The 54,871-nt window shown below is 73.1% G+C and carries 58 protein-coding genes (2 of these 58 cut by a window edge); 24 read left to right on the top strand and 34 right to left on the bottom strand.

The features are described 5' to 3' along the window. The 4 genes from ASD90_RS02360 to ASD90_RS02345 all read right to left on the bottom strand — a co-directional run. Positions 1-686, bottom strand: the 5' portion of a protein-coding gene (locus tag ASD90_RS02360; protein ID WP_056751126.1) for a D-Ala-D-Ala carboxypeptidase family metallohydrolase. 64 nt of this gene lie to the left of the window's left edge; 686 of the gene's 750 nt are visible here — the first part of the coding sequence; its start codon is at positions 684-686; its stop codon lies off the left edge, out of view. Positions 687-919: 233 nt separating this feature from the next. Continuing rightward, a complete protein-coding gene (locus tag ASD90_RS02355) occupies positions 920-2,992 on the bottom strand; it encodes a hypothetical protein (RefSeq protein WP_056751123.1) in 2,073 nt (690 codons plus the stop codon). Between the two features lie 216 nt (positions 2,993-3,208). Then, entirely contained in the window at positions 3,209-3,820 is a 612-nt protein-coding gene (locus tag ASD90_RS02350; RefSeq protein ID WP_056751122.1) for a ClpP family protease, read from the bottom strand. Next, positions 3,817-4,425, bottom strand: coding sequence for an ATP-dependent Clp protease proteolytic subunit (locus ASD90_RS02345; protein WP_056751119.1), 609 nt, complete (start codon positions 4,423-4,425; stop codon positions 3,817-3,819). Before ASD90_RS02345 ends, ASD90_RS02350 begins: the two co-directional genes overlap by 4 nt. 128 nt (positions 4,426-4,553) lie before the next feature. Between ASD90_RS02345 and ASD90_RS02340 the strand changes: the two genes are divergently transcribed. Further along, positions 4,554-5,102 (top strand): DinB family protein, encoded by a 549-nt coding sequence (locus ASD90_RS02340; RefSeq protein WP_056751115.1) that lies wholly within the window; start codon positions 4,554-4,556, stop codon positions 5,100-5,102. A gap of 63 nt (positions 5,103-5,165) precedes the next feature. Continuing rightward, complete coding sequence (locus tag ASD90_RS02335; RefSeq protein WP_056751113.1) at positions 5,166-6,812, top strand: FAD-binding dehydrogenase; 1,647 nt, start codon at positions 5,166-5,168, stop codon at positions 6,810-6,812. Here ASD90_RS02335 and ASD90_RS24660 read toward each other — a convergent pair. Continuing rightward, complete coding sequence (locus tag ASD90_RS24660; RefSeq protein WP_056751110.1) at positions 6,728-6,982, bottom strand: MFS transporter; 255 nt, start codon at positions 6,980-6,982, stop codon at positions 6,728-6,730. The genes ASD90_RS02335 and ASD90_RS24660 overlap by 85 nt on opposite strands. 17 nt (positions 6,983-6,999) lie before the next feature. Here ASD90_RS24660 and ASD90_RS24655 point away from each other — a divergent pair, with 17 nt between their 5' ends. Then, the gene (locus ASD90_RS24655) at positions 7,000-7,179 is read left to right on the top strand and encodes a hypothetical protein (protein WP_056751107.1); all 180 of its coding nucleotides are present in this window, start codon (positions 7,000-7,002) and stop codon (positions 7,177-7,179) included. Positions 7,180-7,466: 287 nt separating this feature from the next. Here the strand turns inward: ASD90_RS24655 and ASD90_RS02320 are convergent, their stop codons facing one another. The 4 genes from ASD90_RS02320 to ASD90_RS02305 all read right to left on the bottom strand — a co-directional run bounded on the left by ASD90_RS02320 (position 7,467) and on the right by ASD90_RS02305 (position 11,224). After that, the gene (locus ASD90_RS02320; RefSeq protein ID WP_082588431.1) at positions 7,467-8,288 is read right to left on the bottom strand and encodes a phosphatase PAP2 family protein; all 822 of its coding nucleotides are present in this window, start codon (positions 8,286-8,288) and stop codon (positions 7,467-7,469) included. Positions 8,289-8,328: 40 nt separating this feature from the next. Further along, a complete protein-coding gene (locus tag ASD90_RS02315) occupies positions 8,329-9,411 on the bottom strand; it encodes a DNA polymerase IV (RefSeq protein ID WP_200958517.1) in 1,083 nt (360 codons plus the stop codon). Positions 9,412-9,450: 39 nt separating this feature from the next. Further along, entirely contained in the window at positions 9,451-9,888 is a 438-nt protein-coding gene (locus tag ASD90_RS02310) for a hypothetical protein (protein WP_157610972.1), read from the bottom strand. Positions 9,889-9,994: 106 nt separating this feature from the next. Beyond that, positions 9,995-11,224, bottom strand: a complete 1,230-nt coding sequence (locus ASD90_RS02305) for a hypothetical protein (RefSeq protein WP_162260165.1) — start codon at positions 11,222-11,224, stop codon at positions 9,995-9,997. 268 nt (positions 11,225-11,492) lie between these two features. On the opposite strand from ASD90_RS02305, the gene ASD90_RS02300 reads away from it, so the two are divergent. Beyond that, complete coding sequence (locus tag ASD90_RS02300; RefSeq protein ID WP_056751095.1) at positions 11,493-11,678, top strand: hypothetical protein; 186 nt, start codon at positions 11,493-11,495, stop codon at positions 11,676-11,678. On the opposite strand, the gene ASD90_RS02295 is transcribed toward ASD90_RS02300, so the two are convergent. Next, positions 11,654-13,822 (bottom strand): penicillin acylase family protein, encoded by a 2,169-nt coding sequence (locus ASD90_RS02295; RefSeq protein WP_235506353.1) that lies wholly within the window; start codon positions 13,820-13,822, stop codon positions 11,654-11,656. The two genes, ASD90_RS02300 and ASD90_RS02295, sit on opposite strands and share 25 nt — an antisense overlap. Before the next feature lie 56 nt (positions 13,823-13,878). Further along, positions 13,879-14,325: a hypothetical protein gene (locus tag ASD90_RS02290; RefSeq protein ID WP_157610976.1), complete on the bottom strand. Its 447-nt coding sequence runs from the start codon at positions 14,323-14,325 to the stop codon at positions 13,879-13,881. Positions 14,326-14,366: 41 nt separating this feature from the next. Here ASD90_RS02290 and ASD90_RS02285 point away from each other — a divergent pair, with 41 nt between their 5' ends. The 5 genes from ASD90_RS02285 to ASD90_RS02265 all read left to right on the top strand — a co-directional run bounded on the left by ASD90_RS02285 (position 14,367) and on the right by ASD90_RS02265 (position 17,688). Then, the gene (locus ASD90_RS02285) at positions 14,367-14,762 is read left to right on the top strand and encodes a DUF2237 family protein (RefSeq protein ID WP_056751086.1); all 396 of its coding nucleotides are present in this window, start codon (positions 14,367-14,369) and stop codon (positions 14,760-14,762) included. 132 nt (positions 14,763-14,894) lie between these two features. Then, positions 14,895-15,851: an NADP-dependent oxidoreductase gene (locus tag ASD90_RS02280; RefSeq protein ID WP_056751083.1), complete on the top strand. Its 957-nt coding sequence runs from the start codon at positions 14,895-14,897 to the stop codon at positions 15,849-15,851. Positions 15,852-15,861: 10 nt separating this feature from the next. Continuing rightward, on the top strand, positions 15,862-16,179 hold the full coding sequence (locus ASD90_RS02275) for a hypothetical protein (RefSeq protein WP_157610978.1): 318 nt from the start codon (positions 15,862-15,864) through the stop codon (positions 16,177-16,179). Next, positions 16,176-16,964: a pentapeptide repeat-containing protein gene (locus tag ASD90_RS02270; protein ID WP_056751077.1), complete on the top strand. Its 789-nt coding sequence runs from the start codon at positions 16,176-16,178 to the stop codon at positions 16,962-16,964. The genes ASD90_RS02275 and ASD90_RS02270 overlap by 4 nt, the downstream gene beginning before the upstream one ends. An 85-nt stretch (positions 16,965-17,049) precedes the next feature. Further along, positions 17,050-17,688, top strand: coding sequence for a hypothetical protein (locus ASD90_RS02265; protein ID WP_056751074.1), 639 nt, complete (start codon positions 17,050-17,052; stop codon positions 17,686-17,688). On the opposite strand, the gene ASD90_RS02260 is transcribed toward ASD90_RS02265, so the two are convergent. Both ASD90_RS02260 and ASD90_RS02255 read right to left on the bottom strand, forming a co-directional pair. After that, on the bottom strand, positions 17,642-18,640 hold the full coding sequence (locus ASD90_RS02260; RefSeq protein WP_056751071.1) for a phosphotransferase: 999 nt from the start codon (positions 18,638-18,640) through the stop codon (positions 17,642-17,644). The two genes, ASD90_RS02265 and ASD90_RS02260, sit on opposite strands and share 47 nt — an antisense overlap. A gap of 24 nt (positions 18,641-18,664) precedes the next feature. Beyond that, complete coding sequence (locus ASD90_RS02255) at positions 18,665-19,645, bottom strand: DUF389 domain-containing protein (protein ID WP_056751069.1); 981 nt, start codon at positions 19,643-19,645, stop codon at positions 18,665-18,667. An 86-nt stretch (positions 19,646-19,731) separates the two neighbouring features. Here ASD90_RS02255 and ASD90_RS02250 point away from each other — a divergent pair, with 86 nt between their 5' ends. Genes ASD90_RS02250 through ASD90_RS02235 form a run of 4 tightly spaced genes read left to right on the top strand, consistent with a single transcriptional unit; the run spans position 19,732 to position 22,912 of the window. Next, positions 19,732-20,112 carry a helix-turn-helix transcriptional regulator gene (locus tag ASD90_RS02250; RefSeq protein ID WP_056754252.1) on the top strand — a complete coding sequence of 127 codons (381 nt, stop codon included), beginning with the start codon at positions 19,732-19,734 and terminating at the stop codon, positions 20,110-20,112. Further along, the gene (locus ASD90_RS02245; RefSeq protein ID WP_056751065.1) at positions 20,109-21,032 is read left to right on the top strand and encodes a cation diffusion facilitator family transporter; all 924 of its coding nucleotides are present in this window, start codon (positions 20,109-20,111) and stop codon (positions 21,030-21,032) included. Before ASD90_RS02250 ends, ASD90_RS02245 begins: the two co-directional genes overlap by 4 nt. Then, complete coding sequence (locus tag ASD90_RS02240) at positions 21,029-21,661, top strand: cation transporter (RefSeq protein ID WP_235506352.1); 633 nt, start codon at positions 21,029-21,031, stop codon at positions 21,659-21,661. Before ASD90_RS02245 ends, ASD90_RS02240 begins: the two co-directional genes overlap by 4 nt. 60 nt (positions 21,662-21,721) lie before the next feature. Beyond that, positions 21,722-22,912, top strand: a complete 1,191-nt coding sequence (locus ASD90_RS02235) for an MFS transporter (protein WP_056751063.1) — start codon at positions 21,722-21,724, stop codon at positions 22,910-22,912. Here ASD90_RS02235 and ASD90_RS02230 read toward each other — a convergent pair. Further along, positions 22,875-24,341, bottom strand: coding sequence for a PLP-dependent aminotransferase family protein (locus ASD90_RS02230; protein WP_056751061.1), 1,467 nt, complete (start codon positions 24,339-24,341; stop codon positions 22,875-22,877). The two genes, ASD90_RS02235 and ASD90_RS02230, sit on opposite strands and share 38 nt — an antisense overlap. Positions 24,342-24,421: 80 nt before the next feature. Here ASD90_RS02230 and ASD90_RS02225 point away from each other — a divergent pair, with 80 nt between their 5' ends. Further along, complete coding sequence (locus ASD90_RS02225; protein ID WP_056751058.1) at positions 24,422-25,726, top strand: APC family permease; 1,305 nt, start codon at positions 24,422-24,424, stop codon at positions 25,724-25,726. Positions 25,727-25,770: 44 nt separating this feature from the next. After that, positions 25,771-27,690 carry an APC family permease gene (locus ASD90_RS02220; protein ID WP_056751055.1) on the top strand — a complete coding sequence of 640 codons (1,920 nt, stop codon included), beginning with the start codon at positions 25,771-25,773 and terminating at the stop codon, positions 27,688-27,690. Positions 27,691-27,707: 17 nt separating this feature from the next. On the opposite strand, the gene ASD90_RS02215 is transcribed toward ASD90_RS02220, so the two are convergent. Then, complete coding sequence (locus ASD90_RS02215) at positions 27,708-28,241, bottom strand: GNAT family N-acetyltransferase (protein ID WP_056751052.1); 534 nt, start codon at positions 28,239-28,241, stop codon at positions 27,708-27,710. Positions 28,242-28,699: 458 nt separating this feature from the next. Here ASD90_RS02215 and ASD90_RS24595 point away from each other — a divergent pair, with 458 nt between their 5' ends. From ASD90_RS24595 to ASD90_RS02200, 3 genes are all read left to right on the top strand, one after another. Next, the gene (locus ASD90_RS24595) at positions 28,700-30,190 is read left to right on the top strand and encodes a helix-turn-helix domain-containing protein (protein WP_162260164.1); all 1,491 of its coding nucleotides are present in this window, start codon (positions 28,700-28,702) and stop codon (positions 30,188-30,190) included. A 118-nt stretch (positions 30,191-30,308) separates the two neighbouring features. Beyond that, positions 30,309-30,734, top strand: coding sequence for a YciI family protein (locus tag ASD90_RS02205; protein ID WP_056751049.1), 426 nt, complete (start codon positions 30,309-30,311; stop codon positions 30,732-30,734). Further along, positions 30,735-32,006: a DUF6596 domain-containing protein gene (locus ASD90_RS02200; protein ID WP_056751045.1), complete on the top strand. Its 1,272-nt coding sequence runs from the start codon at positions 30,735-30,737 to the stop codon at positions 32,004-32,006. Here the strand turns inward: ASD90_RS02200 and ASD90_RS02195 are convergent. Then, positions 31,993-32,535: a DinB family protein gene (locus ASD90_RS02195; RefSeq protein ID WP_056751042.1), complete on the bottom strand. Its 543-nt coding sequence runs from the start codon at positions 32,533-32,535 to the stop codon at positions 31,993-31,995. The genes ASD90_RS02200 and ASD90_RS02195 overlap by 14 nt on opposite strands. 71 nt (positions 32,536-32,606) lie before the next feature. Between ASD90_RS02195 and ASD90_RS02190 the strand changes: the two genes are divergently transcribed. Genes ASD90_RS02190 through ASD90_RS02180 form a run of 3 tightly spaced genes read left to right on the top strand, consistent with a single transcriptional unit; the run spans position 32,607 to position 35,992 of the window. Beyond that, positions 32,607-33,233, top strand: a complete 627-nt coding sequence (locus tag ASD90_RS02190; protein ID WP_056751039.1) for a LysE family translocator — start codon at positions 32,607-32,609, stop codon at positions 33,231-33,233. A gap of 36 nt (positions 33,234-33,269) precedes the next feature. Continuing rightward, positions 33,270-34,721: an FAD-binding oxidoreductase gene (locus ASD90_RS02185; RefSeq protein WP_235506350.1), complete on the top strand. Its 1,452-nt coding sequence runs from the start codon at positions 33,270-33,272 to the stop codon at positions 34,719-34,721. 8 nt (positions 34,722-34,729) lie between these two features. Further along, positions 34,730-35,992, top strand: a complete 1,263-nt coding sequence (locus ASD90_RS02180) for a cyclopropane-fatty-acyl-phospholipid synthase family protein (RefSeq protein WP_082588556.1) — start codon at positions 34,730-34,732, stop codon at positions 35,990-35,992. Here ASD90_RS02180 and ASD90_RS02175 read toward each other — a convergent pair. Further along, positions 35,989-36,528 carry a hemerythrin domain-containing protein gene (locus ASD90_RS02175; protein ID WP_056751028.1) on the bottom strand — a complete coding sequence of 180 codons (540 nt, stop codon included), beginning with the start codon at positions 36,526-36,528 and terminating at the stop codon, positions 35,989-35,991. The genes ASD90_RS02180 and ASD90_RS02175 overlap by 4 nt on opposite strands. Before the next feature lie 106 nt (positions 36,529-36,634). On the opposite strand from ASD90_RS02175, the gene ASD90_RS02170 reads away from it, so the two are divergent. Beyond that, positions 36,635-38,275 (top strand): FAD-dependent oxidoreductase, encoded by a 1,641-nt coding sequence (locus ASD90_RS02170; protein ID WP_056751024.1) that lies wholly within the window; start codon positions 36,635-36,637, stop codon positions 38,273-38,275. A 28-nt stretch (positions 38,276-38,303) separates the two neighbouring features. Here ASD90_RS02170 and ASD90_RS02165 read toward each other — a convergent pair whose 3' ends face one another. The 3 genes from ASD90_RS02165 to ASD90_RS02155 form a co-directional block, all read right to left on the bottom strand. Then, on the bottom strand, positions 38,304-38,564 hold the full coding sequence (locus ASD90_RS02165) for a metal-sensitive transcriptional regulator (RefSeq protein WP_056751020.1): 261 nt from the start codon (positions 38,562-38,564) through the stop codon (positions 38,304-38,306). 80 nt (positions 38,565-38,644) lie between these two features. Further along, positions 38,645-38,980 carry a YnfA family protein gene (locus tag ASD90_RS02160; RefSeq protein ID WP_056751017.1) on the bottom strand — a complete coding sequence of 112 codons (336 nt, stop codon included), beginning with the start codon at positions 38,978-38,980 and terminating at the stop codon, positions 38,645-38,647. Positions 38,981-38,982: 2 nt separating this feature from the next. Beyond that, the gene (locus ASD90_RS02155; protein WP_056751013.1) at positions 38,983-39,381 is read right to left on the bottom strand and encodes a VOC family protein; all 399 of its coding nucleotides are present in this window, start codon (positions 39,379-39,381) and stop codon (positions 38,983-38,985) included. A gap of 152 nt (positions 39,382-39,533) precedes the next feature. On the opposite strand from ASD90_RS02155, the gene ASD90_RS02150 reads away from it, so the two are divergent. Further along, complete coding sequence (locus ASD90_RS02150) at positions 39,534-39,755, top strand: hypothetical protein (RefSeq protein WP_056754244.1); 222 nt, start codon at positions 39,534-39,536, stop codon at positions 39,753-39,755. An 11-nt stretch (positions 39,756-39,766) separates the two neighbouring features. Here ASD90_RS02150 and ASD90_RS02145 read toward each other — a convergent pair whose 3' ends face one another. After that, on the bottom strand, positions 39,767-40,387 hold the full coding sequence (locus tag ASD90_RS02145) for a bifunctional 2-polyprenyl-6-hydroxyphenol methylase/3-demethylubiquinol 3-O-methyltransferase UbiG (RefSeq protein ID WP_056754242.1): 621 nt from the start codon (positions 40,385-40,387) through the stop codon (positions 39,767-39,769). A gap of 134 nt (positions 40,388-40,521) precedes the next feature. Here ASD90_RS02145 and ASD90_RS02140 point away from each other — a divergent pair, with 134 nt between their 5' ends. After that, a complete protein-coding gene (locus tag ASD90_RS02140) occupies positions 40,522-41,043 on the top strand; it encodes a hypothetical protein (RefSeq protein ID WP_056751011.1) in 522 nt (173 codons plus the stop codon). Between the two features lie 12 nt (positions 41,044-41,055). On the opposite strand, the gene ASD90_RS02135 is transcribed toward ASD90_RS02140, so the two are convergent. The 13 genes from ASD90_RS02135 to ASD90_RS02075 all read right to left on the bottom strand — a co-directional run. After that, positions 41,056-41,997: an alpha/beta fold hydrolase gene (locus tag ASD90_RS02135; protein ID WP_056751008.1), complete on the bottom strand. Its 942-nt coding sequence runs from the start codon at positions 41,995-41,997 to the stop codon at positions 41,056-41,058. 9 nt (positions 41,998-42,006) lie between these two features. Then, on the bottom strand, positions 42,007-43,251 hold the full coding sequence (locus tag ASD90_RS02130) for an RNA polymerase sigma factor (RefSeq protein WP_056751004.1): 1,245 nt from the start codon (positions 43,249-43,251) through the stop codon (positions 42,007-42,009). Between the two features lie 13 nt (positions 43,252-43,264). Then, entirely contained in the window at positions 43,265-43,648 is a 384-nt protein-coding gene (locus ASD90_RS02125; protein WP_056751002.1) for a YciI family protein, read from the bottom strand. A gap of 106 nt (positions 43,649-43,754) precedes the next feature. Next, on the bottom strand, positions 43,755-44,126 hold the full coding sequence (locus ASD90_RS02120) for a VOC family protein (protein WP_056751000.1): 372 nt from the start codon (positions 44,124-44,126) through the stop codon (positions 43,755-43,757). Positions 44,127-44,158: 32 nt separating this feature from the next. After that, on the bottom strand, positions 44,159-45,169 hold the full coding sequence (locus tag ASD90_RS02115; RefSeq protein WP_056750997.1) for a sugar phosphate isomerase/epimerase: 1,011 nt from the start codon (positions 45,167-45,169) through the stop codon (positions 44,159-44,161). Between the two features lie 42 nt (positions 45,170-45,211). After that, positions 45,212-46,618 carry an alkaline phosphatase family protein gene (locus ASD90_RS02110; protein ID WP_056750993.1) on the bottom strand — a complete coding sequence of 469 codons (1,407 nt, stop codon included), beginning with the start codon at positions 46,616-46,618 and terminating at the stop codon, positions 45,212-45,214. Further along, a complete protein-coding gene (gene eboE / locus ASD90_RS02105; RefSeq protein ID WP_056750990.1) occupies positions 46,615-47,805 on the bottom strand; it encodes a metabolite traffic protein EboE in 1,191 nt (396 codons plus the stop codon). Before eboE ends, ASD90_RS02110 begins: the two co-directional genes overlap by 4 nt. A 3-nt stretch (positions 47,806-47,808) precedes the next feature. Further along, positions 47,809-48,693, bottom strand: coding sequence for a TatD family hydrolase (locus tag ASD90_RS02100; RefSeq protein WP_056750987.1), 885 nt, complete (start codon positions 48,691-48,693; stop codon positions 47,809-47,811). A gap of 9 nt (positions 48,694-48,702) precedes the next feature. Further along, the gene (locus ASD90_RS02095; RefSeq protein ID WP_056750983.1) at positions 48,703-49,281 is read right to left on the bottom strand and encodes an EboA domain-containing protein; all 579 of its coding nucleotides are present in this window, start codon (positions 49,279-49,281) and stop codon (positions 48,703-48,705) included. Then, positions 49,278-50,132: a sugar phosphate isomerase/epimerase gene (locus ASD90_RS02090; RefSeq protein WP_056750980.1), complete on the bottom strand. Its 855-nt coding sequence runs from the start codon at positions 50,130-50,132 to the stop codon at positions 49,278-49,280. Before ASD90_RS02090 ends, ASD90_RS02095 begins: the two co-directional genes overlap by 4 nt. Next, on the bottom strand, positions 50,129-51,064 hold the full coding sequence (locus tag ASD90_RS02085; RefSeq protein ID WP_082588427.1) for an SCO3242 family prenyltransferase: 936 nt from the start codon (positions 51,062-51,064) through the stop codon (positions 50,129-50,131). The genes ASD90_RS02090 and ASD90_RS02085 overlap by 4 nt, the downstream gene beginning before the upstream one ends. Then, positions 51,022-52,191, bottom strand: a complete 1,170-nt coding sequence (locus tag ASD90_RS02080; RefSeq protein WP_056750976.1) for an inositol-3-phosphate synthase — start codon at positions 52,189-52,191, stop codon at positions 51,022-51,024. The genes ASD90_RS02085 and ASD90_RS02080 overlap by 43 nt, the downstream gene beginning before the upstream one ends. 90 nt (positions 52,192-52,281) lie before the next feature. Beyond that, a protein-coding gene (locus tag ASD90_RS02075) for a PQQ-dependent sugar dehydrogenase (protein WP_056750974.1) crosses the window boundary here: on the bottom strand, positions 52,282-54,871 show its 3' portion. The gene runs 755 nt beyond the window's last position; 2,590 of the gene's 3,345 nt are visible here — the last part of the coding sequence; the start codon falls outside the window, past its right edge; its stop codon occupies positions 52,282-52,284.

The raw sequence follows: 54,871 nt of genomic DNA, 5'->3' as shown, positions 1-54,871 counted from the left end.
TCGTCGTGGGCCGGGTAGCCCGGACCGAAGATGCCACCGAAGCCGGCGTAGCGGGCCTGCTTGGCGATGCTGCAGATCGAGGTGGCGCTGTCGCCGGGGACGAGGTCGAGGGCGCCGCCCGTGAGGTGGATGCTGTTGCTCGCACCACCGACAGAGGCGTTGCAGGCGGAGTCGCGGTAGCCCGACGTGACCTTGAGCGGGTGGTCGCCGAGCTGGTGGCGCAGCGCCTCGGCCCGCCACAGGGCGCGCTTCATGTTCTCCTTGTTGGCCGCCGTGCCCGTGAAGCCCCGGCCGCAGTTGTAGCTCGCCTCGGCGTAGGTGAAGTGGAGCGGCGAGCAGTCGGGGTCCTGCAGGGCGTAGATCTTCGAGAACGTCGCGGGGCCGGCGACCCCGTCGGCCGTGAGGCCGTATGCCCTCTGGAAGTTCGTGACGGCGGCCGTGGTCTGCGGGCCGAAGGAGCCGTCGATGCCCATGACCTGGCCGCGCGGCACCCAGCCGGCGACGCGGATCTGGAGCTGCGTCACGTCGGAGCCCGACGCGCCGGAGCTCAGCGTGCGGGGCCACGAGTAGCACTCGTCGGCATGGGCGGTGGGTGCCGTCGCCGTCACGGTGGCGGTCGCGACGCCGAGGCCTCCGAAGGCGATGGCGAGTGCGGCGATGACGCGTGTGAGTCGGTTCCTGCGCATGCGATGTCCCTTTCGTGAGCTGCCTGTCCCTACAGGCCGAGCGTGTCCGAGTGGCGCGGGTTCTGCGCGCCGAGTGCATGGGGAGCACTCCCCATGCACTCGGCGCGCGCGCTGGTACCTCCCCCGGACAACCCGGTCACCGGGTCCGGACATCGACTCCTCACGGCAGGGCTCAGGTCCGGGTGACGGCGGCGCCTCCCTGCGCCACCGTCACCCCTCCCTGGCGGACGCCGCTAGGGCGTCACCTGGCTGATCCGCGTCGACCAGTTGCCGAGCGCGGTGCGCGACCCCGCCGCCCCCGGAGCGGAGGCGCAGGTGCCGAGCTTGTTGTCGCCGGTGGTGGCCCCGAAGAAGCGGCCGCCCCACGTCGTGTAGTCGCACGCGCTGGCGACGTACTCGCTCGCGATCCACACGGAGCTGCCGTCGACCGCGGCCGCGCCGTAGTCACCCCAGCGGGTCCGCGGCGGGTTGCCGACCTGCGCCTTGTAGCTGGTGAACCCGTCGTCGGTGGCCTTGCCCTCGGCGGCGACCGAGATGGGTCCGGTGCCCACGAGACCGTCGATGGCGGCATACCCGGCGCTCGGGTAGGTCGTCGCGTCCGTGTAGCTGAACGCCATGACACCGCGACCGCTCGGCGTGACGCCGATGGCCGGGTAGGTCAGGTCGGCCCCGGCCCTGCCGAGGTAGCCCTGCAGCGCCATCTTCGCCGACACGGAGCCCGTGGCGACCGACGGCTTGACGACGAACCACGCGATGCCGGCGCGCTGGGCGCCGCCCTCGGGGTTGAGCGCGGTGTCGAGGGCACCCCACAGCTTGCCGTTGGCGTACGTGACCTGCTGCATGCGGGTGTCGTTGGAGTCCGGGGTCGAGACGACCTCGTTGTGCGCCGGCTGGGCGCCGAAGAGGAGCCTCCAGCACCCGACGCCGGCGATGGTCGACGTCGTCGTGTCGTTGATGCAGTAGCCCTGCGGCGTCGCCGTGGTCGGCGCGGTCCCGGCCCCGGGCTGCTTCGTCTTGGGCGGGATGGCGTACGTCTCGGACGGCACGACCTTGTTGCTGAGCGACAGCGCTGGCGTCGCCGAGGCGAGCGAGGCCGTGTTGGTCAGCGCCCAGACCACGACGGTGCTCGACACGTAGCTGCCACCGGTGCCGGCGACGGGGTGCGTCGCCTCGTCCGCAGCGGTGGAGCTGAGGAGGTACTCCGTGCCGTTCGCGCCGAGCTCGTAGGAGCCCGTCCCCGGCGACTGTGCCGGCCAGACGGTGAAGCCGGGCTGTGTCGAGCCCGCATCACTGGGCAGAGGGACCGAGCCGGACGTGTCGATGTGCTGCATCGAGACCGTCGGGGCACCGGCGGCCAGCTGCGCCTTGGACAGGGCGTAGATCTGGGCTCCGGCGAACCCGTTGTGGTTCCACGGGTAGGCGTTCGTCGTGACGTAGATGCCGTTGGCGTCGGCCCCGATGTGGGGGTAGTCGCCGAGGTAGGGGCCGGCGTTGGCGCCGCCGGTGTTGGTGCCGTCGCCGGTCACGTCGAACGTGAAGATGTTCCACGTCCCCCGCGGGTCGGCCGTGCGGCTCACGGCGACGTCGATGTGGTTCTGGAGGGTGAGAGCGCCGGCCGGGGTCGTCTCCAGGGTGAGGACCGCGACGAAGAAGCGCTGCGTGGCGGCGTCGAAGAGGCAGACCGGGTCGGTGATGCTCTGGGCGCGGACGCCGGTGGACCGGTTGATCGCCGGGGCGTAGCCGAAGAACGAGTTGAGGTCGACGGCGTGGCCGACGTCGGTCGGGAAGCCGCTGACGACGTTCGTCGCCGTGTTGTCCGGCAGGACCGAGGTGCCGTGCTTGTCGTAGACGTTGAGCACGTCGTTGACGGCCTCGAGGACGTAGCCGTTGCCGACGCAGAGAGCCTGGTCGGGCGGCTCGACGGTGAACTGGTTGCCACCGCGGGCGTACCTCTGCTGGAAGAGGTTCAGGCCCTCGAAGGACGTCCCGAGCTGCGGGTTGGACTTGGCCTTCTGCCCGCTCTTGACGGAGATGGAGTGGCTGCTGCCGTGCCCGTCGGACAGGCTGCGGTCGGTGATGGTGCCGGGATAGGGGTCGGGCCCGGCGTCGCCGTCGGCGTCGTCGGGCTCACCCATGAACTCCTCGTCGGTGACGTCGCCGGAGCCGGACGGGGTGAAGGCCCCGGTCGCCGCGGCAGACGTGCCGACGAGGTGAGCGCTCGAGCCGGACTCGGCCTGGGCCTGGGTCGCCGGCAGCCCGAGGGCGGCGAGGGCGAGGATCGGGACGGAGATGGAACTGATGCGCATGAGGCGCGACCTACGTGGACCAGCCATGAGCTCCCCTTCGAGGAAGTGGAGCCCGTCCGGGGCATCACCCGTCGCTGTCGGACGGTGGGCGGGCCGGGGGCGGGCGAGGGATGGAGAAAGAACACCTGAGGGCCCTCGGCGCCGGGTCACTCGGCCTTGCACTGAGCACTCTTGCACCGCGCGCCGGGGCCTGTCCACGGAATCGACCCGTCCTCCTCACCGCCCGACCGGCACCGCCTCCGTGGCTCGCTCGATGACGTGGTCGACGATCCCGAACTCCACGGCCTGCTGGGCCGTCAGCACCTTGTCGCGGTCGGTGTCGAGGCGCAGCTGGTCGATCGAGCGCCCGGTGTGGTGACTCAGCACCTCCTCGACCTGCGCACGCACCCGGAGCAGCTCGTCGGCCTGGAGCGCGAGGTCGCTCACCGTCCCCTGGCCGCCGGCGGAGGGCTGGTGCAGCAGGACCCGCGAGTGGCGCAGGGCGAAGCGGCGGCCCGGCTCACCGGCCGCGAGCAGCACCGCGGCCGCCGAGGCCGCCTGCCCGAGGCAGAAGGTCGCGACGGGGGACTGGACGAGCTGCATCGTGTCGTAGACGGCCATGAGCGCGGTGAACGAACCGCCGGGGCTGTTGACGTAGAGGGACACCTCGCGGTCGGGGGCGACGTAGGAGAGGTGGAGCAGCTGGGCCATGACGACGTTGGCGACCCCGTCGTCGATCTCGGTGCCCACGAAGATGATCCGCTCCTGGAGCAGCCGGCTGTAGATGTCGAAGCTGCGCTCGCCCGCCGGTGTGCGCTCGATGACGTAGGGGATCGTGTAGCTGCTCACCGCAGGCCCACCTTGCGCTCGGCCCCGCCGGGACGGACGTCCGCGAGGGCGCTGACGACGTGGTCGACGATGCCGTATGCCGCCGCCTCCTCCGCACTGAACCAGCGGTCGCGCTCGCTGTCGCGGGTGATCTGCTCGACGGTCTGCCCCGTGTGCTCGGCCTGCAGCTCGTTGACCCGGCGCTTGACCGCCTTGAGGTTGGCGGCCTGGACCTCGACGTCGGCCGCGGTGCCCTGGATGCCGGCGGACGGCTGGTGCATCATGATCCGAGCGTTGGGCAGCGCGTAGCGCTTGCCGGGGGTGCCGGCACCGAGGAGGAACTGGCCCATCGATGCCGCGAATCCCACTGCGAGAGTGGAGACGTCGTTGGGGATGACCCGCATCGTGTCGTAGATCGCGAGCCCGGCGGTGACGGAGCCGCCGGGGCTGTTGACGTAGAGGCTGATGTCGGCGCGCGGGTCCCGGGCCGAGAGCAGGAGCAGCTGGGCGGTGATCCGGTTGGCGACCGGGTCGTCGACCTCCGCCCCGAGGACGATGATCCGCTGGTGGAGCAGCTGCATCGAGAGCTGGTCGTCGAGCGGTCCTGGCATGAGTGAGTCGGTCATGCACCCAGCGTGACCCCGGTTCACACGACAGGGAGTCCCGCTCTGCCGCGGGCAGATTCGCCGACAGCGTATGCCGCCCGGGCGATATCCCGTTGGCGCGCGCCGTCCGCTGCCACCACGATGGGCGCATGGCCGGAAAGACGTATCCCGACATGTGGGTCGACCCCGAGGACGACCCCCGATCGCAGGAGGCGCTGCTCGGCGACGAGCGCACGACCCTGCTCGACTACCTCTCCAACTACCGCCTCACGCTGGAGCTGAAGTGCTCGGGCCTGACGGCGGAGCAGCTCGCGACGCGGTCGGTGCCGCCGTCGACGATGTCGCTCCTCGGGTTGGTGCGCCACCTCGCCCAGGTGGAGCAGTCGTGGTGGCGGCGCGTCATGGCCGGCGAGGCCACGTCCTTCCTGTACCGGCGTGACGACGACCGAGACGCCGACTTCACGGACGCGACCGGTGACGACGAGGTCGTCGACGAGGCGTGGGCGCGGTGGCGCGAGGAGGTGGCGAACGGCGACGCCTTCGTGGCGGCCGCGGAGTCCCTCGATCTCGTCAGCCTCGACCCGAGGAACCCGATCAACCTGCGCGAGGTCCTCGTCCACCTCATCGAGGAGTACGCCCGGCACTGTGGCCACGCGGACCTGCTCCGGGAGTGCATCGACGGCGCCACCGGACAGTGAGGCGTTGACGCGGTCCGACCCGGCCGGCACCCCGACTCGGACGACTGATGGCATGCTCTGACCATGGAAGCCGACGTCGTCGTCGTGGGAGCCGGTCTGGCCGGTCTCGTCGCCACCGCAGAGCTCGCCGACCGCGGCAAGCGGGTCGTGCTCGTCGACCAGGAGGGTGAGCAGTCGCTCGGCGGCCAGGCCTTCTGGAGCTTCGGCGGGCTCTTCCTCGTCGACAGCCCCGAGCAGCGGCGGATGGGAATCAAGGACAGCCTCGAGCTCGCGACCCAGGACTGGATGGGCTCGGCACAGTTCGACCGTGACGAGGACTTCTGGCCCCGCAAGTGGGCCGAGGCCTACCTCTACTTCGCGGCCGGCGAGAAGCGGTCGTGGCTGCACGAGCAGGGGCACCGCCTCTTCCCCGTCGTCGGCTGGGCCGAGCGCGGCGACGGCCGGGCCGACGGCCACGGCAACTCGGTGCCGCGCTTCCACATCACGTGGGGCACGGGGCCCGGGCTCGTCGAGCCCTTCGAGCGACGGGTCCGCGCGGCCGTGGCGAGCGGCCGCGTCACCTTCGCCTTCCGCCACCGCGTCGACGAGCTCGTCTCGACCGCGGGCACCGTCACGGGCGTACGCGGTCGCCTCCTGGCGCCCGACGGCGTCGACCGTGGTCGGCCGAGCAGCCGGGAGGAGGTCGGCGACTTCGAGATCACGGCCCAGGCCGTCATCGTGACGAGCGGGGGCATCGGCGGCGACCACGAGCTCGTGCGCCGCGCCTGGCCCGAGCGGCTCGGCACGCCGCCGGCGCGCATGGTGGCCGGTGTCCCCGCGCACGTCGACGGGCGGATGCTCGGCATCACGCAGGCCGCGGGGGGCAACGTCATCAACCCCGACCGGATGTGGCACTACACCGAGGGCCTGCGCAACTGGGACCCCGTGTGGGACAACCACGGCATCCGCATCCTGCCCGGGCCCTCGTCCCTGTGGGTCGACGCCCGCGGCAGACGCTTCCCGGCGCCCTACTTCCCCGGCTTCGACACGCTCGGCACGCTGGGCCACATCATGCGCAGCGGGCACGACTACTCGTGGTTCGTGCTGACCCAGCGCATCATCGAGAAGGAGTTCGCCCTCTCCGGCTCGGAGCAGAACCCCGACCTCACCGGCAAGGACGTCAGACAGGTCCTCGGGCGGGCCCGCAAGGGCGCACCGGCGCCGGTCGAGGCGTTCAAGCGCCACGGCGAGGACTTCGTCGTCGCCGACACCCTCGACGAGCTCGTCCGGGGCATGAACGCGCTCACCGGTGACGACCTCATCGACCTCGAGTCACTGCGGCGCACGATCGTCGCGCGTGACAACGAGATGGACAACGACTTCACCAAGGACGCGCAGGTCACCGCGATGCGCGGCGCGCGGAACTACCGCGGCGACAAGCTGATCCGCGTCGCGAGCCCGCACAAGCTGCTCGACCCCAAGGCGGGACCCCTCATCGCGGTGCGCCTCAACATCCTCACCCGCAAGACGCTCGGCGGCCTCGAGACCGACCTCGCCGGGCGGGTGCTGCGTGCCGGTGGCGAGCCGCTGCCGGGGGTGTACGCCGCGGGCGAGGTGAGCGGCTTCGGCGGCGGCGGCATGCACGGCTACAACTCCCTCGAGGGCACCTTCCTCGGCGGCTGCCTCTTCAGCGGCCGCACCGCCGGCCGGTCGGCGGCCGCGGCGCTCTGACCGACGGTGCGGGTGGCGGCGAGCAGGACGAGGAGGCCGAGCGTGGTGAAGCCGGCGCCGACCCACAGCGGCGAGGTCCAGCCGAGACCGGCACCGATGGCGAGGCCCGAGACCCAGACACCGAGGAAGTTGCCGACGTTGAAGGCGGCGATGTTGGCCGAGGACGCCATGGTCGGGGCCCGGAGGCGTGGGCGAGGACCCGCATCTGCAGGCCTGGCACCGTCGCGAAGCCGAGAATCCCATCGCGAGCAGCATCGCCGCCGAGCCGAGCATGCTGCCCGACAGCAGCGCGAACGCGACGAGCGACACCGCGAGGGCGAGCGTCAGCACGACGAGCGTGCGGGTCAGGGCGCGGTCGGCCCAGTGACCACCCAGCAGGTTGCCCGCGAAGAGGCCGACACCGAAGAGGACGAGCAGCCACGGCACCGCCGACTCGTCGAAGCCGGTCACCCTGGTCAGGAGCGGCTCGGCGTACATGAAGGCGCCGAACATGCCGCCGAAGACACCCACGCACGCCGAGGTGCTCGAGGAGTCGCTCCAGAGCGCCGGCGAGCTGCCCGAGCTGGCACCGCTCGTCGAGTTCCTGCACCGTGCACCCTCGGGCCGGCGCGGTGGCTCACGCCGCGCCCAGCCCGCCCCGGGTCTGACCCGGGGTCAGTCGGTCCGGGGCCGCTCTCGGTCCGCGTCATCGCCCGCGTCATCGCCAAGGTCAGCGTCCGGGTCACCGTCCGCGTCGCCGTCCGGACGATCCGTCGCGGCATACCTCGGGACGTACCGCTGCCCGACGAGGCGACGCCACGCCGGCGGGCCGGACGCCACCGACCGCCTGAGCAGGCGGTGAGCCACCGGCGCCAGCGCCCACGTGCCGAACCAGACGACGACCACGCCGACCGCGAGGCCGGCGACGACGTCGTGCCAGTAGTGCGCGCCGGTGAGCACGCGCGAGGCCCCGATTGCGAGGGTGAGCGGGACGACGAGCCGCCACCACACCGGTGCCATGACGACCACGGCGGTGGCGAGGGCGCCGGCGATGGTCGCGTGGTTGCTGGGCCACGACCAGTCGCCCGCGGCCGGGCACGAGGCGACCGTCCGTACGGAGAGCGTGCGACACGGCCGCTCCTCTCGTACGAACCCCTTGACGACCTCGCTCAGGACGTAGGCCACGACGACGGAGACCGCAGCCGCGACCGCCACGGAGAGGTGCTCCAGGCCCTGGGAGCGCGCCCGCCAGATGAGCACGACGGCGACGCCGGCCAGGACGACGAGCCCGAGCTCACCGACCACCTCGAACGCGTCACCGACGACCGACGGCAGGGCCACCGCACCGGATGCCGTCGCACGGTAGGCGGCGTCGCGCACGACGAAGAGCAGTGCGACGACGACCACGACGACCGCGACCGTCGACAGGACGCCGGTGGCCGGCTCGCCGCCGAACCGTCGCCGCACGTCCACAGCACCGTCATCTCGAGAAGGCATGCGGACGACCGTAGGCGATGAAGATGAGAGCGACGGACACTCAGAGCCTGCCGCGCACCGGTGTGCGCTCGACCGGGTCGCCCTCGTCGGGCATGACCATCTCGGCGCGGACGCCGAGCAGCCGCACCTCCCGCTCCGCGTCGAGCGACTCCGCGAGGGCCACGGCCGCCTCGACGACGTCGCCGCGCTCGCTCGTCGGCGCCGCGAGCTTGCGGGCCTTCGTCGAGGTGAAGAACGGGGCGTAGCGCACCTTGAGGGTCACCCGGAAGACCTGACGCCCCTCCTTGACCGTGTCGTCGAAGACCTGCGAGGCGAGCTCGCGGACCGCAGCGCGCACCTCGTCGGGCGTCGTGAGGTTGCGCTGGTAGGTGGTCTCGCGGCTGTGCCCGCGCGCGATCCACGGCGAGTCGTCGACGACCGCCGAGCCGATGCCGCGCCCGAGCTGGGAGTACCAGACGCCCATGCGCGGACCGAACTCGCCGACGAGGACGGCCTCGTCGGCATCGGCCAGCTCGCGCACGGTGTGGATGCCGTGACCGGACAGGCGCTTGGACACCTTGGACCCGACGCCCCACAGGTCGATCGTGGGTCGGTCGCCCATGACCTCGAACCACGTCTCGCGGGTCAGCCGGAAGACGCCGCGGGGCTTGCCGAAACCGGTCGCGATCTTGGCCCTGACCTTGTTGTCACCGATGCCGACCGAGCAGTGGAGCGCCGTCGCGTCGAGCACGGCGGCACGCGCCCGCTCGGCGAAACCCTCCGGGTCGTCGGTCTCTACCCCGAGGAAAGCCTCGTCCCACCCGAGCACCTCGACGACGACGCCGAGGCCGCGCAGCGCGTCCATCACGTGCTCGGACGCCTCGGTGTAGGCCGGGGCGTCGACGGGCAGGATCACCGCGTCGGGCACCTTGCGCGCGGCGAGACGGAGCGGCATGCCGGACCCGACTCCGAACTCACGGGCCTCGTAGCTCGCGGTGGACACGACGGCCCGCTCGGTGGGGTCACCTCGACCACCCACGATGACCGGCCGGCCGGCCAGCTCGGGTCGGCGCAGCACCTCGACCGCCGCGATGAACTGGTCGAGGTCGACGTGCAGCACCCAGTGGGGCGGGCCCGCGCTCATCCCGCCATTGTGCCCGGCGGGTGTGACGGTGTCGGCGCGTCAGCTCCGGGAGGAGCGGTCGCGCCGGTCGGGACGGGGCGATCGGTCACCCACGGGCTTGCCGCCGCGGAAGGTGTAGACCGCCGGGCCGTCGGACGACGACTGCGCGTCGTCCAGGTCGCCGTCGCGGTGCCGCGCCGGGTCGCCGAACGGCTCGTCGAAGCCGTCGCGTGACTCGGCCGGCACGTCGGCAGGCCCGGCCGCGAGCCGGGGCGCGGGCCCGGCCGCGGCGTCCTGCTCGCGCGCCGCGAGCATGACGCCGTGGAAGAGCATGGCGGCCGCGACGGCCGTCAGCGCGAATGCCGACACCGCGAGCGGCAGTCCGGTGTGGGCACCGCCGATCTCGGAACGGAGGAGGTGCAGGCCGCCGGCGACCGCCCCCACGACCGCGGCGCCGACGAACCAGATGATCGTGGCCCGGGTCATTGAATTCCCCACGAGGTCACTGTGGCACACGTCCGCGCCACCCGAGAGCACCTCGACAGGGGCGCGGTGCCCGTGGCGCGGGCCCATACCCCCGGGGGCAGAGTCCGACAGGTTTCGTTCAGGGGCGTGCCGACGTCGCGGACGCCGACGCCGAGGCCGGTGCGAGCTCGACGACGGTCGGGCCGCCCTGGCGTCCGGACTTGTCGGCACGCGCCCCCGGAGTCACGGAGAAGCCGGTCATCGACGTGCTGGCCGCCCCGGAGCCGCCGATGCCGGCATCGGACAACGCGGGCCTCGGATCGCTCGACGTCGTCGATCCCTTGGAGGCCTTCGACGTCTTCGACCCCTTGGAGGTCTTGGTGCCCTTGGAGTCCTTCGAGGTCGTGGAGGTCCTCGGGTCCTTGCCGCTCTTGCCGCTCTTGCCGCCCTTGGCGCTCTTGGACGCCGTCGGGTCCGCGACCCCGGTGGGGGCGGCGGCGGGGCTCAAGGCGTCGGGCGAGAGGGTGAGGGCCTGGCCACCGGCCGTCGAGCCCGACGCCGCCACGGCGGTGTCGGCACGAGGGGCGGCCGCGGGCGTCGCGTCGACGACGGGAACCACCGGCTCGTCAGGAGCGCTCGCGGCCGGGGTCCGGACCGGCCCTGGCGCCGTCGTGGCCGCGACCGGCGGCGTGACCGAGGCGGCCGCATGGGACGGGGGGACGGCGGCATACGCCGTGCTGGTGTCGGTGACGTGCTCGGAGCTGACCGGGACCGGCGCGCTCGGAAGCACCTCCACGCCCGGGCGGCGGTCGTGCGTGGCGACCGAGCCGACGATGAGGGCCGTGACGGCCGCGCCGAGGAGCAGCCCGGCTCCGCGCTGACCACCGACCTGCGAGAGCGAGAGGTGGCCGCGCACGAGGGCGGCGCTCGCGGCCAGGAGGGTGGACACCCCGATGACGATGAGGCCGCCGGTCAGCCCGCCGACGAGGCAGCTGAAGAGGACGAGCACACCGAGGACGGCGAAGCCCGCGAGGGCCCCCTCCGGGATCCGGCGCGCTGGACGGTCGGCGAGCAGGTCGACCCGCCCGTCGTCCACCATGGCGCTCGGCCGGGTCGGCAACGTGAACGAGGCGTTCTCGAGAGCTGCCGAACAGGGCATTTCGGACTTCACGTCGCCAGTGTGGTCGATCCGGGGCCCCGCGTGGGGCTCCGACCCGTCCTGAAGGTGTCCGACGCCGACATCGTCCGGTCGCTCCGCACGGGCGACCGAGCCGGCGGCCGCCCAGAGCTGCCATCCGCGGGGCGGCACGGGCCAGGACGGGTCGGGCAGCCAGCGCTCCGGGTCGCCGTGCGTCGGCGTCATGCTCATGGTCACCGGACTCCCTACTCCTGCGATATGCGGGGCACCGCCGCTTGGAGGGTGCCATTTCGCGAGAACAGTACGTCCCAAAGTCTCGTTTTGTACCGTAAATAGTAAAAGACGGGCAAAGTTCTCTTTTACCCTCCACTGGACGCGCACCTCGGACCAGCCCGCCCTGCGCATCGACGCGCACCACTACAAGACGCTCGCCTCGCACCCCGGTCCCACCGAGGGACCCGACCTCGAGGGCGGCAGCGAGACGTGGCGCGACCCCCTCGTGCTGCACGACCCCGACGGCGACCTCTCGTCGTGGCAGGTCGGTGAGCCACGGTGCGCACCGGGCGCCGGCTTCGGCCAGCTCGAGGTGCTCCGCAGCCTCGTCGTCGACGGATCGCTCTGGATCGGCGACCCGATGGCGGTGACCCTCGATGCCGAGGGCTACCTCGTGCCCGCCGCCGGCTGAACCGGGTGCAGGTCGCCGACGAGCCACGCCGCCGTCTGGTCGGCGAAGTGCGGGTCGCGCGCGTCACCGCTCGCCCCGAACGGCACGACCCACCGGCTCGCACCACGGTCGGCGAGGTCCCAGACGTATCGGGCCACCGGGCCGCCGTAGCAGTGGTCGGTCACACCGGGCGCGCTCGCCGCCGCGAGGACGCAGCCCTTGTCGCCCCCGACCGGGTCACGGGGGACTCCCGGCGCACGCCCGGTCACGTCGAGCGCGTGGACGGGGTCGAGCCAGTGCCGCTCACCCCACGTCGTGGACGAGTCGCCCTGTGCGGCAACGCGTTCGAGCGCCACGCGTACGCCCTCGGTGACCTCGATGCCGTAGTGCGGGCCGAGGTGCGCCATCGAGTGCCAGCCGACCCCGATCTGGGTGACGACGTCGGTCCACGCCGCGAAGATGCGTGAGTGACCGCTCGGCTCGTGCAGGGCCGCGAGGGTCGGGTGCTCGGAGAACCACCGCACGAGCGCGGTGCGCCAGGCGGCGAAGAGCGCGGCGCCGCGGCTGCCCGCGTCGCTGTGGCCGTTCCAGCCGAGCAGCTCGGACCGGACGTCGGCGGCAGCCCCGGTGACGTCAGCGGCCCCGACGAGCTCGCGCATGAGGTCGGCCTGACCGTTGAGCGTGTCGACGTGGATCGCCGCGCAGTCGTCGACGGTCACGCCCTCGCCCGTCTCGAGGAGCGCCCGGATGCGGCCGGCCCGGAACGGCGTCGCGTACTCCACCCCGAGCCCGCCACCGCTGGCCCGGTCGTTGGCGCTGACCATCACGTCGGCGACGTCGCGGGCGGGGCCGCGCCGGTAGCCGTGCCACACGTGTCTCGGGTCCCAGGCCGGCACCGGCAGCACGGCGCCGACCGCGTCGCGCTCGGGCACGCGACCGACGACGAGATGACGGATGCGACCGGTGTCGTCGGCGACGAGCGCGCTGTTGACCGGCTCGACCCACCGCGACAACGCCTCCTCGACGTCGGCCACCGTCCGCGCACGCAGCAGCGGCAGGAGGGCGCCGAAGCCGAGGTCCTCCTCGACGTGGGTCGGTGTGCGCAGGCTGTGGGCGGCCGGGTGCGCCCGGCGCGGCTGCACGCTCTCGTCGGTCCACTGCGGGGGCGCCTCGGCCTCCGCGACGAGCCGCTCGATCTCCGCCTCCAGACCCGTGACGATCGGGCCACGCGAGGTGACGACGACGGGCACGGTCACGTCGGCCTTTCCGCGCACGCGCAGCGTCTCGGTGGTGGAAAGCACCGGCTCCCAGCCGTCGATGCCACGCGCCTTGAGCAACGGCGACCCGTCCGGCCCGTGACCGACGTGACCGAGCGACTCGAGTGTCAGGTCCTGGTAGTCGGCCATCGCGTTCGTGATGCCCCATGCGACGGTGCCCGTGTGGGCGAAGTGCTGCACGCCGGGCACCCCCGGGAAGGTGAAGCCGACGACGTCGAACTCGGGGCAGGCCAGGCCCACCTGCTGGTAGCAGCCGGGCAGCTCGATCGTGCGGTGCGGGTCGCCCGCGATGAGCGGCAGCCCGCTCGCCGTGCGGTCCCCGCCGACGACCCAGGCGTTGCTCCCCGAGGCCTCCGCCCGCTCGACGCCCTCGGCGTGGAACATCGCGAGGGCATCGGCGCCGAGACGGTCGGCGACGTGCGCGTTGAACAGCTTCGCCGGGAAGGTCCCGAAGAGCAGGTGGATCCCCCAGAAGATGCCGAGCGGCGTCCACGGCTCCCACGGACGCGGCGCGGCGGCATACGACTGGAGCCCGAGCAGCGCGACCTCGGGCGTGCCCGCGAGCCCCTGGGCGAGCGTGTCGTTGACGCCGTCGACGTAGGCCGACAGCCACGTCCGCGTCTCCCGGTCGAGGCGCTCGAAGCAGCGCCGCACCGTCGGCTCGAGCAGCACCTGCCGGGCGAACCGGTCCCAGTGCAGCCCGTCGGCACCGACGTACTCGGCCGTGCGCCCCTCCATCCGCCAGCGGTGGTGCTCGATCTGCCACCCCCGGTCGAGGGCCGCGATGCGCCCCTGGAGACGGGCCAGCTCCATGACGTCACCGGCGCGCAGGTGCGGGACACCGACGGCGTCGCGCCGCACCTCAGCGGGCATCGGGGCGCGGGGCACTGCGGATCTCCTTTGACCTCAGGGCTTCTCGGATGGGCGTGAGGACGGGTGCCCGGCTACTCGTTGCGCGAGAACTTGCTCTCGATCTCACGGAGGAATGCGTCGGAGATCCGACGGTACTGCTGGAGCGTCAGGGTGATGGGAGCACCGACCTCGAGGCCCAGGACGCTGTGGGCCGGGTCGAGCGGGATCTGCGGGTCGGCCATGACCGTGCCGCCGTTCTCCATGAGCGAGCGCGCGAGCACCCGCACCTCGTTGAGCGCGTTGCCGTCCTTGCCCTCGACGCCGCGCAGGCGGTGGACGAAGTAGCCGTCGAGGACGAGGAGCATGTTGTTGAAGTACTCGTACTCCAGCGACTCCAGGGCCCCCTCGAGGTGGGAGACGTCGGCGTCGCCGTGGTCGCGCGCCGCCTGCGCCACCTCGTGGAACATCACGACCTGCGACTCGACCCGCGACCGGCAGGCGTCGATGTAGTCCTGCTCGTACTCCTTCATCCCCAGCATGGACCCAGCCTAGCGAGCAGCTCCGCCACTAGGTTTGGGTCATGGCAGCGCGGGAACGGAACGTGCTCGGCGGCGAGCTCGAGGCCTGTGGCACCGACCCGGTGACCGGCTTCTACCGCGACGGCTACTGCACGACGGGACCGGAGGACCGGGGGAGCCACACCGTCTGCGTCGTCGTGACGGCCGAGTTCCTCGAGCACCAGCGCAGCGTCGGCAACGACCTCGTGACACCACGTCCGGAGTGGCGCTTCCCGGGCCTGACGCCGGGCGACCGGTGGTGCGTCGTCGCGAGCCGGTGGCTCGAGGCCCACCAGGACGGCGCCGCCGCGCCGGTCTTCCTCGCCGCCACGCACGCGCGGGCGCTCGAGGTCGTGCCGCTGCAGCTGCTCCAGTCGTATGCCGCCGACGTCCCCGACGACCCGAGCTCGCTGCTCTGACGGCTGGTTCCACCGATCCGTGAACACCGGTGCGGGCCCGGCGTAGCGTCGAGGTGGCTCGAGTCGGGAAAGACTCGGGGATGCCCGGCCGGGCCGCACCTCCACCGCCGCCGCGTCCGCCGGGAGCCCGCCATGCGCGCCATCGTCCTCAACGAGTTCCACGCCACCCCGACCGTCGAGGAGATCGAGGTCCCCGAGCCCGGCGAGGGCGAGGTGAGGGTGCGGGTCAGGGCGGCCGCGGTCAACGGCTTCGACCTCGGCGAGGTGCACGGCTTCTTCACGGGGTACTTCGAGCACCGCTTCCCCCTCGTCCTCGGCAAGGACTTCGCGGGCACCGTCGACGCGGTCGGCCCGGGCGTCGACGGCTACGCCGCGGGCGACCGGGTCTTCGGCGTGGTGACGAAGGACTTCCTCGGCGACGGGTCGTTCGCCGAGTACGTCACGGTGCCGACCTCGGTCGGGGTGGCACCGCTCCCGGACGGTGTCGACTTCGTCCACGGGGCCGCGCTGGGCCTCGCCGGAGCCGCCGCCATCGCGTGCATCGACGCCGCCGAACCGGGACCGGGCCGAACGGTCCTCGTGACCGGCGCGACCGGGGGCGTCGGCAACCAGGTCGTGCAGCTCGCCTCGCAGGCCGGCGCGCACGTTATCGCCACAGGATCCTCGGAGCCCGAGCAGCAGCTCGTCCGGCGGCTCGGGGCGGCCGAGGTCGTCGCCTACGACCAGGACGTCGCCGCCGCCGTGCGCACCGCGCACCCCGAGGGCGTCGACGTCGCCATCCACCTCGCCGGCGACGCGGCCGCGCTCGTGCCCACCCTGCGCGAGGGCGGCACCCTCGTGTCGACCCTCGTCTTCTCGACCGAGGGCTTCCCCGAGGTGCCCGACGTCTTCGTCCCGATCGCGGCGAACCCCACGCCCGAGCTGCTCGGCCGGCTCGCCGCGAACCAGTCCGGCGGCCTGACGTCGGTGACGATCCAGCGCGCCTACTCGCTCACGGACACGCCGACGGCACTGGCCGACTTCGCCGCGGGCACGCTCGGCAAGCTCGTCGTGGACCTCGACGGTGACGGTGTCCCCGACGGCCCGTGATACTGACGGGATGAGCGATCCCCACGTGCTCGGACCGGGCACCGCACCGACCCCGTTCACGGCTCACGAGATCCGCGCCGGGTGCCCCGACGAGCGCACCATCACGCTCCTCGTCGAGCCCGCCGGCGGGCCGTCCTGGCAGCGGGTCAACCGGTTCGTCGCACCCGACGCGGACGGGGCGACCCTGCAGCGCTGGCGGATCGGGCCCGACGGCGAGCGCGTCGGCGAGATCGAGGAGGCACGCACGACCTGGCTCCAGCTCCAGGGTCACGCCTCCTTCCCCGAGTCCCTCGTGACGATCCATCCCGAAACCCTGGTGCTGCCGTGACCCCAGCGCCCGACGCGACGCCCGCCCTCGAGGCCGACTGCTCGCGGTGCTTCGGCCTCTGCTGCGTCGCCCTCCCCTTCGCCCGGTCGGCGGACTTCCCCGTCGACAAGGTCGGTGGAGAGCCCTGTCGCAACCTCCTCGCCGACCACCGCTGCGGCATCCACGACCGGCTCCTCGAGGGCGGCTGGCGCGGTTGCGTGACGTTCGACTGCTTCGGTGCGGGGCAGCAGGTCTCGCAGGTGACCTTCGGCGGCGTCTCGTGGCGCGAGGCCCCCGCGACAGCCCCGATGATGTATGCCGTCCTGCCCGTCATGCGACAGCTCCACGAGATGCTCGCCCACCTCGGGGAGGCCCTCGCGCTCGACCCGGACGAGCCCACGCGCGCCGGCCTCATGGCCGCCGCCGAGGAGGTCCGGCTGGCGACGGCGGGCTCACCCGACGACCTGCTCGCGGTCGACCTCGCCGCCGTGCGGTCCCGGGTCGGGGGCCTGCTCCGGGGTGCCAGCGAGACCGCGCGCGACCGGCGGAGGAGGCGTGACGGCATACGCACGCCCCCACGGCGCCTGCGCGCCGGGGCCGACCTCGTCGCCGCCGACCTGCACGGCCGGGACCTGCGCACGGCGGACCTCCGGGGGGCGCTGCTCATCGCGGCTGACCTGCGCGACGCCGACCTGCGCTGGGCGGACCTGCTCGGCGCCGACCTGCGCGACGCCGACCTGCGGGGGGCGCGGCTCGACGGTGCGCTCTTCCTCACCCGTCCCCAGCTCGCGGCGGCTCGCATCTGACCGCACGATTCGCGCATTCGCTCCCACGGGGACGGTGAAACGATGACAATCGACCCACCATTCACGTCGAGCACCGGAGTCGATCGTGCGCCGAGCCGAGGTCGCCGCAGCGCTGGCGCTGGCGGCTGCCCTCGCGCTCGGTGGGTGCACGTCCGACAAGCCCGACATCGACCTGAGCCAGGTGGCCGGCTCCACGGGCACCCCGGTGCCGACCGAGACCGTGACGGTCACCGAGATCGACACGCGCACCGTCACGGCGACGACGACGGTCGTGAGGACGGCGACGGTGGTCGCCACGCCGACGGTCACGGTCACGGCACTCCCCCGCCCGAGCCTGACGACGAGCACCGTCTTCAACCGGCCCGCTGCGCTGGCCGACTACTCGAACCTCGTCGTCGATGTGCGGCTGCTCGACCGGATGACGCTGTCCGGCAACGCCGCCGCGCTCCAGCTCGACCTCATGGCCCAGCACCTCGGACGGCTCGGGGCGAACGGCCCGCCGCCGGGGCTCGACGCCCCGAGCTACTACGGACGCCTGGGGTCGCTCGGCCTCTTCGCGCGGGCCGCCTCCGCCGAGGCCACGGCGAACTCGCCCGTCGCACAGAGCCGCTACGCCGTCATCCGTCAGGAGACCGGGATCCTGCTGTCCCTCGTCAACGGTGCTCTGACGACGACGTTCACGCTGCCGACTCCCGCGCCCCGACCGTCGACAACGACTCCGTGAAACCAGCCCACGCGATCTCGCCGTCGGCGTCGTCGGCGTGGGGTCGGCTGAACCGGGCGGCGTAGAGCGCGACCTCCGTGAGGTCCCATCGCGATGCCTGGACGAGCAGGTCGTGGGTCGTCACGGACCGTCCGGTCAGAGTCGCGTAGGCGGCGAGGACGTCGTCCACGGCCTCGCCCTCGGCGCCCGCGACGTGCCACAGGTCCCGAGCCGGTGGTGCGAGCAGCGCGGTGTCCCAGTCGACGAGGTGGAGGCCGTCACCATCGGCGAGGACGTTGCGCCAGTGCGGTTCGCCGTGGGTGATGACCCAGGAGTCACGCTCGGCGCGCGCCCGGTCCGCCGTCGCGTCCCAGACCACGAGGGCTCGGCGCACCGCGTCAGCCCGCTCGGCCAGGGCATCCCGCGCCCGCTCGCCGTAGGGCCCCGCACCGGGCGGGATCCCGTCCGCGAGCGCGCGGTCGAGGAGGTCGCGCTCGGGCAGCCGCAGGTCGTCGGTGCCGGCAATCCCGACGACGTGGCGTGTGGCCGCGTGCAGCCCCGCCAGGGCCTCGGTCACCGCGCGCCGGTCGGCCGCGGTCTGGTCGTCCGGCGACGGCAGGCGCGGGGCCTCGAGCCACGGGGTCACCGACACCCACTGGTGCCGCCTCAGCTCGAACGGCACCGAGCCGTCCCGGGCCGGCACCGGCGCGACGACGACGTCGAGCCCGGAGTCGGCGAGCGCCCGGGCCGAGCGGAACGCCGCACTGAGCGCCGGGCCGCGCTCGACGTCTGTCCCGGCCCCGACGTAGTCGTCGAGGGTCACGAACCAGCGGCCGTCGCCACCCGCGTCCACCCGCCAGTGGTGGCTGCCGAAACCCATTGGCGCGTAAGCGATGTCCCTCACCTCGAGACCCCACATCTCGCGCAGGGCCGCGGTGAGCAGCTCGGTGGAGAAGTCCGCGGGTGGCGTCATCACGGCGTCATCACGAGGTCGACGCTAGCGGGGTGGCGGCGGCTCGGCGTGGATCCGGCGGCTGAGCCGCGAGTGGGACCGCGGCGCCGGCACCCGCGACCAGACTGCGTCCTGGAAGGCCAGCGTGAGCCAGCCGGCCAGGGCCATCCCGATCATGTTGACGACGAGCTGCAGGCCGCTGCCACGCACCTCTGACCAGGCGCCGAAGGCGAGCCCGAGCCCGACGTTGCCCGCGGCCGGGATCGTTGTGACGGAGATGAAGACTCCGCTGAGGCCGCCGAGCTTGGCCGACGTCAGCGACAGGACGCCCGCCGCGGCTGCGAGGACGGCGACGATGAACGACCACTTGTCGGGCGAGTAGATGAAGCCGGTCGCCGGACGCGCGCCGGTGATGTCGTGGAGTGTGACCCAGCCCAGGGCCCGGCCGACCAGTCCCGCCACGCACGTGACGAGGATGGCCACGACGAAGCCGACGACGAGGGCGCGGGCCGCGACCCCGAGCAGCAGGGTGCGGCGGCGCACGAGCGCGACGCCGAGGGCCGCGATGGCGCCGAACTCGGGCCCGAGCACCATGGCGCCGATGACGAGGATCTGGGAGTCGAGCACGATCGCGATGCCCGCGATGAGGGTCGCGAGCGACATGAACGACAGGAAGGTCCAGTTCAGCTCGCTGTCGTCGTAGGACCGCTGCGCGACCTGGGCCCAGACGACGGCGTCGGCACTGCTGCCGGGCGTCTCCTCGTCCGCCTCGAAGCCGGCCCGCGAGACCCACGTCGTGACCGGCTCGATCTGGAGCGTCCCGCCCTCGTGGACGCCGAGCTCGCGCAGCCGGTCGACGAGGACGTTGGCCCCCTCGCGGGCGACGTCGGCGTGCACGACGTCGCCGACGGGACGCACGGCCGCGCCTCGCAGCACCGACAGGGTGCTCACGGCCGTGGAGTCGGCGAGCACCTGGGTGACCCGCTCGGTCAGCTCGCTCGGGATCGTGACCGTCAGTCTCAGCATGTCGGACAGTCTGCCGTCCGGTTGACAGGTGGGCCTGTCCGCCACGACAGTGACATCTGATCATCCATTCAGATGAGAGGGTCGTGATGAGCACCGTCACCGGACTCGACGGGTGCGCCGCCCCGTGCGTGCACCCCGACAAGGTCGCCCTCGCCACCGCGAACGCGCCCGGCGTCGACGAGCTCGCACGCGTCACGAGCGTCTTCAAGCTGCTCGGCGACCCGACCCGCGCCCGACTGCTCTATGCCCTCCTCGAGGCCGGCGAGCTCTGCGTGTGCGACCTCGCAGCGGCGACCACCACCGCCGAGACCACCGTCTCCCAGGCCCTCCGACTGCTCCGCGCGTCGGGCGTCGTCACCGGTCGGCGCGACGGACGCAACATCTACTACCGCCTCTCCGACGCCCACGTCCGGCTGCTCCTCGACGTGACGCGCGAGCACGCCCTCCACGACGGCGGGGCCCCATGAGCGGCGGCCACTCGCATGGACACGACCACGGGGCCGCCGCGGTCCACGCCGGCGGCCGCCACCGCTGGCGGCTCGCGGTCGCCTTCGGTCTCGTCGCCGCCTTCTTCGTCGTCGAGCTCGTGGCCGGCCTCGCGTCCGGCTCGCTGGCTCTGCTCTCCGACGCGGGGCACATGGCCGCCGACGTCGTGACGCTCGGCGCCGCGCTCGTGGCCACCCGGATCGCGACACGCGCCGACACGACCGGCCGCCGCACCTTCGGCTCCTACCGCGCCGAGGTCTTCGCCTCCGGGCTCGCCGTGCTGCTCATGCTCGGCGTCTCGGTCTACATCACCGTCGAGGCGATCGGGCGCATCGGGTCGAGCCCCGAGATCGCGTCCGGCACCATGCTCGTCGTCGGCGCCACCGGCCTCGTCGTCAACATCGTGGCCCTCCTCATGCTCCGCGGCGGTGCGGGCGAGAGCCTCAACGTCCGGGGCGCCTACCTCGAGGTCGTCGCCGACACCGTGGGCTCGGTCGGGGTCATCGCGGCCGCCGTGCTCGTGCGGGCGACCGGCAGCGCCTGGTGGGACACCGCCGTCGCGCTCGCCATCGCGGTCTTCGTCGCCGTCCGCGCCGTCGGGCTCGGGCGCGAGGTCGTGGCCGTCCTCGGCCAGCACGCGCCGACCGGACTCGAGCCCACCGACCTGCTGACCGCCCTCGGCGACGTGCCGGGTGTCACCGAGGTCCACGACCTGCACGTGTGGACCCTGACGTCCGGCATGGACGTCGCGACGGCGCACCTCGTGACGTCCCGTGCCGACGCCGGGCCCGAGGTGCTCGACGCCGCCAGCCGGATGCTGCGCGAGCGCTTCCACGTCGCCCACGCGACGCTCCAGGTCGAGACGACCGACCGCTCCGAGTGCCGAGGAGCCGACTGGTGAGCACGCCCTCCCGCCCCCTCTTCACGCTCCTGCCTCCGTCCCGGCGGGCCGCCCTGGTGCGCCGCGCCCGCCTGCTGGCCGGCGCGTCGGTCGCCTACAACGTGGTCGAGGCCGTCGTCGCCATCGGCTCCGGCCGCATCGCCGACTCCACCGCCCTCGTCGGCTTCGGCCTCGACTCGACGGTCGAGGTGATGAGCGGGCTCGTCATCCTCTGGCAGTTCGGCCACCCCGTCCCGGAGGAGCGCGAGCACCTGGCCCGCCGCCTCATCGCGGTCTCCTTCTTCGCGCTGGCCGCCTACGTCACCGTCGAGTCCGTGCGCGCCGTCGTGACCCGCGAGCAGTCCGACACCTCGGTCGTCGGCATCGCGCTCGCCGCGCTCTCGCTCGCCGTCATGCCACTGCTCTCGCACTGGCAGCGGCGCACCGGCCGGGAGCTCGGGTCGGGGGCGGTGGTCGCCGACGGCACCCAGACGCTGCTCTGCACCTACCTCTCGGCCGTCCTGCTCGTCGGGCTGCTCGCCAACGCCCTCCTGGGCTGGTGGTGGCTCGACCCCGTGGCGGCGCTCGTCATCGCCGCCGTCGCGGTCCGCGAGGGACGCTCGAACTGGCGCGGCGACGCCTGCTGCTGACCCACGGAACCACGGCATGAGTCTTGACGGCGGGTCCGGCGACCGACAGTGTGACCCACCGTGACACTTCGGGCCGAGTCCTCCTCACTGCTGCGGGCACGCCTCGCGGCCGGCACCGCCTTCTTCGTCCAGGGCCTGCTCTTCATCTCGCTGACGACCCGCCTGCCGCAGGTGCAGGAGAAGTGGTCGCTCGACGAGCTCGCCGTCAGCGGCCTGCTCCTCATGGTCGTGCTGCTCGCGGGGGTCGGCTCGGTCATCGCCGAGGTCGTCGCGGCGCGCTCGTCGAGCGCCATGGTCGTCCGCATGGGGCTCGTCACCGCGACGATCGGCTTCGCGGTGCTGCTCGTCGCGCCGGCCTTCGGGGTCTTCGTCGGGGGGCTCGCGGCCTACGGGCTCGCGCTCGGGCTCGTCGACGCGTCGTCCAACATGCAGGCCGTCACCGTCGAGCACCTCTACCGGCGACCGATCCTCCCGTCCTTCCACGCCTTCTGGACCGCCGGCGGCATCCTCGGCACGCTCGTCACGCTGGCGACGTCGGGGGTCGACCTCGGGCCGGCCCTGCTGCCGCTGCTCGTCTTCCCCGTCGCGGCACTCGCTGCGCCCTACGTCCGTCGCGACCGCCTCGCCGAGACCGACGCGAAGGTCGACGTCCCGTGGCGGCGCATCGCCCTGCTCGGCGTGGCGATGGTGCTCTTCTACATGGTCGACACGGCGGCCACGACGTGGGGACCGGTCTACCTCGACGGCACGCTCGACGCCCCGACGGGGCTCACCGCGCTCGCCACGCTCCCCTACCTCGTCGCGACCTTCCTCGCCCGCACCGTCGGCGACCGCCTCGTCGACCGCCACGGCGCCGTCTGGCTGCTCCGCATCAGCGGCGTCGTCGCCGCCCTGTCGCTCGCGGTCATCGTCTTCGCGCCGACGTGGGTCGTGGCCGTCGTCGGCTTCACCATCCTCGGCGGCGCCGTCGCGACCATCGCGCCGCTCAGCTTCTCGGCGGCGGGTGCCATCGCCGGCGGCGACGCCGACTCCGCCGGCGAGCGCATCGACAAGACCGACCAGGTCGTGGCGCGCTTCAACCAGTTCAACTACGTCGGTGCACTGCTCGGCGCGGTGCTGACCGGTGCGGTCGGGTCGGACAACCTGCGCCTCGGCTTTGCCGTGCCGATGGTGCTGATCCTCGGGATCATCCCGCTCGCCACGCAGTTCGCCATCATCCGTCGACGCGGCGTCCCGGCCGGCTCGAGCTGAGGACACCCCGCAGCGCGGTGAGTGCCGGGCCGATGCCCGTCAGGGGTATGCCGCCGACGCCGAAGGCGAGCCCGTGGCGGGCTGGCTGCTCCAGGTGTCGCACCGACAGGGGCTCGACGAACACGCCTGCGGCCAGCGCCTGCTCGGCGATCGCGACGTCGTCGAGGGCCGGGTCACGCAGCAGGGTGCACAGGTGCAGCCCGGCCGCGGAGGGGACGACCTCGAGCCAGTCGGCGAGGCCGTCGGGGCGCGTGAGGCCGTCGAGCAGCGCCTCGCGACGGGCACGGTAGACCTTCGTCGCGCGCCTGACGTGGGCCGCGTGGTGCCCCTCGGAGAGGAAGTCGGCGAGGGCGCCCTGCGTCACGGCATCGCCGTCCCAGACGGTGACCCGCTTGGCCTCGCGCAGGGCCGGTGTGAGCGTGGCGGGGGCGATGGCATAGCCGACCCGGAGGCCCGGCAGCAGCGACTTGGAGAACGACCCGACGTAGACCACGCGCCCGTCGCGGTCGAGGCTCTGGAGCGGCTCGAGCGGCCGGTCGGCGAACCGGAACTCGCTGTCGTAGTCGTCCTCCACGATGACCGCCCCGTGCCGGACCGCCCACTCCAGCAGCGCGACCCGGCGCGCGCGGGACATCGCCACCCCGGTCGGGTGCTGGTGCGACGGGGTGACGTAGACGAGACGGGCCGCGTCGGGCAGGGCGTCGACGACGATCCCCTCGCCGTCGACGGGCACCCCGCGGACGACAGCCCGGTGGGTCGCGAAGAGCCGTGCCGCGGCGGTGTAGCCGGGGTCCTCGACGGCGACGGTGCCACCGGGCTCGACGAGCACCCGCGCGACGAGGTCGAGAGCCTGCTGCGCGCCGGCCGTGGTCACCACGTCGGCGCCGGAGGCCACGACCGACCGGGACACCCCGGCATACCTCGCGATCTCGGCCTCGAGACGGCTCCCTCCGCGGTTCGCGCCCGGGTCGTCGTAGGTGCCGGCGGCCAGGCGGCCCCGGCGCAGCGTGCCGCTGACGAGCCGGCGCCAGGTCGCGAGGGGGAAGAGCGAGTCGTCGGGCACCCCGACCGAGAAGTCGTGGACCGCACCGCCCGGGCCCGGCGCGGCCTCCGCAGTGGTCGCCCACAGGGCCGTCGGCACGACGGCCCCGGCTCGGGCGCGACGCCGGGCCACGCCGCCGGGAGGCACGCACCCCCTCGCGACGAAGGTCCCGGCGCCGCGGCGGGTCTCGAGCAGCTCCTCGGCGAGGAGCCGGTCGTAGGCCGCGGTGACCGTGCCGCGCGAGACGCTGAGGCTCTCCGCGAGGTCGCGGGAGGCGGGCACGCGGTCGCCCCCGGCGAGGCGACCGTCGAGGACGGCGGCGCGCAGCTGGGCGTAGATCTGGGCGGTGAGGTCGCCCGAGCCGGTGAGGGAGACGTGCAGGTCCATCTCGACAGTCTGGATTGGCCCACACCATCTGACAAGAAGTGGCACTTCTGACCGGTCCGCTTCGGCGGGAGTCTGGAGCCATGGCGACGACCGCACGCATGACCCGGGCCACCCCGACCGCGACCGGGGGCACGATCACCGTCGCGCAGGGCGCGGCCCTCTCGGTGGGCGCCGTGCTCGGCACGGGCGTCATCACCCTGCCCGCCCTCGCCGCCGAGGTGGCCGGTCCGGCGTCACTGCTCGCGTGGGCGGCGCTCGTGCTCCTGTCCGTGCCGCTCGCGAGCACGTTCGCCGCGCTCGGAGCCCGGCACCCCGACGGCGGCGGGGTCTCGACCTACGTCCGTCGGGCCTTCGGCGACCGCGCCGCGGGGGCGGTCGGGTGGTGCTTCTACTTCGCGGTGCCCGTCGGGGCTCCGCCGGCGTCGATGATGGCCGGCGGCTACGTCGCGGACGTCGTCGGCGGGGGACGCACGACCTCCGTCGTCGTCGCGGCCACTCTCATCCTCGGCACCGGCCTGATGAACCTGGCCGGGCTGCGCTTCTCCGGTCGCGTGCAGCTCGGTCTCGCCACCGCCCTCGCCCTGCTCATGACGGCGACGATGGCGGTCGCCCTGCCGCACGGGAGCACGGCGTCACTGACCCCCTTCGCCCCGAACGGGTGGGCCGCCGTCGGCACCGCGGCCGCCGTCCTGGTCTGGGGCTTCGCGGGCTGGGAGGCCGTGGCGTCGCTCGCGGCGGACTACCGCGACCCCCGCCGGGACGTGCCCCGAGCCACGGGCATCGCCGTCGCGGTCGTCGGGGTGCTCTACCTCGGCCTCGCCACGACCAGCGTCCTCGTGCTCGGACCCGCCACCGGTCGCAGCCAGGCGCCGCTCTCCGACCTCATGGCCATCGCGCTCGGCGAGCAGGCCCGGGTCGTGACCGCCGTCGTGGCGGTGCTGCTCACCGTGGGGGCGATGAACGCGTACTACGCCGGCGGGTCGAGGCTCGGTGCCGCACTCGCCCGGGACGGCGCGCTGCCGCGCTGGCTGGCGAAGGGCGGCGAGGCCGGCCAGGTGCCTCGGCGCAGCATCGCCCTCGTCACGACCAGCTCGATGCTCTCGCTCGTCGTCGCCGTCGTGCTCGACCTCGGCCTCACCCCGCTCATGCTGCTCGCGACGGGGTGCTTCACGCTCGTCTACGTCCTCGGCACCGCCGCGGCGCTGCGCCTGCTCCCCCGCGGCAGCCGCGCCTGGTGGACCGCACTCGTCGCCCACGCGTCGGTGGTCGCCCTGCTCGTCGTCAACGGCCTCCATGCGCTGTGGGCCCTGGGGCTCGTGCTCCTCTCGCTCGCCTACCGGTCCCGGACTCATCGACAGGGTGATGGTTCCAGTGCCAGCCCCTAGACTTCGGCGCCGTGACGACACAGCGCGCGGAGCGCACACCCCTGATGCGCTGGTTCCTCGACGCCGAGGAGGCCGACCCGGGCGGCTACTACGAGCGCGAGAGCGAGGCGAAGGAGCAGGCGCACGTCCAGCCGTGGTGGCGCGTCATGTGCCTGACCGGCGTCGACTACTTCTCGACGCTCGGCTACCAGCCCGGGATCGCGGCCCTCGCCGCCGGCGCCCTCTCACCGGTTGCGACGCTCGTGCTCGTGCTCGTCACCCTCTTCGGTGCGCTCCCGATGTACCGCCGCGTCGCGGCCGAGAGCCCGCACGGCGACGGCAGCCTCTCGATGCTCGAACGCCTCCTGTCCTACTGGCCGAGCAAGATCCTCGTGCTCTGCCTCATCGGCTTCGTCGCCACCGGCTTCATCATCACCATCACCCTGTCGGCCGCCGACGCGAGCGCCCACCTCATCGAGAACCCCTACCTCAAGTCGACGCTCACCGGGCACCAGGTCGGCGTCACCCTGACCCTGCTCCTGTTCCTCGCGGGCATCTTCCTCAAGGGCTTCAAAGAGGCCATCGGCATCGCCGTCGTGCTCGTCGTCGCCTACCTCGGCCTCAGCTCCGTGGTCCTCGTGCGTGGCATCCTCGAGATCGGCGACCACCCGACCGCGTTCAGCGACTGGATCACGGCCATGACGTCGGCCCACTCCGCACCGTTCGGGATCATCGGGGCGTCACTTCTCGTCTTCCCGGCCCTCGCGCTGGGCCTCTCCGGCTTCGAGACCGGCGTCGTCGTCATGCCGCTCGTCAAGGGCGACCCGACCGACACGGCCGAGAAGCCCGAGGGCCGCATCCGCAACGCCCGCAAGCTCCTGACGACCGCCGCCCTGATCATGAGCGTGCTGCTCATCGGGTCCTCGCTCGTCACGACGCTGCTCATCCCGGCCGACGCCTTCCAGCCGGGCGGCGCGGCCAACGGACGCGCCCTCGCCTACCTTGCGCACGACCTGCTCGGCGAGGGCTTCGGCACGGTCTACGACATCTCGACCATCGGTATCCTCTGGTTCGCCGGCGCGTCTGCCATGGCGGGCCTGCTCAACATCGTGCCGCGCTACCTGCCCCGCTACGGCATGGCACCGGACTGGGCCCGCTCGACGCGGCCGCTCGTGCTCGTGCTGTCGTTCATCGCCGCCGTCGTGACGCTCGCCTTCGGGGCCAACGTCGACGAGCAGGCGGGGGCGTATGCCACCGGCGTGCTCGCGCTCATGACGTCCGCCGCGATCGCCGTCTTCCTCACCGAGCTGCGGCGCGGGCACCGCGCGGCGGCGGCCTTCTTCGCCGTCGTCAGCGCGATCTTCGTCTACACGATCACGATCACCATCGCGGAGCGCCCCGAGGGCCTCGTCATCGCCCTCGTGTTCATCGCACTCATCGTCGTCATCAGCGTCTGGTCCCGCATCGTCCGCTCGACCGAGCTGCGGGTCCAGCGCGTCGTCTACGACGACAGCGCCCGGGCGATCCTCGACGACGCGGCGCTCGGCCCCCAGCCGCTGCGCTTCATCGCCAACAAGATCAACGCCGGAGACCGCGACGAGTACCGCGCGAAGTCGCTCGAGGTCCGGATGTCGAACCATCTCAACGCCCGGCAGGGCGCGATCTTCCTCGAGGTGCAGATCAGCGACGCGAGTGACTTCGCGACGACCGTCCACGTGGGGTCGGCCGTCGTCGGTGGCCACTACATCCTGCGCGCCACCGGCCCGTCGGTGCCGAACGTCCTCGCCGCGGTCCTGCTCGACGTGCGCGACCGCGTCAGCAAGCCGCCGCACATCTACTTCGAGTGGAGCGAGAAGGCACCGGGGCAGAACGTGCTGCGCTTCCTGCTCGCCGGCGAGGGCGACATCCCCCCGCTGACGCACGAGATCATCCGGCGCGCCGAGCCCGACGCGGACCGGCGCCCGCAGGTGCACGTCGGAGGCTGAGCCGGGCGCCGGCACACCTAGGCTCGGTTGGCCCACCGCTCCGGCGTGGTGCGGTAGACGCGGGACTCGCCCTCGTACCACTTCTCCATGACGCCGAGGTCGTCGAGACCGAGGCGGCGGCACACGGCCTGCGACGGCTCGTTCGTCGTGTGGGTCAGGGCGTAGATCTCGGGCAGCCCACCGTCGAAGCCGAGCTGGACCACGGCCGTCGCGGCCTCGGTCGCATAGCCGTGGCCCCACGAGTCGGGATGCAGGTGCCAGCCCACCTCGACCTCACCGTCGTCGGCGTCCGGCAGGGTCAGCAGGATGACGGAGCCGGCGACGACGCCCGTCTCGCGCACCTCGACGGCCCAGAAGCCGAGCGGCGGCGCCTCGCTGCGCTCGTGGTAGCGGTCGATGCGGGCGTGGGCCTCGTCGAGGTCCTTCATGAGGACGGGCTCGCCGTCGCCGAGCCACTTCACGACCTCGAGGCGGCTCTGGATGTCGAGCAGCCGTTCTGCCTCGTCGTGCGACCAGGGACGGATGGTGAGTCGGGAGGTCTCGAGGTGCATGGCGACACGCTCGCACCTCCCCGCTCGACCGTCCACGCCATTCCCCCACCGTCCACGCCATTCCACCGCTCGCCCGTTCCGAGTCGACACGTCTACGGCCACCGCGTGCTCCCTGTGCCTTGGGTCATCAGGTGACTCAGAGGGCCGCGCCGGCGGTTGAGTCACCGGGCGACCCAACGCACAGCGCAGAGGACGTCCCCGCCGGCAGTTGAGTCAGCCGGCGACCCAACGCACAGCGCACAGGACGTCCCCGACGGCGGTTGAGTCACCGGGCGACCCGACGCACAGCGCGCGAGGTCCTCGCCGGCGGTTGAGTCACGGGGCGACCCAACGCACAGGGCGCGGCGGCCAAGCGCGGGTCCGTTGCCCCCGTCCACACCCTTCCGCCCCGAGTGCGGCTGATCCACAGGACCTGCGCCGGGCCTGACAGTGAGGCGACGGGCATGGACGCTGGCGCCATGACCATTCCCCTCGGCCACGGACCAGATGCCTTCGGCAACGCCCTGAGGCACGTGCGCCGCACCTACCTGCTGAGCCAGCGCGCGCTCGCCGCCCGGCTCGACGTCCCGCACAGCCGCATCTCCCGGCTCGAGAGCGGCCACCACGCCATCACGCTGGAGTCCGCGATCTCGCTCTACCGCGCGTTGGGTTTCAGCATCGGCCTGCACCACCTCTTCCCCTGTCCGCGCAGCGATGAGGTCCGGCCCCGGTGCCATGACTGGGAGGACGACGGCGCGGTGGGTCTCGTCGACGCGGCCCGGCGCGCGTTCCCGGCCCACGGGGCCGTGTGGACGCAGGCGCCGACGTGGTGGGGTGTGCGGCACGGTTGGGGAGCCTCCGACCGGGAGGACCTCTGGTGGTTCCACGACTACCGGTCGCCGCCGGTCCTGCGGGCACGGCAGGATGGCGGCATGTCCGACAGCGATGGCGCAGGCGCGACCGACGAGGCGAGCACCACGTCCACCGAGAGCAGGGAGGCAGCACAGGCGTATGCCGCGGTGCGCCCCGAGGTCGAGGCCGCGACGGCACTCTTCGTCGAGATGGTCACCGGGCTGCTCGACGAGGCGGGCATCAACTACCTCAGCGTGGGCGGGCGCACGAAGTCCGTGGCGTCCTTCGCGTCCAAGGCCGAGCGCCGCAGGGACGGCGAGCTGCTCTATCCCGACCCGCTCGCCGACATCACCGACCAGATCGGCGTCCGGGTCATCACCTACGTCCACGACGACGTCGCCGCCGTCGCCGAGCTGCTGGCCGAGGAGCTCGCCGTCCTCGACGACCGTGACATGGGCCTCGAGACGGCGCGCTCGGGACGCTTCGGCTACGCGAGCCGCCACCTGCTCGTCGCGGTCGACGCGAGCCGCACCGTGCCGACGGCCTACGAGCCGCTCCGCCGGCGCAGCGCCTCGGTGCAGATCCGGACCGTGCTGCAGCACGCCTGGGCCGAGTTCGAGCACGACATCCGCTACAAGGGCACCGTCCCCGAGGAGCACGCGCACGACCTCGACCGCCGGTTCACCCTGGCGGCGGGGCTCATCGAGCTGGCCGACCGCGAGTTCTCGGCGATCCGCGACCGCCTCCAGAAGGCCCTGCCGGCGAGCCCGCCCGACGCGGTGGAGCAGGACTCCCGGATCAGCACGCAGGACCTCGCGACGTTCCTCGCCGCGAAGTACGCCGACGCCGGCTGGTCGCGCACCGACCACTACACGTGGGTCTCCGGCCTGCTGCTCGAGCTCGGCATCACGTCGGTCGACGCCCTCGCCGAGGTCATCGCCCCGGTCGACGGCGCCGCCCTCATCGAGCGAATGGGCTACAAGTACCCACCCGGTGCGGTGCGCCGGCTCGACGACGCCCTGCTCGCGACGTTCGGCACGCGCTACCTCGACCTCGAGGGCAACGCCCACCGTCGGGCCTCCCTCGAGGGGCGCCTCGAGCGTCTCGGGGCGAGCTGACCGGCCCGATCCGAAGAAATCTCGACCGCGTGTCGATTCCCGGCCCGAGAGTTCGTCAGGATGATGTGGCGAGGGTCGCCACCTGCGCACCGCGCGCCTCTTCGAGAAGGAGCCGGCCATGGCCGACACGTATGTCTACCTGATCCACGAGAACGACTGGGACTCCGACGCCTACCTCGGTGGCGCGCCGGCCGCCGACGCCGGTCCCGCCGGCAAGGACCCGAGCGCCCCGGCCTCCGACATGGACGCGTCGTTCCCCGAGCACAAGGCCTTCCAGCAGGCCGTCGCCGACCTCGGCGCCCGCGTCGTCGGGGGTGCGGCCCTGCAGAACTCCCGCCACGGCGGCACCGTCGCCCCCGGCGCGGGTGACCGCACCGTCGAGGACGCCGTCTACACCGACGGCCCGTTCACCGACACGTCCGAGGTCATCACCGGCTTCTATCTCGTCGAGACCGACGACGAGGACACCGCGCGCCGGATCGCCGCCCTCGTGCCGACGGGCAGACACATCGAGTGGCGCAAGGTCTTCCCGACGGGGATGTGAGTGCCACTCGGGACGGGTGAGTTCGAGGAGGCGTGGCCGCGCATCGTGCGCGCCCTCGCCTCCTTCACCGGGAGCCTCGACGACGCGGAGGAGTACGCCGCCGAGGCCGTCGCACGGGCCGCCGCGCACGAGCGCGACGGCGGAGCACCGATCGAGTCGTATGCCGCGTGGTGCACCTCGGTGGCCAAGCGGGCGTGGCTCGACGACGCCCGACGGCGCACCACCTGGCGCCGGCTGGCCCCCGAGCTCGCCCGCCCCGAGGCGGACCGCACTGCCATGGATGCCGACGACCTGTCCATGCACGGACATGAGGGGCTCGACGACCGCCTCGCCCTGCTCTTCGTCGCGTGCGACGAGGCCATCTCGCCCGCGTCCCGCATGGTGCTGGCCCTGCGCGTCGTGTGCGGCCTGACGGTCCCGGAGATCGCCGGACACCTCGGCGTCCAGGACACCGCCGCCGCCGCCCGGCTCACCCGGGCGAAGCGCGCCCTCGCCGAGGCCCGAGGCACCTTCCACGTGCCGGGCGAGGCCGAGCGCGACCGCCGCCTGCCGGTCGTCATCGCCTGCGTCGCAGGCATGTTCACGGTCGCGCACCGCACGGTGCTCGACCCCGCCGACGCCTTGGCGGACACGGGACGCCAGGCGCTCTCCATCGCCGACGCGCTCGTCGCCGCCCACCCGGACGACACGGAGGTGCGGGGGCTGCGTGCCGTCATCCGCCTCGGCCTGGCCCGTCGCCCGGGCCGCGTCGACGACACCGGGACGGGGCTCGCGCTCGACGAGGTCGACCGCACCCGCTGGGACGGCGCCCTGCTGCGGGCCGGGCTCGCCGACGCGACGGTCGCCGCGTCGGGCGACGGTCGCTTCGCCATCGAGGCGGCGATCGCCGGCCTGCACTCGAGCGCGCCGTCGTTCGAGCGCACCGACTGGCCGCGCATCGTCTCGCTCTACGGCGCGCTCGAGCGCCGCTGGCCGTCCCCCTCCGTCCGGGTCGCCCGCCTCGTGGCCACGGCTCAGGGCCTCCTCGCCGCCCACCCCGAGGGGTCACCGGCCGAGCGGTCACTGGCCGAGCTCGAGGCCGAGCTCGCGTCCCTCGAGAAGGGCGCCCCGGCATACGCCAGCCGTGACGCGAGCCTCGCACTCGCCGACCTCGAGTGGCGCACGGGACGGCGGGAGCACGCGGCCGAGCGCTACCGCGACCTCGCCGAGGTCATGCCGGCCGAGCCGCTCCGGCGCTTCTGCCTCCGGCGGGCGGGGCTCACTCGCCCGTGACGCCGTCGACCGCCTCGCGCAGGAAGTCCGCGTGACCGTTGTGGCGGGCGTACTCCTCGATCATGTGCAGCAGGATCCAGCGGAGGCTGAACGTCTGGTTCTCCTTGCGCGACAGCGTCGCCGACCGGAACTCGAGTCCTCCCTCGGCGAGCGCCGCCTCGATGTCCAGGCGGGCCTGCTCGACCGACACGTCCATGATCCGGCGCAGCTCCTCCGGGCTGTCGTCGCGGGCCGACGTCATCTCCCAGTCCCGGTCGGCGTCCCAGTCGGCGCTCGCCCACGGCTCGGGCATCGGGCGGCCGTGGAGCACCTCGCCGAACCAGCTCGCCTCGTTGAGGGCGACGTGCTTGAGCAGGGCACCGAGCGTCAGGCTCGAGGGCGGAAGGGTCTGCGCCAGCTGCTCGGCCGTCAGCCCCTCGGTCTTGCGGCGCAGGGTGTCGCGGTGGAAGTCGAGGAACGCGACGAGGGTCGTCGCCTCGTCGGCGGCGAGCGGCGGGTCGGTGCGCTCGGTCTGAGCAGGTGTCGTCATGGCCCCGACGTTAGTGTCCGCGCCTCGAAAACCGCCTGCCCTTTACCCGGGGCCGGGAGCACACTGGTCCGGTGCCGTCATCAAGCCAGTGGGTCGCGTTCCTCGTCGCGTCGATCCTCTTCATCCAGGTCCCGGGTCCCAGCCTGCTCTTCACCATCGGTCGCGCCCTGACCGTCGGGCGGCGCGAGGCGCTGCTGTCGGTCGTCGGCAACGCCCTCGGGGTCACGGCCCAGGCCGTCTTCGTCGCCGTCGGTCTCGGTGCGGTCGTCGCGGCGAGCATCACCGCCTACACCGTCATCAAGGTCGCCGGCGCCGCCTACGTCATCTGGCTCGGCATCCAGGCGATCCGCCACCGCCACGAGGCGCGCGAGGCCATGGAGGCGCAGGTGTCGGCCAAGCGCGGCCACGCCCTGCGCATCGGCGCGGTCGTCGGCCTCACCAACCCGAAGACGATCCTCTTCTTCGTGGCCTTCCTCCCGCAGTTCGTCAACACCGGCGCGGGCCACGTCGGCGTCCAGATGGCGGTGCTCGGCGGGGTCTTCGGCCTCATGGCGATCTGCAGCGACAGCATGTGGGCCCTGCTCGCCGCGCGGGCACGGGAGTGGTTCGCCCGCAAGCCCGCCCGGCTCGACAAGCTCGGGGTGACGGGCGGCGTCATGATGGTCGGGCTCGGCGCCACGATGCTCGCACGCGAGTAGTACCCACAGCGCCCCGAGATCTGTTTGACTGCAATGGTGGCAACCCCTCAGGTCACGTCTCCTGCGGATCGGCACGACCCCCTCCAGCGGGTCCGCGACCACGAGCGTGAACTCGAGCAGGTGAGGAGGGCGTATGCCGCCCTGCCGCCCGACCGGCCCGTCCGGCTCGCGAAGCGCACGTCCAACCTCTTCCGCAACCGCACCGCGACCGACTCGCCGGGCCTCGACCTCTCGGCCCTGTGCGGCGTCGTCGAGGTGCGCCCCGGGACCGCCGGCGCGCCGGCGACCGCGCTCGTCGGCGGGCTGACGACGTACGAGCAGCTCGTCGACGAGCTGCTGCCGCACGGCTTCGTGCCGCTCGTCGTGCCGCAGCTGCGCACCATCACGATCGGCGGGGCCGTGACCGGGCTCGGCATCGAGGCGGCGTCGTTCCGCAACGGCCTTCCCCACGAGTCGGTCCTGCAGATGCGGATCCTCACAGGGGACGGCGAGGTCGTCACCGCGACGCCCGACGGCGAGCACGCCGACCTCTTCCGGACCTTCCCCAACTCCTACGGCTCGCTCGGCTACGCGCTCGACCTCGTCATCGAGCTGGAGCCCGCCCGGCCCTACGTCGCCCTGCGGCACGTGCGGTTCGACGCGGTGGCGGCCCTGACGGACGCGGTCGACGACGTGATGTCGTCGCAGACCTGGGACGGCGACCGGGTCGACTTCGTCGACGGCGTCGTCTTCGGCCCGACCGAGGCCTACCTCTGCCTCGGACGCTGGACCGACCACCTCGAGGGGCAGGCTCGGCCGAGCGACTACACCGGCGACCAGGTCTTCTACCGCTCCATCCAACAGCGCCGCGCCGACGTGCTGACGGCACACGACTACCTGTGGCGCTGGGACACGGACTGGTTCTGGTGCAGCCGTGCGTTCGGCGCCCAGCACCCGACCGTCCGCCGGCTCTGGCCGAGCCGACTGCTGCGCAGCGACGTCTACTGGAAGATCGTCGCCTTCGAGAACCGGCACCACGTCATGGGCCGGATCGAACGGCTCCGGGGCCTGCCCGACCGCGAGCGCGTCGTGCAGGACGTCGAGATCCCCCTCGCGCGCACGGCCGAGTTCGTCGACTGGTTCCTGCGCGAGGTGCCGATCGAACCCGTCTGGCTGTGCCCGATCCAGCTGCGCCCCGCTCCGGGCGCGCAGCCCGACGAGACCCCGTGGCCCCTCTACCCGATGCGCCGCGACGAGCGCTACGTCAACGTCGGCTTCTGGTCGACGGTGGTCATCGAGCCCGGCGCGGCCGACGGCGACGTCAACCGCCGCATCGAGGACGAGGTGACGCGGCTGGGCGGCCACAAGTCGCTCTACTCCGACGCGTACTACGACGAGGCGACCTTCGCCGCCCTCTACGGCGGCACGGCCTACGTCCCCGTCAAACGCAGGTACGACCCGGCGGGACGGTTCCCGACGCTCTACGAGAAGGCGGTGCAGGCTCGATGACATTGACCGTGGGAGAGGCATTCGACCGCGTGTTCGGCCCCGAGGCCCCGGTGCGGGTCGTCGCGTGGGACGGCTCGGAGGGGGGTGGTCCGGACGGGCTCGTGATCCGGCTGACCGGGCCCGAGGCGCTCAACCACCTCCTCGCCGCGCCGGGAGAGCTCGGCCTCGCCCGCGCGTACCTCCTCGGGGACCTCATCATCGACGGGGTGGACGAGGCGGATCCCTACGACGTGCTGCGCGTCATCGGTGACGGGCTCACCCCTCGCCGACCGGGACGGCACGACGCCGCGGAGCTGGCCCGCTTCGTGGCCCACCACCGACCCCATGCGCCGACCCTGCCCCCGGAGGAGACACCCGGCCAGCTGCGTCGGCTCGCGCACGGGCTGAGGCACGGCAAGGCGCGCGACGCCGCCGCGATCAGCCACCACTACGACGTGTCGAACGCCTTCTACGAGAAGGTCCTCGGCCCGTCGATGACCTACACGTGTGCGTGCTTCCCCACCGACGAGGCCTCGCTCGAGGACGCCCAGGCCTACAAGTACGACCTCGTCGCGCGGAAGCTCGGCCTGCGGCCCGGCATGCGCCTGCTCGACGTCGGCTGCGGCTGGGGCGGCATGGTGCGCCACGCCGTGAAGCACTACGGGGTCACCGCCCTCGGCGTGACACTCTCGCGCGAGCAGGCCACCTGGGCCCAGGCCGCCATCGAGGCCGAGGGGCTCGCCGACCGTGCCGAGGTCCGGCACGGCGACTACCGCGACGTCACGGAGCGCGGCTTCGACGCGATCAGCTCGATCGGGCTCACCGAGCACATCGGGGTCGGCAACTACCCGTCCTACTTCCGTTTCCTGCGGGAGCGGCTGCGCGACGAGGGACGCCTGCTCAACCACTGCATCACGCGCCCCGACAACCAGCACCCCGGCCTGCCGCCCCGCGGCTTCATCAACCGCTACGTCTTCCCCGACGGCGAGCTGACCGGGAGCGGCGACATCGTGCGCGTCATGGAGGACGAGGGCTTCGAGGTGCGTCACCACGAGAACCTCCGCGAGCACTACGCCCGCACCTGCGCCGCATGGAACGCCAACCTGGCCAAGCACTGGGAGGACTGCGTCGAGCTCGCCGGTCTCGGCACCGCCCGGGTGTGGGGCCTCTACCTCGCCGGGTCGCGACTCGCCTTCGAGCGCAACGAGATCCAGCTGCACCAGGTGCTCGCGTCGAGGACGAGCGGCGAGGGGGTGTCGGGCTTCACGCTGCGGCCGCGCTACGAGCCCTAGCCCGACCCGCCGAGGTCGACGTCGTAGGCCTCGTAGACGAGGTCGCCGCCCTTCTGTCGGTGGCGCACGAGTCGTCCGACGAGCACCGTCAGCTCCTCACGGAAGACGGGCAGGTCGGCCATCGTGCCGCCGTGCTCGAGCACCGCGAGGTAGCCGTGAAGGGCCTCGCGCAGGTCGCGGTGCTCCTCGAGCAGCCGGTCGACGCGCCCCGAGAGGCGCGGCGCGCTGCGCCTCGCCCGGTCGTAGATGCCGCCCGGACTCTCAGTGAGCGAGACGTGGTCGTCGAAGTCGTGCGCCAGCTCGGCGAGGGCCGCCCGCACCCGCTCGCGCCACATCCCGCCGCGCGCGATCGGCGCCTCGAGGGCGAGGTCGACGGCGGCCACGGAGTCACGCAGCTCGGACCGGTGCCGGCGCACGCGTTCGAGGTGGACGGCGAGGTCGGCGGCGGTCTCGACCCGGCCCCGGTCGAACCCGTGCGCGTCGAGCTGACCCGCCGGGGCGATGGGCGGGATGGCGGCATTCGGCTGGACGTTCATGGCGCGACCTCCGTGCCCTCCATGGTCGCTCCGCAGTGCCCGGTTCGTCCAGAGCGGGCGACCTCGCGATTGGGCCACACAATACCCCCTGGGGTATTCTTGCAGCATGGACCACATCATCATCGGCGGTGTCGCGGGCGGCATGAGCGCGGCCACGCGCCTGCGCCGGCTCGACGAGGACGCCCACATCACGGTCATCGAGCGCAGTGGCCACGTGTCCTTCGCCAACTGTGGGCTGCCCTACCACGTCGGCGGCGTCATCGAGGACCGCGCGTCCCTGCTCCTCCAGACGCCGGCCTCGCTCGGGCGGCGCTTCGGCCTCGACGTGCGCGTCGGGACCGAGGCCGTCCGCATCGACCGCGAACGCCGGGTCGTCGTCGTGCACGAGCTCGCCACGGGCACCGTGTCCGAGCTGGCCTACGACCACGTGCTCCTCGCCCCCGGTGCCCGGCCGGTCCGGCCGCCGATCCCCGGCATCGAGCGCGCCCTCTCGCTGCGCGACGTCGAGGACACCGACTCGCTCGTGGCGGCGAGCCGCCCGGCCCGCACCGCCGCGATCATCGGTGGCGGCTTCATCGGGCTCGAGCTCGCCGAGAACCTCACCCGCCGCGGGATCGCCGTGACGGTCGTCGAGGCCGCCGACCAGGTGATGGCCCCCCTCGACCCCGAGATGGTCGGGCCGGTCCACGACCACATCCGCGCCTCGGGCGTCACGCTGCGCCTCGGCACGTCGGTCACCTCCATCGGGCCCGACGCGGTGACGCTCGGGTCGGGTGAGCAGGTCGACGCCGACCTCGTCGTCTCGGCCGTGGGCGTGCGACCCGACACGCGCCTCGCGGACGACGCCGGTCTCGAGACGGGCCGTCTCGGCGGCATCCTCGTCGACAGCCGCTTCCGCACGAGCGACCCGCGGATCCTCGCCGTCGGCGACGCCGTCGAGAAGCGCGACGCCCTCGACGGCGAGCAGGTGCTCGTGCCGCTCGCCAACACGGCGAACCGCCAGGGCCGCATGGCGGCCGACGTCATGGCCGGGCTCCCGGCGCACGACCGCCCGGTGCTCGGGACGGCGATCGTCGGCGTCTTCGGGCTGCAGGTCGCGACGACCGGCTGGAGCGAGAAGCGCCTCGTCGCCGCCGGACGCCCGCACCGCGTCATCCACACGCACCCGGCCTCGCACGCGACGTACTACCCCGGCGCCGAGGGCATGAGCCTCAAGCTCCTCGTCGACCCCGACACCGACGCGATCCTCGGCGCTCAGGGCGTCGGCCGCGACGGGGTCGACAAGCGCATCGACGTCATCGCCACCGCCATCGCGGGCGGCCTCACGGCGAGCACCCTCGCCGACCTCGAGCTGGCCTACGCGCCGCAGTTCGCCTCGGCCAAGGACCCCGTCAACATGCTCGGCTACGTCGCCGACAACCTGCGCACCGGCGTGACCCGCTCGATCCAGTGGCACGAGCTGGCGAACGCCCTGGCGGGGGGTGCGGTCCTCGTCGACGTCCGCACGCCGCGGGAGCACGACGAGGGCGCGATCCCCGGCGCCCTGCTCGTCCCGGTCGACGAGCTGCGCCGGCGCCTGGACGAGATCCCGCCCGGCCCGGTCGTCGTGCACTGCGCGGTCGGGCAGCGCGGCCACACGGCGGCGCAGGTGCTGGCCCACGCCGGGCGCGAGGTGCGCAACCTCGACGGCGGCTACCGCACGTGGCTCGCCGGCACGAGCATCCGCGAGCCGGCGCTGACCCGCTGATCCGCCGGCCGGCTGACCCACCCCCGTCTCAGGCCAGCGACAGGAAGAGCTTCTCCATCTGGGCGACGTCCATCGTCTCGCCGTCCGGGTTGGCGATGCACGCGCGCAGGCCGGTCGCGATGACGGCGAAGCCGGCGCGGTCGAGCGCCTTGGAGACGGCGGCGAGCTGCGTGACGATGTCCTGGCAGTCGCGCCCCTCCTCGATCATCTTGACGATGCCGCCGATCTGGCCGCGCGCGCGGTTGAGGCGACGGATGACCGACTGCATCTCGTCGAGGTCGAGCTCCACGGCATCCTCCTGAGGTCGTTGCGGGAACGCCCCATGATACCCCCGGCCGTATGCCTTCCGGAGCCTTCGAGGGGCGGCCCTCAGCCCGAGCGGGGCGCGTACATGATGAGCGCGACGCCGACGAGGCAGACGAGCGCGCCCGCGACGTCCCACCGGTCGGGCCGGAAGCCGTCGACGACCATGCCCCACACGAGCGAGCCCGCGACGAACACGCCACCGTAGGCGGCGAGGATGCGCCCGAAGCTCGCGTCGGGCTGGAGCGTGGCGACGAAGCCGTAGAGTCCGAGCGCGACCACTCCCGCCCCGGCCCACACCCAGCCGCGCTGCTCGCGCACCCCTTGCCAGATGAGCCAGGCGCCACCGATCTCGGCGAGGGCGGCGAGCACGAAGAGCAGGATCGAGCGCGTGACGGTCACGCTCAGATGTCCCCGGCCGCGCGCCGCTCGTCGTCGCTGCGCAGGATGCAGAACTCGTTGCCCTCCGGGTCGCCCATGACGACCCAGCCGCGGCCATCCTCCGTGCGGCAGTCCTGCACGACGGTCGCGCCGAGGCCCGTGACGCGCTCGACCTCCTCGTCGCGCGGGCGGTCGGTGGGGCGCAGGTCGAGGTGCACGCGGTTGCGCAGCTGCTTGGCATCCTCGACCTCGATGAAGAGCAGCCGGTGCGACTCGTCGGGGGAGAAGATCATGCACTCCTCGTGCCCCGGCTCGTTCGGGTCGTCCGGGTCCTCGTGGTAGCCGAGCAGGTCGGCCCACCAGACGGACTGCGCGTGGGCGTCGAGGGCGTTGACGGTCGTGTGCGAGAGCTCCAGTGCCATGGGGACATCCTGCTGGGCCCGGGCGAGGCCGGGCCACTCCTTTGCGGACCGCCTTCCACCCGACCCACCCGCAGTGTCAACCATGGTTGACGAACGCCGCCGGTCGGCATACCCTGTCAACGCAGGTTGACACGGCACGAGAGGTGACCGCGATGACGAAGGAGGTCGACGACATGCGCGAGCTGGCACTGGCCACCGGTGACGACGACCCACGCGCAGCGCTCGCGGCGGCCCGCGAGCTGCGGCGTGCAGCCGACCGCACCGAGGCCGCCGTCGTGCGCCGGGCGCGCAACCAGGGCCTCGCCTGGGCCGAGATCGCCGAGCAGCTCGGCGTCACCCGGCAGGCCGTCCACAAGAGGTACGGCCGCCGCTAGTCGGGCGGCTCTCAGCCCTCGCGGCGCAGCACGACCACCGTGTCGAGCGCGACGCGCTCACCGTCGTCGGTGGGGACGGGCCGCTCCCGGATGCCCGACTGCAGCGTGGTGACCGGCAGCCCGTCGGCCCGGTCGAGCACCTCCTCGGGGTCGTAGAGCACGCCGCGCTCGCTCGGGCCGCCCCAGCCCTCGGCGAGGTTGCGGCCGGCGTGACCGATGACGACGACGAGCCCGCCCGGCCGCACCGCCTCGACGGCCGACCGCAGCGCCCGGCGCCACTCGTCGGCGGGCAGCTGGAGGTAGCAGAGCAGCGCGAGGTCGTACGCCGCGGGCCCGCCGGGCGTCGTCTGCGTGGCGTCGGCGACGACCGCGGTCAACCGGCTCAGGTCGTCGCCGAGGCGGTCGGCCGCCAGGGACCGCATCCGCTCCACGGCGACCTGGGAGTAGTCCGAGGCGGTGACGACCCAGCCCTGCTCGACCATCCAGATGGCGTTGCGCCCTTCGCCCGCCGCGAGGTCGACGGCATGACCCGGCGTCAGCGGGCCGATGATCTCGGCGACGAAGCGGTTCGGCTCGACCGACCACACGAGCTCGTGGGCGGCATACCGCTCGTCCCAGGCATTGGCGTCCACGATGTCTCTCCTCGTCGTCGTCGGCGCCGTGTTCGACGTCGCGAATCCCATTGTGGCCCGGCACGTCTCGTGCGTCACGAATCGGACGCCTGGCCACGGCCCGCGCGTAGCGTGGACGGTGGAAAGGCAGCATCATGAACGTCCTCATCGTCCACGAGTCCATGTTCGGCAACACCCACGAGATCGCCTCCGCCATCGCCGACGGGTTGCGCCAGGGCAGATCACCCGGCGACGGCGACGTGCGTCTCGTCCACGTCGACGACGCCCCGACGGTCATCCCGGACGACGTCGACCTGCTCCTCGTCGGCGGCCCCACGCACGCGCTCGGCATGTCCCGGCCGAAGACGCGTGAGGACGCGACGACGAAGGGCGCCACGCCGGCCCGCGAGGGTGTGCGCGAGTGGATCCAGGCCGTGACGCCGCGGCCCGGGCTGCCCGTCGTCACCTTCGACACCCGGGTGCACGTCAAGATGCTGCCCGGCTCGGCCGCGAGCGCGGCCGCGAAAGCCCTGCGCCACCACGGGTTCGACCGCGCCGAGCGCGGCGAGACCTTCTGGGTGGAGGGCACGCCGGGCCCCGTCGAGGCCGGCGAGCTGGAACGGGCGCACGCGTGGGGCGCGGAGCTGGCCTCCCGGGTCAGCCACGGCGTCGCCTGACGCGGGGCTCGCTCAGTCGAGCGACTCCAGCCACGGCTCGAGGTGCCCGAGCACGTCCTCCGGCGACTCGAGCTGCGGCGTGTGCCCCATCCCCTCGAGGTAGGCCGTGCGCCACGCCGGGTTGAGCCGCGCCGCGCGGCGGGCGGCCGAGACGGGCACGAGGCGGTCCCGGGTCCCGTGGATGAGCAGCACCGGCCGGTCGAGGTCCCGCATGATCCGGTCGTACTCGCGCCGTCCGCGGAGCACACGCAGCAGCGACCGCGCGGCACCGAGGAACTCGCCCTCGGGGTCCGGGAGCGACCGGCGCCAGGCTGCGAGCTCCACGCCGGCCTCGACGACGTCGACGTCGGCGCGGGACGGGTCGGCGAAGCAGAGCGCCACGGTGCCGAGCACGCGCTGGCGGTCCGAGACGCTCTTGTTGTAGCGGGTCAGCACGAGCTCGCCGACCCGCGGCACGGCATACATCGCGAAGGTCGCGGCGACCTGGGGGTCGGGCCGCGCGCCGGGGTTGGGCAGCGCGGGGTCGACGAGGGCGAGGCCCGCGACCTGCTCGGGGCGGCGGTCGGCGAGCAGGAGGCTCACCATGCCGCCCATCGAGTTGCCGACGAGGACGACCGGGCGCCCGAGCACCTCGTGGATGAATCGGCTGAGCAGGGCGGCGTTGTGGTTGACGCTCGTCGCGCGTCCGAGGGCCGGGGTCAGCCCGAAGCCGGGCAGGTCGATCGCGACGACCCGGCGACGTGCAGCGAGCGCCGGTGCGATGCCGACCCAGTTGAGGTGCGAACCGCCGAGGCCGTGCACGAGGACGACCGGGGCCGGCTCGGTCGCGCCCGGCTCGGTGTCCGGACCGCCGAAGTCGACCCAGTGCACGGGGCCGTCGAGGTCGAGGGTGCGACCGACCCCTCCCCAGGGGGACGCGATGTCGGTCGGTGCGGTGGACGGCGGGGTCGTCATGACCGCAGGTTACCGCCGGTCACCTGCCCGCGCGGCAGCTCCGGCGGCACGGGCCCGCAGGTGCCGCGACTCGGGGGCGTTGTCGCTGAGCCCGGCGGCGCGTTCCCACTCGGCGGCCGACTCGGGCCACCGCTCCAGGCGGCCGAGCAGCTCGGCCCGCACGACGTGGAAGGCGACGTAGCCCTCGAGGTCGATGCCGTCGAGCAGGGCGAGGGCAGCCTGTGGTCCGTCGAGCTCGGCCACGGCGACGGCCCGGTTGAGCCGGACGACGTCGGTCGGGGCGATGCGCAGCTGGTGGTCGTAGAGCGCGACGACCTGCGACCAGTCGGTGTCGGCGGCGGTCGCCGCGCTCGTGTGCACGGCGTTGACCGCGGCCTGCAGCTGGTAGGGGCCGGGGGCGCCCCGGCGCAGGCACCGGCGTACGAGCGCGTGGCCCTCGGCGACGAGGGCGGCGTCCCAGAGCGAGCGGTCCTGGTCGGCGAGCAGGACGAGGTCTCCCGCGGCGTCGGTGCGCGCCGGGCGCCGGGCCTCCGTCAGCAGCATGAGGGCCAGCAGTCCCATGGCCTCCGGCTCGTCGGGCATCAGCTCGACGAGCACGCGGCCGAGCCGGATCGCCTCGGCGGCGAGGTCCGGTCGGCCGAGGTCGTCGCCGGCCGTGGCGGTGTGCCCCTCGGTGAACACGAGGTAGAGCACCGCGAGCACGGAGGCGAGCCGGGCCGGGAGGTCCTCGTCGCGTGGCACCCGGTAGGGGATACCGGCCGAGCGGATCTTGCTCTTGGCCCGCACGATCCGCTGCGCCATCGTCGCCTCGGGCACGAGGAAGGCGTGCGCGATCTCCGGCGTGGTCAGGCCCCCCAGCAGCCGGAGCGTCAGCGCGACCTGCGCCTCCCGCGAGAGCGCCGGGTGGCAGCAGGTGAAGACGAGCCGCAGTCGTTCGTCCCTCACGGGTCCCTCCTCCGGGAGTCCGGAGCCCTCGTCCGGCGCGTGCAGCGCGACCGCCTCCGCCTGGCGGGCCTCCCGCGTCGACTCCCGGCGCAGCCGGTCGATGGCCCGGCGGCGCGCGGTCGTGATGATCCAGCCGGCGGGACTCGGCGGCATACCCTCTCGGGGCCAGCGCTCGACGGCGACGGTGAAGGCGTCCTGCACGGCCTCCTCGGCGAGGTCGATGTCGCCCAGCGCCCGGATGAGCACCGACACCGCGCGGCCGTACTCGGTCCGGAAGACCCGCGCGATGTCCGCGCCTGAGACCGTCATGTCGACCGAGCCGTCACCGGTCGGTCGGTGCCTGGCCGGGGTCGCCCTCGCCCTGGAACGGGCGGACCTCGACGGGCAGGCCGGTCGCTCCGGCGATCCGCTCGGCCCAGCCGAGCACGACGTCGTAGTCGTCGGAGCGCAGGATCGTCAGGCCCCCGAGATGCTCCTTGGCCTCGGCGAAGGGCCCGTCGGTGAGCACGGCGTCGGCGACGGAGTCGCGCGGGCGGCGGATCGTCGTCGCACTCCCCTGGTCGGCGAGGCCACCCGCGAAGACCCAGCCACCGGCTGCGCGGATGTCGGCGTTGACGAGCTCGAGGTCGGCCATGACCGTCGTCAGGTCGAGGTCCTCCGGCGGCGGGCCGTCGGGCGAGAAGAGGCTGATGAGGTAGGTCTTCACGGTGAACTCCTCCTGCCGGCGCTGCCGGCGGGTCCGGGGCGCCCCTGGTGTGCGCCCTGCACCCTCTACACGAACGCCGTCCCGCGGAATCGACAGATCGCGCGGCTCAGCCACGCGGTCGCTGCTCGACGAGCCCGACGAGGTTGCCCTCGGAGTCGACGACGAACGCCATCCACTCGTCGGTCCCGGCCGGCCCCAGCGTGTCATCGTCGTGGCCGAAGATGACGCGCGGCTCGCTGCGCACCTCGACACCGGCGGAGCGCAGCCGCTCGACCGTGGCGTCGATGTCGTCGACCCGCAGGTAGTGCAGGGCGGTCGGCGCGCCCCGGTCGAGCAGCAGCCGCACGCCGCCGAGGTCGAAGAAGACGAGACCCGGCGGGTCGTACGTCGCGAGCGGTTCGGCACCGAGCAGGTGACGGTAGAAGGCGGTGGCCCGCCCGAGGTCGTCGGCGTGCTGGGCGATCTGGACGAGTCCCATGCCCCGACGGTAGACCGCCGGGGCGACGGGCGTCAGTCCTTGCTGCTGCTGAAGGCGGCGTCGAACGAGGCGGTGGGTCGCTCGAAGTTGAGGGCGCGGACGTACTCGAGCGCGCCAGGGGCACCGACGAGGCGGTCCATGCCGGCGTCCTCCCACTCGATCGAGATCGGTCCGTCGTAGCCGATGGCGTTCAGGGTGCGGAAGCAGTCCTCCCACGGCACGTCCCCGTGGCCGGTCGAGACGAAGTCCCAGCCCCGCCGCGGGTCGCCCCACGGCAGGTGCGAGCCGAGACGACCGTTGCGGCCGTTGCCGATCCGCTTGCGGGTGTCCTTGCAGTCGACGTGGTAGATCCGGTCCTTGAAGTCCCAGATGAAGCCGGCCGGGTCGAGGTCCTGCCACACCATGTGGCTCGGGTCCCAGTTGAGGCCGAACGCCTCGCGGTGGCCGATCGCCTCGAGCGTCGCGACGGTGCTCCAGTAGTCGTAGGCGATCTCGCTCGGGTGGACCTCGTGCGCGAACCGCACGCCCACCTCGTCGAAGACGTCGAGGATCGGGTGCCAGCGGCGGGCGAAGTCGGCGTAGCCCTCCTGGATGACGTCGTCCCCGACCGGCGGGAACATCGCGACGTACTTCCAGATCGCCGACCCGGTGAAGCCGATGACGGTGTCGACGCCGAGCCTCGCCGCGGCGCGGGCCGTGTCGGCCATCCGCTCGGCCGCGCGCTGCCGCACCCCCTCGGGGTCGCCGTCGCCCCACAGGGCGGCGGGAAGGATGTCCCGGTGGCGCTGGTCGATGGGGTCGTCGCAGACGGCCTGTCCGACGAGGTGGTTCGAGATGGCCCAGACCTTGAGGCCGTGCCGCTCGAGGATCTCGCGCCGGGACTCGATGTAGCTGTCCTCAGACAGGGCCCGGTCGACCTCGAAGTGGTCGCCCCAGCAGGCGATCTCGAGGCCGTCGTAGCCCCACTCCCCCGCGAGGCGGCACACCTCCTCGAAGGGCAGGTCGGCCCACTGTCCGGTGAAGAGGGTGATCGGTCGGGCCATCGTGGATCTCCTTGTTGCTGATGTGGGTTGCTGGGTGACGGGTCAGTGGGAGCTTGGTGCGGCGACGGTGGCGCCCGCGGCCTCGAGGACGAGGTCGTGGACGTCCGCTGCCGCCACCGTCTCACGGCGCAGGGCCGCGTCGGAGGTGATGACGACGGGTCCGTCCGTGGGGTCGTCGGGCAGCCGTCCGTGGCTGCCCCGCACCCACCGCGGGTCGAGCGGGACGACCTTCATGGCATACCGGAGGCCGAGCTTCTTGCGCACGAGCCCGAGCCCGGCGCGGGCCCTGGCGGAGCGGTCGGCGGGGTCGAAGAAGAGCTCGGCGGGGTCGTAGCCGGGCTTGCGGTGGATCTCGACGCCGCGCGCGAAGTCGGGCGCCCGCTCGTCGTCGAGCCAGTAGTAGTACGTGAACCACGCGCGCGGCTCCGCGACGAGGACGAGGTCGCCGCTGCGCTCGTGGTCGAGGCCGTAGGCCGCCTGGCCGGCCCGGTCGAGCACGTGGTCGACGCCCGGGGTGGCGGCGAGCAGGGCCCGCACCTCGTCGAGACGGGCCTCGTCGCGGACGTAGACGTGGGCGACCTGGTGGTCGGCGACGGCGAACGCCTCCGACGCCCACGGGTCGAGGTACTCCATCCCGGCCTGCGTGTGCACGTCGAGCAGGCCCGCCCGGCGCAGCACCCGGTTGACGTCGACGGGCTCGTCGACGGCCGTGATGCCGTACTCGCTGACGACGACGACACTGACGCCGAGGCGCTCGGCGTCGTCGAGCAGGGGCGCGAGGGCCGCGTCGAGCTCTCGGGCGGCGGCCCGGGCCTCGGGCGACTCCGGGCCGAAGCGCTGGAGGTCGTAGTCGAGGTGCGGCACGTAGGAGAGCGTCAGGTCGTGCTCCGGGAGCAGGATGCGGGTCGCCTCGATGATCCAGCGCGACGACGCGATGGACGCGGTGGGCCCCCAGTAGTGGAAGAGCGGGAAGGCCCCGAGCCGCTCGGTGAGCCGGTCGTGCAGCGCCGCCGGGCGCGTGTAGCAGTCAGGCGACTTGCGGCCGTCGGCGTGGTAGACCGGGCGCGGCGTGACGATCGAGTCGACGTCCATGCCCATCGCGTACCACCAGCACACGTTGGCCACGCGGGCTCCGGGGTGACTGCGGCGCAGGGCATCCCAGACCTTCTCCCCGGCGACGAGCGCGTTGTGCTGGCGCCACAGGAAGACCTCGCCGAGGTCGCGGAAGTACCACCCGTTGCCCACCGCGCCGTGCTCGGCGACCGGTCGCCCGGTGAGCATCGTCGACTGCACCGAGCACGTGACGGCCGGCAGCACGGTCTCGAGCGGCGCCTGCCAGCCCGACTCGGCGAGGTGGCGCAGCCGTGGCATGTCGGCGAGGGCGCGGGGCGTCAGGCCGACGACGTCGAGGAGCAGGACCTTCGTGGGCCGGGTGCTCAGGGTGTTCATGCGGGCTCCTTGAGTCCGAGGTCGATGAGGGTGTCGCGCAGCCAGGCGAGCTCGCCGGCGATGCTCACGGCCAGGGCTGCGTCGTCGGACGGGCGCACCGCCTGCGGGACGACCGTCCACGTGTAGGTCTCGACCTCGAGATGGTCGGTCAGGGCGGTGTCTCCGCCGACGAGGACGTCGAGCGAGTGCCGCAGGTCTGCGGTCGTGGCGGCGAGCGGCGGCTCGGGGGCGTGGTCGAGCGGCACGTGGAAGTGGACCCGCCACGGCTGCTCGACCCCACCGGGGCACGGGTCGAGGGGTCGCGTGCCCCCGAGGACGTCGCCGAGGTCGTCGCGCGCCCGCAGCTGGCCGGCGTCGCCACGGGCCCGGGTCTGGTGGAGGAAGCGGTCCTCGTCGAAGGCCGCGAGCGTCGCGCGGGTGGCCGGGTCGCCGGGGTGCTCGACGTGCAGCGCGGCCGACACCTGGGCCTTGACGACCCGCCGACCGGCGGCGGAGAGCCGCGGGACCGCGACGGCGGCGTCCTCGAAGCCGACGGCGAGGTGGCACAGGTCGAGGCAGACGCCCAGGACGTCCTCGTCCCAGCCCGCCATCCGGTCGACGAGCTCGGTCGTCGTCTCGATGACGCAGCCGGGCTCGGGCTCGAGGCCGACCCGGATCTCGCGGCCGGTGCGCTCCCGCAGGGCATGCAGGTGGTCGGCGAGCCGGTCGAGCTGCTCGGCGGCGAGCACCTGCCGGTCGCCGAACCACGGGTGCCGCCAGCCCAGCGGGAGGGTGGAGATGCTGCCGCGGGCCGCGTCGTCGGGCAGCAGCCGGGCCAGCACCTCGGTGAGGTCGGTCGTGTAGGCCAGGCGGGCCGGCTCGGTCCAGTCGGGGTGGTAGACGCGGTGCTTGACCACCTCGTCCTGGAAGCCGCGGTAGGGGAACCCGTTGAGGGTGACGACCTCGAGGCCGCGCCCGTCGAGCGCGGCGCGGAGGCGGTCGGTCTGTCGCGGGTCACCGGCGAGGCCACGGGCGACGGGAGCGCTCAGCCACAGACCGAGGCCGAGGACATCGCTGCCGAGGTGACGGCGTACGGGCAGCGCGAAGCGGTCGAGCTGCCCGATGATCGTGTCGAGGTCCTCGCCCGGGTGGACGTTGGTGCAGTACGCGACGTGGACGGTCTGGCCGTCGGCGTGGAGCAGGCGCACGGCTCACTCCCTCGCGCCGCGGAGCACGGAGTTGCCCATGAACGTGGCGCCGGCTGCGACGAGCTCACCCTCGGACGCCCCCGGCGCCTGCGTCTCGGGGAGCTCGAGCCGCCCGCTCTGTCCGTAGAACTCGACGGGGTTGCGCCACAGCACCCGGTCGACGTCGTCGGGCGTGTAGCCCGCGGCGAGCATGGTCTCGGCGACGCGGCGCGTCTTGAGGGGGTCGCTGTTGCCCCAGTCGGCGGCCGAGTTGACGATCATCCGGTCGAGGCCGTGGCGGCGCAGGATCTCGACCATCCGGTGCTCGTCCATCTTCGTGTCCGGGTAGACGGAGAAGCCCATCCAGCAACCGGACTCGGCCACGACGTCCACCGTCATCTCGTTGAGGTGGTCGACGAGGACGGCGCCGGGCTCGAGCGCCGACTCGCGCACGACGTCGAGGGTGCGCCTCGTGCCCGCGAGCTTGTCGCGGTGCGGGGTGTGCACGAGGGCGGGCAGCTCGTGCTCGGCGGCGAGCGCGAGCTGCGCGGCGAAGACGTCGTCCTCCTCGGGCGTCATCGAGTCGTAGCCGAGCTCGCCCACGGCCACGACGCGGTCCTTGGCGAGGTAGCGCGGCAGCACGTCGAGGACCTCGCGGCAGCGGGCGTCGTTCGCCTCCTTGGGATTGAGGCCGATCGTCGCGTGGTGGGCGATGCCGTACTGCGACGCGCGGAACGGCTCCCAGCCGAGGAGCGCGTCGAAGTAGTCGCAGAAGGAGCCGACGCTCGTACGCGGCTGGCCGAGCCAGAACGACGGCTCGACGACGGCGCGGACGCCGGCGGCGTGCATGCGCTGGTAGTCGTCCGTCGTGCGGGACGTCATGTGGATGTGGGGGTCGAAGATGCGCACGGTGGCTCCTCAGTCGGCTCGGTGGGCAAGGGCGAGGACGGTTCGGGCGTCCGGTGGCACGACTCGGCCGGCGGCCTCGCGCTCGGCGGCGTAGTCGCGGACCATGCGGGCCAGCTCGTCGTCGGCACGGTCGGCCAGGCCGGCGACCTGCTCCACCGGGATGCCGGTGAAGAGCACCTTGAGCACCGCCTGGCGCCAGGCGTCGTCGTCGAGGTGCGCGGCGGCATACGGTCCGAGGGCAGCGGCCACGAGGCGGGTGTCGTTGGTGCGCAGGGCATCTCGGACGATCGGGAGGGCGGTGTCGCCGATGGGGTCGGGACGGTCGGGGGCGTCGAGCGCCGGGAGCGCGAGCAGGACCGCCCGGCGCTCGGCCGCGTCGCCGTGGTCGTAGACGCGACGCACGACGTCGACGACGTATGCCGCCGGGCCGGGGACCGCGAGCAGCAGAGCCTCGCGTGCGGCGTCCCCGTCACGGCCCTCGCGGGCCGCGGTGCGCGCCGCCGCTGGGAAGTGCCGGTCGATGGTGTCGGGGTCGCTCGCGACCTCGGCGAGCGCGTCCGTGCTGGTCGTGGGGTTCGTGGGGGTCATCGGCCCACCTCCTGGGGTCGTCGTGCGGCGGTGCGGAGGAACTCGAGGCTCGAGGCCGCCAGCGACGGCGCGGCGTGGGCGTGGCGGGGCAGCTCGACGGCGACGAGTCCGGTGAACTCGACGGCCTCGAGCGCCGCGAGCACGGGCGGGAAGTCCACCTCGCCCTCGCCGAGCGGTAGGTGCTCGTGGACGCCACGGCGCATGTCGTCGATCTGCACGTTGGCGAGGAGCTCGCCGGCGCCGAGCACGCAGGCCGCCGGGTCGGCGTCCTCGGTGCAGCGCAGGTGGCCGACGTCGATCGTCAGGCGCAGTCGATCGGGCGAGCCGAGGCGTCGGCGCAGCTCGAGCACGTCGGCGATGCGTTCGACGAACATGCCGGGCTCCGGCTCGAGGGCGAGGTCGACGCCGTGCGCCTCGGCCACCGGCAGGAGTGCTGCGACGGCGGCCTCGACGCGCGACCACAGCTCCTCGCTGCTCGCACCACGCGGGGCGATGCCGCTCCAGCACGAGACCACCGGTGACCCGACCTCTGCCGCGACGCGGATCGCCCTCTCCAGCAGGTCGATCCGGCGCTCTCGGCCGGAGTCGGACACGAGGGTGGGCTCGTGCTTGCGGCGCGGGTCGAGCACGTAGCGGGCTCCCGTCTCGACGACGACCCCGAGCCCGTGCCGGGCCAGCAGGCCGCCGACTCGGGCCGCCCGGCCGGCCAGGTCGGGCGCGAAGGGGTCGAGGTGCGCGTGATCGAGCGTCAGGGCGACGCCGTCGTAGCCGAGGTCGGCGAGGAGCGCGAGGGCGTCCTCGAGCCGGTGGTCGGTGAAGCCGTTGAGGCCGTAGCCGAAGCGGAGGCTCACGTCGCCGACACCCGCCTCATGGCGGCCGCACCGACCGGCGCGGAGGCGGCGAAACCCAGCGCGGCCGCGTGGTGGCCGGTCGCCGCGAGCGCCGCGCCCTGGAGGGGCACGAGGCCCCGGATGCCCGCGCCCGTGGCCCGCCGGACCGTGCCGGCATCGGGCGTGCGCGCGGCGGCCAGCTGCGCGCGGAGGACGCTCACGGCATACGACCCCGTGAGGGCGACGGAGACGGCAGCGCCGAGCGCTCCGCCGGCACGTCCGCGTCCGGCAGTGGGGACTGTACGCAGCGCCGAGGCTGTGGCGACGAGGGCGGTCGCGGCGACGCAGGCCCGGGCCATGCCGGTCGAGCCGCCGTGCACCTCACCGCGGCTGAGGGCCGTGACGCCTGCCGTGTGGACGGCGACGAGCGTGGCCGGGACGGCGGCGGCGCGCAGGCCGGGCACGCCGCCCGCGCTCGCCCCGAGGAGCACGTCGAGACCGCGTGTGGAGGCCATCGTCGCCACGCTCAGCGGTCCCTGCTTGGGGGACAGGTCGTAGGCCCAGACCGCCGCGGCGAGCACGGCGGCGGTGGCGGCCGAGCGGCGCCCACCGGCGGCCGCCGAGACGGCGATGCCGGCGGCGGTGAGGCCGGTGGCGACGGCGAGCGCCGTCCGGGCCGGCACACGACCGGACGGGATCGGGCGCTCCGGTCGCTCGACCGCATCCGTGCGGCGGTCGGCCCAGTCGTTGAGCGCCATGCCCGCCCAGTAGAGGCACGTCGACGCGACCGGCAGCGCCGCTGAGCGCGCACCGGCCGGCCAGCCCGCGCTCGCCGCCCCCGCGAGGGTGTCGCCGGGCACGGTGAGGGCGGCCGGCGCCCGCACCAGCTCGACGAGGTCGCGCAGGGTCGTCACGACGCCGTCGCCTGCTCCGTCGCCGGCTCGTTCGCCCACGCGGTCAGCACCCGGTGCTGCTCGAAGAGGCGGTGCTCGTCCGAGCCGACGGGGTCCTTGAAGAAGAAGCCCAGGGCCGGCAGCGGGCCGACCTCCCCGCGGCGCAGCGCCAGGTCGGCGAGGCGCGCCAGGTCGATGACGAGCGGGGCGGCGAGGCTCGAGTCGCAGCCCTGCCACGTGAACTGCATCGACATCCGCGTGCCGAGGAAGCCGGAGAAGGTCAGGTGGTCCCACGCCGTCTTCCAGTCGCCGAGGTCGGCGATGTTGTCGATGTGGACCGGGCCGTCGACCGGGTGGCCGAGCATCGCCTCGAGGCCACGGGCCTTGCTCCGCGCCTTGCTCTCCATCGCGTCGGGGTCGGCGAGCGTGGCGCCGTCCCCGCCGCCGAGCAGGTTCGTGCCGGCCCACGACCGGACGCGGAGCGACCGCGCGGCGAACATCGGTGCGAGGACCGACTTGACGAGGGTCTCGCCCGTCTTGCCGTCGCTGCCGCCCCATGGAACCCCGTGGCGCTCGGCGAGCTCCTCGAGCGCGGGCAGGCGCGCGCCGGTCGAGGGCGTGAAGTCGATGAACGCGGCGCCGGCCGTGAAGGCGGCCGCTGCGTAGACGGCACTCGGCGGCAGCGGGGACTCGCCTGCGCCCCAGGCCTGCTCGAGGACGTCGAGGGATGCGTGGGCCGGGTCGTCGGTGACGACCGGCTCGGTGGAGCTGACGTTGACGACGACCACCCGCGACAGGGACTCGGTCTCCGCGAAGGCGCGGATGTCGGCGGCCAGCCGCTCGACGGCGTCGACCTGGCGCTCCTCGGCGTCCCGGTGGCCGTGGCGGATCCGCCGGCACGTCCGGTCGAGCTCGTCGGCGACGAGCGCCAGGGCCGTGTGCGGGATGACCCCGGCGTCGGCCAGCTGCGCCGCCCGCTTGACGAGCGGCACGTCCGTGACGTCGTGGCCACCGACGACGAGGTGGTCGAGCGGGACGAGGCCGGCAGCGGCCAGGTCGGGCTGCTCGGTGACGAGGCCGTCGGGCCCGGCACCGCCGGCGGTGATGAGCGCGAGGCCGGTGGCGACGGTCGTCGCGACCGAGCCGCGTGCGCCGACGAGCCAGAGCCCGGTTCGTTCGTCCGTCATGGTCGTTACTCCTCGAGAGGTGGGGGCCGGGTGTGGGGCCGGTGGCCCGGCGGCGGGGGCGTGTGCCCGCCGCCGGGCCACCGGGATGGGTCAGCGCAGCGAGGCGATGACCGCGTTGGCGTCACGCTGCAGGGCGGCCGAGGCCGCCGCGTCGCGGACGTTGGTGCTCGACGTCGCAGCGTCGACGAAGCCCTGCAGCTGCGAGATCGCGGCCGCGGTGCGACCCGCGGCGACGTGCCTCTCGGCCTGCTGGAGACGCTTCTCGAGCTCCTTCTCGCCCGCCGGGGTGACGAGACCCTCGCGGGCCAGTCGCTCCGTCAGGGCGGTGAGCGTCAGCAGCGACGTGCGGGTCGTGAACGTCACCGTCGTGGTGCGCACCAGGCCTGCCTTGTCCGTCGCCGTGACGACCAGGGTGTGGCTGCCCAGCGAGAGCTTCCACAGGGCCAGCGGCGTGGCGGCCGCGACCGCGGTGCCGTCGACCGTGGCGGTCACGGTGTCGATGCCGCTCGTCGCGTCCGTCGCCGTCCACGTCACGTCGCCGGAGTTGCCGACGGTGGCGCCGTCGGTCACCCCGGACACCGCGACCGCGGGCTGGGTCTTGTCGAGCTTGACCGTGACGGAGCCGACCTGCGAGACGTTGCCGCCGTTGTCGGTGGCGCGGTAGAGCACGGTCGTCGTGCCCTCGGTCGAGATCGTCAGCGCCGTGTTGGCGTTGACCCACGTGGTCCCACCGTCGGTGGAGCGCTGGCGCGAGGCGACGGTGCCGTTGTCGGTCGCGTTGACCGTGACGGTCACGTTGCTCGTGTACCAGCCGTTCGCGCCGTTCGGCGTCGCCGGGTTCAGCGTGGCCGAGACGACGGGGGGTGTGACGTCGGCGACGCCGTTGCCCACGAACGTCAGGGAGTCGAGCACGACCCCGCCGGAGGAGGTGACGTAGAGGCGTCCGGTGCCGGTGGGCTTCGACGACAGGCTCGCTGCCGCGTCGGTCCAGCCGGAGCCGCTCACCGCGACGGTGCCGAAGGGGACCGCCGTCGGCGAGTTCCACCGGAGCGACAGGGTGCCGCTGCCGGAGGCGCGGGCCGTCACGCCCGTGACGCCGACGAGGTTCGCCGGGTCCCAGGCCAGCCAGTCACCGGCGTCGAACGAGGTGACCTTGCGCAGGCCGCTCGCCGCGTCGTCGTTCGTGATCTCGACACCCTGTGTCGCGTCGGCCCACTCGGCCTCCTGCTTCTTCGGGTTGAGGATCAGCTGCTCGGTGGTGGTCGCACCGGGGAGACCGTTGGCCCCGTTGTCGGTGTACGTGATGACGACGACGCCGAAGATGTTCTCCGTCTCGCCGTGCTGGGTCGCGTCGGCCGGGGTCGGGATCGCGAACTGGCAGCCCGTGCCCTGGCTCAGCGGGTGGGCGTGCGCGTCGTGCCCCAGCCCGAAGGTCCAGGTCACGCGCGAGCACACCGTTGCGGTGCCGTCCTCGGGGTCGGAGGTCGTGACGTTGAAGGGCACGGCCTGGCCCCAGTCGAAGAAGCCGCCGTTGGGGGGCGTCGCGATGGTGACCGTCGGGGCGACGTTGCCGACGCTGATCGACGTGCTCGTCAGGCCGCGACGGCCCTCCGGGTCGGTGACGCGCAGGCGCGCCGTGTACTTCCCGAGCTCGGTGTAGGTGAAGCTCGCCGTGGCGCCGGTCGCGTCGAACGTGCCGTTGCCGTCGAAGTCCCACTCGTAGGTCAGGGCCCCACCCTCGGGGTCGACCGAGCCGGACGCGTCGAACTGGACCGTCAGCGGGGCGCTGCTGCTGCTGATCGGGTTCGCCGCGATCTTCGCCTGCGGCGCCTTGTTGCCGGGCGCGTAGTCGATCCGGTAGAGGCCGGCGTCGGGGTTGGCCCGGAAGAAGCCGTCACCGTAGTCGAGGACGTAGAGCGACCCGTCCGGGCCGAACTCGATGTCGATCGGGCTGTCAGTGATCGGCTGGCCGTTCGTCTCGAGGTCGCGGTTGGGCAGGAAGTGCTGGATGTGGTTGACGGGTCCGTTGGGCCACTGCACGTCGAACACCGCGAGGTAGTCCTGCGAGAACTCGGCGAAGAACGCCTTCTTGTCCCAGTACGCCGGGAACTTCGTCGTCGACGCGTTGGTCGCGTCGTAGTGGTAGACGGGACCGCCCATCGGGCCCTGACCACCCTGCGGGTCGAAGTCGGTCAGCTCGGGCCACGGCTGGTGCGTGTTGTTGTCGCCGTAGTAGAGCGTCGGCGCGGTGGCCGGGGGCACCTGGGCGAGCCCGGTGTTCCACGTCGAGTTGTTCGTGGCGCCGGCGTTGCAGTCGAACCACGGTCCGGGCGTCGCCGTGGCGAAGTTCCACTCGTTGTAGTTCGCGTTCGGCCCGTGGCAGTAGGGCCACCCGCCGTTGATCGGCTTGGTGATGGCCGTGGTCTGCCACTCGACGTAGCCCATCGGGCCGCGCTGGGCGTCGGGCGCGCCGGCGTCGGGGCCGTAGTCGCCCCACGAGACGGAGTTCGTGATCGGGTCGACGTCCATGCGGAACGGGTTGCGCACGCCCATGACGAAGATCTCGGGACGGGTCTTGGCGGTGCCCGGTGCGAAGAGGTTGCCCGCCGGGATCGTGTAGGACCCGTCGGCCTCGGGGTGGACGCGCAGGATCTTGCCGCGCAGGTCGTTGGTGTTGCCG

The sequence above is a fragment of the Terrabacter sp. Root181 genome (assembly GCF_001428505.1).
GTDB lineage: Bacteria > Actinomycetota > Actinomycetes > Actinomycetales > Dermatophilaceae > Terrabacter.
Note: the sequence above shows the minus strand (reverse complement) of the source record. Positions and strands in the feature narration are given on the sequence as shown.

Excerpts from the sequence above, each read along its gene's own strand:
- ASD90_RS02355 (WP_056751123.1), bottom strand. The coding sequence starts at position 2,992 with ATGCGCATCAGTTCCATCTCCGTCCCGATCCTCGCCCTCGCCGCCCTC.
- ASD90_RS02345 (WP_056751119.1), bottom strand. The coding sequence starts at position 4,425 with ATGACCGACTCACTCATGCCAGGACCGCTCGACGACCAGCTCTCGATG.
- ASD90_RS02340 (WP_056751115.1), top strand. The coding sequence starts at position 4,554 with ATGGCCGGAAAGACGTATCCCGACATGTGGGTCGACCCCGAGGACGAC.
- ASD90_RS02335 (WP_056751113.1), top strand. The coding sequence starts at position 5,166 with ATGGAAGCCGACGTCGTCGTCGTGGGAGCCGGTCTGGCCGGTCTCGTC.
- ASD90_RS24660 (WP_056751110.1), bottom strand. The coding sequence starts at position 6,982 with ATGGCGTCCTCGGCCAACATCGCCGCCTTCAACGTCGGCAACTTCCTC.
- ASD90_RS02320 (WP_082588431.1), bottom strand. The coding sequence starts at position 8,288 with ATGCCTTCTCGAGATGACGGTGCTGTGGACGTGCGGCGACGGTTCGGC.
- ASD90_RS02315 (WP_200958517.1), bottom strand. The coding sequence starts at position 9,411 with ATGAGCGCGGGCCCGCCCCACTGGGTGCTGCACGTCGACCTCGACCAG.
- ASD90_RS02305 (WP_162260165.1), bottom strand. The coding sequence starts at position 11,224 with ATGAGCATGACGCCGACGCACGGCGACCCGGAGCGCTGGCTGCCCGAC.
- ASD90_RS02290 (WP_157610976.1), bottom strand. The coding sequence starts at position 14,325 with ATGCTGGGGATGAAGGAGTACGAGCAGGACTACATCGACGCCTGCCGG.
- ASD90_RS02285 (WP_056751086.1), top strand. The coding sequence starts at position 14,367 with ATGGCAGCGCGGGAACGGAACGTGCTCGGCGGCGAGCTCGAGGCCTGT.
- ASD90_RS02280 (WP_056751083.1), top strand. The coding sequence starts at position 14,895 with ATGCGCGCCATCGTCCTCAACGAGTTCCACGCCACCCCGACCGTCGAG.
- ASD90_RS02275 (WP_157610978.1), top strand. The coding sequence starts at position 15,862 with ATGAGCGATCCCCACGTGCTCGGACCGGGCACCGCACCGACCCCGTTC.
- ASD90_RS02260 (WP_056751071.1), bottom strand. The coding sequence starts at position 18,640 with ATGACGCCACCCGCGGACTTCTCCACCGAGCTGCTCACCGCGGCCCTG.
- ASD90_RS02255 (WP_056751069.1), bottom strand. The coding sequence starts at position 19,645 with ATGCTGAGACTGACGGTCACGATCCCGAGCGAGCTGACCGAGCGGGTC.
- ASD90_RS02250 (WP_056754252.1), top strand. The coding sequence starts at position 19,732 with ATGAGCACCGTCACCGGACTCGACGGGTGCGCCGCCCCGTGCGTGCAC.
- ASD90_RS02245 (WP_056751065.1), top strand. The coding sequence starts at position 20,109 with ATGAGCGGCGGCCACTCGCATGGACACGACCACGGGGCCGCCGCGGTC.
- ASD90_RS02230 (WP_056751061.1), bottom strand. The coding sequence starts at position 24,341 with ATGGACCTGCACGTCTCCCTCACCGGCTCGGGCGACCTCACCGCCCAG.
- ASD90_RS02225 (WP_056751058.1), top strand. The coding sequence starts at position 24,422 with ATGGCGACGACCGCACGCATGACCCGGGCCACCCCGACCGCGACCGGG.
- ASD90_RS02220 (WP_056751055.1), top strand. The coding sequence starts at position 25,771 with ATGCGCTGGTTCCTCGACGCCGAGGAGGCCGACCCGGGCGGCTACTAC.
- ASD90_RS02215 (WP_056751052.1), bottom strand. The coding sequence starts at position 28,241 with ATGCACCTCGAGACCTCCCGACTCACCATCCGTCCCTGGTCGCACGAC.
- ASD90_RS24595 (WP_162260164.1), top strand. The coding sequence starts at position 28,700 with ATGACCATTCCCCTCGGCCACGGACCAGATGCCTTCGGCAACGCCCTG.
- ASD90_RS02205 (WP_056751049.1), top strand. The coding sequence starts at position 30,309 with ATGGCCGACACGTATGTCTACCTGATCCACGAGAACGACTGGGACTCC.
- ASD90_RS02195 (WP_056751042.1), bottom strand. The coding sequence starts at position 32,535 with ATGACGACACCTGCTCAGACCGAGCGCACCGACCCGCCGCTCGCCGCC.
- ASD90_RS02175 (WP_056751028.1), bottom strand. The coding sequence starts at position 36,528 with ATGAACGTCCAGCCGAATGCCGCCATCCCGCCCATCGCCCCGGCGGGT.
- ASD90_RS02170 (WP_056751024.1), top strand. The coding sequence starts at position 36,635 with ATGGACCACATCATCATCGGCGGTGTCGCGGGCGGCATGAGCGCGGCC.
- ASD90_RS02155 (WP_056751013.1), bottom strand. The coding sequence starts at position 39,381 with ATGGCACTGGAGCTCTCGCACACGACCGTCAACGCCCTCGACGCCCAC.
- ASD90_RS02150 (WP_056754244.1), top strand. The coding sequence starts at position 39,534 with ATGACGAAGGAGGTCGACGACATGCGCGAGCTGGCACTGGCCACCGGT.
- ASD90_RS02140 (WP_056751011.1), top strand. The coding sequence starts at position 40,522 with ATGAACGTCCTCATCGTCCACGAGTCCATGTTCGGCAACACCCACGAG.
- ASD90_RS02135 (WP_056751008.1), bottom strand. The coding sequence starts at position 41,997 with ATGACGACCCCGCCGTCCACCGCACCGACCGACATCGCGTCCCCCTGG.
- ASD90_RS02130 (WP_056751004.1), bottom strand. The coding sequence starts at position 43,251 with ATGACGGTCTCAGGCGCGGACATCGCGCGGGTCTTCCGGACCGAGTAC.
- ASD90_RS02120 (WP_056751000.1), bottom strand. The coding sequence starts at position 44,126 with ATGGGACTCGTCCAGATCGCCCAGCACGCCGACGACCTCGGGCGGGCC.
- ASD90_RS02115 (WP_056750997.1), bottom strand. The coding sequence starts at position 45,169 with ATGGCCCGACCGATCACCCTCTTCACCGGACAGTGGGCCGACCTGCCC.
- ASD90_RS02110 (WP_056750993.1), bottom strand. The coding sequence starts at position 46,618 with ATGAACACCCTGAGCACCCGGCCCACGAAGGTCCTGCTCCTCGACGTC.
- ASD90_RS02095 (WP_056750983.1), bottom strand. The coding sequence starts at position 49,281 with ATGACCCCCACGAACCCCACGACCAGCACGGACGCGCTCGCCGAGGTC.
- ASD90_RS02080 (WP_056750976.1), bottom strand. The coding sequence starts at position 52,191 with ATGACGGACGAACGAACCGGGCTCTGGCTCGTCGGCGCACGCGGCTCG.